General features: G+C 41.0%; 48 protein-coding genes (1 of these 48 running past the window's edge). 25 read left to right on the top strand and 23 right to left on the bottom strand.

Annotated elements, in window-relative coordinates:
• Positions 1-1,258: the 3' portion of an AAA family ATPase gene (locus AACW45_RS21095; RefSeq protein ID WP_190634484.1), read on the top strand. The gene continues 11 nt to the left of window position 1, outside the view; only the last 1,258 of its 1,269 coding nucleotides appear in the window; the start codon falls outside the window, past its left edge; the stop codon is at positions 1,256-1,258.
• 71 nt (positions 1,259-1,329) lie between these two features.
• A complete protein-coding gene (locus AACW45_RS21090; protein WP_190634482.1) occupies positions 1,330-3,357 on the top strand; it encodes a tetratricopeptide repeat protein in 2,028 nt (675 codons plus the stop codon).
• A gap of 364 nt (positions 3,358-3,721) precedes the next feature.
• On the opposite strand, the gene AACW45_RS21085 is transcribed toward AACW45_RS21090, so the two are convergent.
• From AACW45_RS21085 to AACW45_RS21075, 3 genes are all read right to left on the bottom strand, one after another.
• Positions 3,722-4,852 carry a CO2 hydration protein gene (locus tag AACW45_RS21085; RefSeq protein WP_190634480.1) on the bottom strand — a complete coding sequence of 377 codons (1,131 nt, stop codon included), beginning with the start codon at positions 4,850-4,852 and terminating at the stop codon, positions 3,722-3,724.
• Between the two features lie 167 nt (positions 4,853-5,019).
• Positions 5,020-6,519 carry an NADH-quinone oxidoreductase subunit M gene (locus AACW45_RS21080; protein ID WP_190634478.1) on the bottom strand — a complete coding sequence of 500 codons (1,500 nt, stop codon included), beginning with the start codon at positions 6,517-6,519 and terminating at the stop codon, positions 5,020-5,022.
• Positions 6,520-6,610: 91 nt separating this feature from the next.
• Positions 6,611-8,467 carry an NAD(P)H-quinone oxidoreductase subunit F gene (locus AACW45_RS21075; protein WP_190634476.1) on the bottom strand — a complete coding sequence of 619 codons (1,857 nt, stop codon included), beginning with the start codon at positions 8,465-8,467 and terminating at the stop codon, positions 6,611-6,613.
• 592 nt (positions 8,468-9,059) lie between these two features.
• Between AACW45_RS21075 and AACW45_RS21070 the strand changes: the two genes are divergently transcribed.
• From AACW45_RS21070 to AACW45_RS21030, 9 genes are all read left to right on the top strand, one after another.
• On the top strand, positions 9,060-9,368 hold the full coding sequence (locus AACW45_RS21070; protein ID WP_009457333.1) for a carbon dioxide-concentrating mechanism protein CcmK: 309 nt from the start codon (positions 9,060-9,062) through the stop codon (positions 9,366-9,368).
• Between the two features lie 97 nt (positions 9,369-9,465).
• Positions 9,466-9,810 carry a carbon dioxide-concentrating mechanism protein CcmK gene (locus AACW45_RS21065; protein ID WP_010995041.1) on the top strand — a complete coding sequence of 115 codons (345 nt, stop codon included), beginning with the start codon at positions 9,466-9,468 and terminating at the stop codon, positions 9,808-9,810.
• Between the two features lie 6 nt (positions 9,811-9,816).
• Positions 9,817-10,119, top strand: a complete 303-nt coding sequence (locus AACW45_RS21060; RefSeq protein WP_096644007.1) for a EutN/CcmL family microcompartment protein — start codon at positions 9,817-9,819, stop codon at positions 10,117-10,119.
• A 163-nt stretch (positions 10,120-10,282) separates the two neighbouring features.
• Positions 10,283-11,938 (top strand): ribulose bisphosphate carboxylase small subunit, encoded by a 1,656-nt coding sequence (locus AACW45_RS21055; RefSeq protein WP_190634474.1) that lies wholly within the window; start codon positions 10,283-10,285, stop codon positions 11,936-11,938.
• Positions 11,939-12,082: 144 nt separating this feature from the next.
• Positions 12,083-12,871, top strand: a complete 789-nt coding sequence (locus AACW45_RS21050) for a transferase (RefSeq protein ID WP_190634471.1) — start codon at positions 12,083-12,085, stop codon at positions 12,869-12,871.
• A gap of 131 nt (positions 12,872-13,002) precedes the next feature.
• The gene (locus AACW45_RS21045) at positions 13,003-13,776 is read left to right on the top strand and encodes a BMC domain-containing protein (RefSeq protein ID WP_096644010.1); all 774 of its coding nucleotides are present in this window, start codon (positions 13,003-13,005) and stop codon (positions 13,774-13,776) included.
• 285 nt (positions 13,777-14,061) lie between these two features.
• Positions 14,062-15,027: a LysR family transcriptional regulator gene (locus AACW45_RS21040; protein WP_190634468.1), complete on the top strand. Its 966-nt coding sequence runs from the start codon at positions 14,062-14,064 to the stop codon at positions 15,025-15,027.
• Positions 15,028-15,214: 187 nt separating this feature from the next.
• Positions 15,215-16,834, top strand: coding sequence for a mucoidy inhibitor MuiA family protein (locus AACW45_RS21035; protein WP_190634536.1), 1,620 nt, complete (start codon positions 15,215-15,217; stop codon positions 16,832-16,834).
• 404 nt (positions 16,835-17,238) lie between these two features.
• Complete coding sequence (locus AACW45_RS21030) at positions 17,239-17,952, top strand: Uma2 family endonuclease (protein ID WP_190634466.1); 714 nt, start codon at positions 17,239-17,241, stop codon at positions 17,950-17,952.
• 13 nt (positions 17,953-17,965) lie between these two features.
• On the opposite strand, the gene AACW45_RS21025 is transcribed toward AACW45_RS21030, so the two are convergent.
• Positions 17,966-18,946 carry an endonuclease/exonuclease/phosphatase family protein gene (locus AACW45_RS21025; RefSeq protein ID WP_190634464.1) on the bottom strand — a complete coding sequence of 327 codons (981 nt, stop codon included), beginning with the start codon at positions 18,944-18,946 and terminating at the stop codon, positions 17,966-17,968.
• A 187-nt stretch (positions 18,947-19,133) separates the two neighbouring features.
• Positions 19,134-19,334: a hypothetical protein gene (locus AACW45_RS21020; protein WP_190634463.1), complete on the bottom strand. Its 201-nt coding sequence runs from the start codon at positions 19,332-19,334 to the stop codon at positions 19,134-19,136.
• A gap of 361 nt (positions 19,335-19,695) precedes the next feature.
• On the opposite strand from AACW45_RS21020, the gene mnmE reads away from it, so the two are divergent.
• Both mnmE and AACW45_RS21010 read left to right on the top strand, forming a co-directional pair.
• Positions 19,696-21,090 (top strand): tRNA uridine-5-carboxymethylaminomethyl(34) synthesis GTPase MnmE, encoded by a 1,395-nt coding sequence (gene mnmE / locus AACW45_RS21015; RefSeq protein WP_190634461.1) that lies wholly within the window; start codon positions 19,696-19,698, stop codon positions 21,088-21,090.
• A gap of 252 nt (positions 21,091-21,342) precedes the next feature.
• Complete coding sequence (locus tag AACW45_RS21010; protein WP_190634459.1) at positions 21,343-22,113, top strand: SDR family NAD(P)-dependent oxidoreductase; 771 nt, start codon at positions 21,343-21,345, stop codon at positions 22,111-22,113.
• Between the two features lie 56 nt (positions 22,114-22,169).
• On the opposite strand, the gene AACW45_RS21005 is transcribed toward AACW45_RS21010, so the two are convergent.
• Together AACW45_RS21005 and AACW45_RS21000 are read right to left on the bottom strand one after the other, a co-directional pair.
• Positions 22,170-22,652 carry a response regulator gene (locus tag AACW45_RS21005; protein WP_242045733.1) on the bottom strand — a complete coding sequence of 161 codons (483 nt, stop codon included), beginning with the start codon at positions 22,650-22,652 and terminating at the stop codon, positions 22,170-22,172.
• Positions 22,653-23,082: 430 nt separating this feature from the next.
• Complete coding sequence (locus AACW45_RS21000; RefSeq protein ID WP_190634458.1) at positions 23,083-23,931, bottom strand: alpha/beta hydrolase; 849 nt, start codon at positions 23,929-23,931, stop codon at positions 23,083-23,085.
• A 111-nt stretch (positions 23,932-24,042) separates the two neighbouring features.
• Here AACW45_RS21000 and AACW45_RS20995 point away from each other — a divergent pair, with 111 nt between their 5' ends.
• A complete protein-coding gene (locus tag AACW45_RS20995) occupies positions 24,043-25,008 on the top strand; it encodes a lysophospholipid acyltransferase family protein (protein ID WP_373462096.1) in 966 nt (321 codons plus the stop codon).
• A 147-nt stretch (positions 25,009-25,155) separates the two neighbouring features.
• Here the strand turns inward: AACW45_RS20995 and AACW45_RS20990 are convergent, their stop codons facing one another.
• Genes AACW45_RS20990 through ndhC form a run of 3 tightly spaced genes read right to left on the bottom strand, consistent with a single transcriptional unit; the run spans position 25,156 to position 26,766 of the window.
• Complete coding sequence (locus tag AACW45_RS20990; RefSeq protein ID WP_190634455.1) at positions 25,156-25,683, bottom strand: NAD(P)H-quinone oxidoreductase subunit J; 528 nt, start codon at positions 25,681-25,683, stop codon at positions 25,156-25,158.
• Positions 25,676-26,413 (bottom strand): photosynthetic/respiratory NAD(P)H-quinone oxidoreductase subunit K, encoded by a 738-nt coding sequence (gene ndhK / locus AACW45_RS20985; protein ID WP_096644020.1) that lies wholly within the window; start codon positions 26,411-26,413, stop codon positions 25,676-25,678. Before ndhK ends, AACW45_RS20990 begins: the two co-directional genes overlap by 8 nt.
• Entirely contained in the window at positions 26,404-26,766 is a 363-nt protein-coding gene (gene ndhC, locus AACW45_RS20980) for a photosynthetic/respiratory NAD(P)H-quinone oxidoreductase subunit C (RefSeq protein WP_045872960.1), read from the bottom strand. Before ndhC ends, ndhK begins: the two co-directional genes overlap by 10 nt.
• A 196-nt stretch (positions 26,767-26,962) precedes the next feature.
• On the opposite strand from ndhC, the gene AACW45_RS20975 reads away from it, so the two are divergent.
• The 6 genes from AACW45_RS20975 to AACW45_RS20950 all read left to right on the top strand — a co-directional run bounded on the left by AACW45_RS20975 (position 26,963) and on the right by AACW45_RS20950 (position 29,365).
• Positions 26,963-27,307, top strand: a complete 345-nt coding sequence (locus tag AACW45_RS20975; protein ID WP_190634453.1) for a rubredoxin — start codon at positions 26,963-26,965, stop codon at positions 27,305-27,307.
• A gap of 202 nt (positions 27,308-27,509) precedes the next feature.
• Positions 27,510-28,532, top strand: coding sequence for a photosynthesis system II assembly factor Ycf48 (locus AACW45_RS20970; protein ID WP_190634451.1), 1,023 nt, complete (start codon positions 27,510-27,512; stop codon positions 28,530-28,532).
• Between the two features lie 118 nt (positions 28,533-28,650).
• Complete coding sequence (gene psbE / locus AACW45_RS20965) at positions 28,651-28,899, top strand: cytochrome b559 subunit alpha (protein WP_096644023.1); 249 nt, start codon at positions 28,651-28,653, stop codon at positions 28,897-28,899.
• A gap of 9 nt (positions 28,900-28,908) precedes the next feature.
• Positions 28,909-29,046 carry a cytochrome b559 subunit beta gene (psbF, locus tag AACW45_RS20960; protein ID WP_015115279.1) on the top strand — a complete coding sequence of 46 codons (138 nt, stop codon included), beginning with the start codon at positions 28,909-28,911 and terminating at the stop codon, positions 29,044-29,046.
• Positions 29,047-29,055: 9 nt separating this feature from the next.
• Positions 29,056-29,175 (top strand): photosystem II reaction center protein L, encoded by a 120-nt coding sequence (locus AACW45_RS20955; protein WP_010997988.1) that lies wholly within the window; start codon positions 29,056-29,058, stop codon positions 29,173-29,175.
• A gap of 70 nt (positions 29,176-29,245) precedes the next feature.
• On the top strand, positions 29,246-29,365 hold the full coding sequence (locus AACW45_RS20950; protein ID WP_013190555.1) for a photosystem II reaction center protein J: 120 nt from the start codon (positions 29,246-29,248) through the stop codon (positions 29,363-29,365).
• Between the two features lie 149 nt (positions 29,366-29,514).
• On the opposite strand, the gene AACW45_RS20945 is transcribed toward AACW45_RS20950, so the two are convergent.
• Both AACW45_RS20945 and AACW45_RS20940 read right to left on the bottom strand, forming a co-directional pair.
• Positions 29,515-29,655 carry a photosystem I reaction center subunit VIII gene (locus AACW45_RS20945; protein ID WP_096644024.1) on the bottom strand — a complete coding sequence of 47 codons (141 nt, stop codon included), beginning with the start codon at positions 29,653-29,655 and terminating at the stop codon, positions 29,515-29,517.
• Between the two features lie 112 nt (positions 29,656-29,767).
• The gene (locus AACW45_RS20940; RefSeq protein ID WP_190634449.1) at positions 29,768-32,527 is read right to left on the bottom strand and encodes a hypothetical protein; all 2,760 of its coding nucleotides are present in this window, start codon (positions 32,525-32,527) and stop codon (positions 29,768-29,770) included.
• A gap of 260 nt (positions 32,528-32,787) precedes the next feature.
• Here AACW45_RS20940 and AACW45_RS20935 point away from each other — a divergent pair, with 260 nt between their 5' ends.
• Complete coding sequence (locus tag AACW45_RS20935) at positions 32,788-33,408, top strand: Uma2 family endonuclease (RefSeq protein ID WP_190634447.1); 621 nt, start codon at positions 32,788-32,790, stop codon at positions 33,406-33,408.
• 316 nt (positions 33,409-33,724) lie between these two features.
• Here the strand turns inward: AACW45_RS20935 and AACW45_RS20930 are convergent, their stop codons facing one another.
• From AACW45_RS20930 to AACW45_RS20915, 4 genes are all read right to left on the bottom strand, one after another.
• On the bottom strand, positions 33,725-33,970 hold the full coding sequence (locus AACW45_RS20930; protein WP_190634444.1) for a hypothetical protein: 246 nt from the start codon (positions 33,968-33,970) through the stop codon (positions 33,725-33,727).
• The gene (locus AACW45_RS20925) at positions 33,971-34,888 is read right to left on the bottom strand and encodes a hypothetical protein (RefSeq protein ID WP_190634442.1); all 918 of its coding nucleotides are present in this window, start codon (positions 34,886-34,888) and stop codon (positions 33,971-33,973) included. It abuts the gene before it with no gap.
• Positions 34,889-35,052: 164 nt separating this feature from the next.
• Positions 35,053-35,829: an RNA polymerase sigma factor SigF gene (locus AACW45_RS20920; protein ID WP_190634440.1), complete on the bottom strand. Its 777-nt coding sequence runs from the start codon at positions 35,827-35,829 to the stop codon at positions 35,053-35,055.
• A 1,071-nt stretch (positions 35,830-36,900) separates the two neighbouring features.
• Positions 36,901-37,737: a photosystem II manganese-stabilizing polypeptide gene (locus AACW45_RS20915; RefSeq protein ID WP_190634439.1), complete on the bottom strand. Its 837-nt coding sequence runs from the start codon at positions 37,735-37,737 to the stop codon at positions 36,901-36,903.
• 1,021 nt (positions 37,738-38,758) lie between these two features.
• On the opposite strand from AACW45_RS20915, the gene AACW45_RS20910 reads away from it, so the two are divergent.
• Positions 38,759-39,088 (top strand): hypothetical protein, encoded by a 330-nt coding sequence (locus AACW45_RS20910; protein WP_190634437.1) that lies wholly within the window; start codon positions 38,759-38,761, stop codon positions 39,086-39,088.
• 17 nt (positions 39,089-39,105) lie between these two features.
• Here the strand turns inward: AACW45_RS20910 and AACW45_RS20905 are convergent, their stop codons facing one another.
• Both AACW45_RS20905 and AACW45_RS20900 read right to left on the bottom strand, forming a co-directional pair.
• Positions 39,106-44,133, bottom strand: a complete 5,028-nt coding sequence (locus AACW45_RS20905) for an nSTAND1 domain-containing NTPase (protein WP_190634435.1) — start codon at positions 44,131-44,133, stop codon at positions 39,106-39,108.
• Between the two features lie 197 nt (positions 44,134-44,330).
• The gene (locus AACW45_RS20900) at positions 44,331-45,662 is read right to left on the bottom strand and encodes a P-loop NTPase fold protein (RefSeq protein ID WP_190634432.1); all 1,332 of its coding nucleotides are present in this window, start codon (positions 45,660-45,662) and stop codon (positions 44,331-44,333) included.
• 1,268 nt (positions 45,663-46,930) lie between these two features.
• On the opposite strand from AACW45_RS20900, the gene AACW45_RS20895 reads away from it, so the two are divergent.
• From AACW45_RS20895 to ftsZ, 3 genes are all read left to right on the top strand, one after another.
• Positions 46,931-47,776: a cell division protein FtsQ/DivIB gene (locus AACW45_RS20895; protein WP_190634430.1), complete on the top strand. Its 846-nt coding sequence runs from the start codon at positions 46,931-46,933 to the stop codon at positions 47,774-47,776.
• A gap of 854 nt (positions 47,777-48,630) precedes the next feature.
• Positions 48,631-49,014, top strand: a complete 384-nt coding sequence (locus AACW45_RS20890; RefSeq protein WP_242045732.1) for a hypothetical protein — start codon at positions 48,631-48,633, stop codon at positions 49,012-49,014.
• Between the two features lie 46 nt (positions 49,015-49,060).
• Positions 49,061-50,353 (top strand): cell division protein FtsZ, encoded by a 1,293-nt coding sequence (gene ftsZ, locus AACW45_RS20885; protein ID WP_190634428.1) that lies wholly within the window; start codon positions 49,061-49,063, stop codon positions 50,351-50,353.
• Between the two features lie 391 nt (positions 50,354-50,744).
• On the opposite strand, the gene gshB is transcribed toward ftsZ, so the two are convergent.
• The 5 genes from gshB to hflX all read right to left on the bottom strand — a co-directional run bounded on the left by gshB (position 50,745) and on the right by hflX (position 57,350).
• A complete protein-coding gene (gene gshB / locus AACW45_RS20880) occupies positions 50,745-51,731 on the bottom strand; it encodes a glutathione synthase (RefSeq protein ID WP_190634427.1) in 987 nt (328 codons plus the stop codon).
• A gap of 116 nt (positions 51,732-51,847) precedes the next feature.
• Positions 51,848-52,120, bottom strand: a complete 273-nt coding sequence (gene grxC / locus AACW45_RS20875) for a glutaredoxin 3 (protein ID WP_190634426.1) — start codon at positions 52,118-52,120, stop codon at positions 51,848-51,850.
• Positions 52,121-52,870: 750 nt separating this feature from the next.
• Positions 52,871-53,713, bottom strand: a complete 843-nt coding sequence (locus tag AACW45_RS20870; RefSeq protein ID WP_190634424.1) for an exosortase-dependent surface protein XDP2 — start codon at positions 53,711-53,713, stop codon at positions 52,871-52,873.
• A gap of 851 nt (positions 53,714-54,564) precedes the next feature.
• Entirely contained in the window at positions 54,565-55,221 is a 657-nt protein-coding gene (locus tag AACW45_RS20865) for a 2OG-Fe(II) oxygenase (RefSeq protein ID WP_190634421.1), read from the bottom strand.
• Between the two features lie 383 nt (positions 55,222-55,604).
• Positions 55,605-57,350, bottom strand: a complete 1,746-nt coding sequence (hflX, locus tag AACW45_RS20860; protein ID WP_190634532.1) for a GTPase HflX — start codon at positions 57,348-57,350, stop codon at positions 55,605-55,607.
• Positions 57,351-57,671: the final 321 nt, after the last annotated feature.

Below are 57,671 nucleotides of genomic sequence, written 5' to 3'. Positions count from 1 at the left end.
TCCCTTCTATGTTGGTGGCCCGGTACCTCCAGATTACTTTTTCGGGCGTAATTCTGAAGTAAGAACCGCTTTCGATCAAATTTCTCGCCGCGCTCACCTGGCTATATATGGTAGTCCTGGTATGGGTAAGTCTTCGCTGTTGAGATACTTAGCTTCACCTGTAGTTTGGCAAGCGCGGGGACGAGATGCAACTAAAGCATTCATCATTTCTATGAACTGTGGGGGGATAAGTCCTTTTACTCCCTCTGGTTTCTGGCGCGAAATCCTCAGTTTGTTGCAAGATGAAGCTGAAGGTGACGAAGCACTGCAAACTGAGATTAAGCAGCTATTGCAGGAAGATAAGGTAGAAAAAGGCGATTTGCGGCGGATGCTGCGGAAAATTGGGCAGCGTGAAAAGTTCCTGTTACTGTTATTAGATGATTATGATGCAGCCCTTCACCCTAATGACCAATACACGGAAACACAAATGCTCACCTTCTTGAGCGAGTTCCGCGATTTAGCAGTTCACAGCAATGAAGGCAAATATCTCTCAACTATTGTTACCACCTTTCGCCGCTTGAATGAACTAGGGCCGACCATTACCCCTGGTGGTTCACCTTGGTATAACCATTATCTTTTCCGCCTCCTGAGACCATTACCCCCCAATGAAGTCAATGCTAGGCTGAACATACCCATTCCTAGTAACTTGAGAGCAGGGGTTTTAGATATCATAGATGGACATCCAGCGCTACTGCAAAATGCTGGTTATCTACTCTATGACAGTATCCAAGCTGGACAAACTCCTAATCTGCAAACTTTTACCAGAGATTTTGAAAGCGCTACCGAGCAATATTTCCGCGATACCTGGAGATTTTCTACAGAAGAAGAACAGATTTTGTTAATGTTAATTGCACTGGTAAGACTGCAAGGGCGTTTAAATAGAAATACGCGCTATGCTTTAGGGGATATTGATTTAGTTTTTAGCCAAAGAAGCCGAGAATTAATTGATTTGGAGGAAAGAGGTGTAATTCTGCGGACATTTGAAGAAGGTAAAAGCGTTTACGTTTTTAATTCATCGATGATGGAATGGTGGGTGATTCAAGAAATTTACCATACCAATGAAGCGCAACTAGAAGGAAGAGAGAAAGTATTTCTCAATTTGATGAGCCGAGAACAAGCGAATACAGTTAAAAAAGCGATCGCTTGGGTATGGCAACATCAAGATATAGTCCAGTCTTTAGTATGGATTGTGCGTAAACTGGGGGGTGACCCTACTTGAGAAGTAATTGTCACCTGCTTTATGCTTAAGTTACAGACTGATCTACTTCCTCTGGGGAGGGTTTGGCGAGAATGGTGTCTGCAAGCGATTGGGAAGATAATCCTTACATTATTGGTCGCCCAATTTACGAACCAGAGTTATTTTTTGGCCGTGAAGATTTATTTAATTTTATCCAAGATAATCTGAATCAACAGGCACAAGTAATTTTACTGCACGGTCAGCGCCGAATTGGTAAATCATCGATATTGTCACAAATTCCTAACTTTATCACTCTCGAAGAATTTTTATTTGTACCTTTATCTTTAGAGGGTAAAAGTCAAAAATCTCTGAGTGAAGTTTTGCATGAGTTAGGTAGAGATATTATTGATTTTCTGGAATTATCTCCAAGTCAAGTTTTACTACCAAAAAAAAGCGATTTGGCTGAAGATGCACAAATATTTTTCAACGACTTCTTACCGCAAATTTATCAACAAATAGCAGGTAAGAATTTAGTTCTATTACTGGATGAATTTGATGTTTTAGGTGACTCTGAAGAAAATTCAGCAATTTCTCATTTCTTCCCTTGTCTTCAGTCAATTGTTTATTGGCACAAAGAACTTTATATTATTCCCGTAGTGGGGCGACAATTAGATGATATGCCTAATTTACTCAGTTTATTTAGGCAAGCCCCCCATAGAGAAATTGGTCTTTTAGATAGACACAGTGCAGAAAGATTAATTATCAAACCTGCTGAGGGTATTCTGACATATCAAGCTGATGCAATTGACAGAATTTTACAATTATCAGCAGGACATCCTTATTTTACACAAGTTATCTGCTTTGCCCTATTTTCTCAAGCAAGAGATGAGCAACGCTGGCTAGTAAATCGCCAAGATGTAGATAATATTATTGAATCAGCGATTGAAATTGGCGAAGCTGGTTTAGCATGGTTCCGCGATGGTTTACCCATTGCAGAAAGAGTGGTGTTTTCCGCCGCAGCACAAGTGCAACAGCAAACAAATTCTGTAGTTAAAGGCGAACCTTTAACGCATTTAGTACAGTGTGGTGTGGTGTTAACTGAACCATTTCATACAGCAGAGGAACGCTTGCTAGAATGGGGATTTTTTAAGCAATTAAGAACCTCTGGATTACCAGAGTTATATTATTTGAATAATTACAAAGTTACCGTTGAATTAGTGCGGCGTTGGCTGATTAAGCGGTATCCATTGCGCAGAGAAATTTGGGAATTAGCTAAACTCGATTCCCAAAGCGATCGCATTTATCAACAAGCAACAAAATTATATCAAAATAATCATATTGAAAATGCACGGCAGTTGTACGAACAAGTATTGCAAATTAACCCCAATCACTTTGATGCACTATTTCGACTAGCGGAAGTATGCATAGATGTGAAAGATTTTGACGCAGCTGTAGAACTTTATGCGAGAGCTTATAAAGTCGATCCAATCCGTAATAAAGAAGGATTTGTCCAAGCTTTGCTGAGTTATGGACAAGAATTAATGGAGCAAGATAGATTTGAAGCGGCTAAAGAACAATTCCGTCAAGCGTTAATTCTTCAGCCTGATAATATAGTAATTCAAGCAGCGTTAATTGCAGCGCAAGAAGAAACCAAAATTTCTCGCAGTGGTGAGAGATTTGTGATTACTAATGGCAAATATGTAGAAAAGGTAAGTGATGCCATAATTATTAGTCATCCAATTAATATTGGCGAGCAAAGTATTCACATTAATCAAGGTATTGATTTAGGTGAAGTGACAGTTACCGATGCTACTTATTTAGTGAGTAATAGTATTGCCCAATTGCAAACTCTAGATGCACCAGAGGCCATTAGATTAGCAAATTTACTGCAACAATTGCAAACAGAAATTGTCACAAATAGAGAGTTAGAACCGGAAGATAAAGCAGAGGCTTTAGAGCAGGTAATTGCTTTAGCTGAAGCGGGGAAATATCCAGAGGAAGGAAGAATGCGACGGATAGCTAGAACTTCGCTGAAGATTTTGATAGGTACGCTTGCAGGTTTACCAAGTTCGGCGACTTTGGTAAGAACTGCTAATCAATTATTACCTGCGATATCTAAGTTATTAAATTTGAATTTGTAGTATTATTAAGATTTTTTTCACGCAGAGACGCAGAGACGCAGAGGAGAAGGGAGGAGTTTTTGGCGTTTTTTTTGATAAATTTATTAGGGTTTACACACACTCTAGGACTTCTTGGCGTTCTTGGCGTCTTCTCTGCGAGACGCTGCGCGTTCACGTAGTGTCTCGTAGAGAAGGCGGTTCCATAAATTAAGGATTTGGGCAATTTTTCCGTAAGTCCTGTTTATAACTGTACATTACAGTATATATCTGGTGATGATCTCTCACCGGATCTAGCTGCTGAATCACATCGAGATATTTGTAGCGATTAAAAATCAAATTCTCATACCACATTTATCCTGTAGGGGCGGGGGTTTCCCGCCCTTTTTTATTTATTAACATCCAACAAGCGAGAAGTTTGGAACCGTTCCATCCACTTTTCTAAATATACTTGATTGGCTTTTTGTTCCGATGGCTCCTCACTATCTAAAGGATAAGGCATCAATCCTAAAATTGCGGCTGTAGTTACACAAAACATCGACTTTTGGAAAGTTATACATATTTGCACTCGCAAATCATCTTCACCGCGAGGACTGTGGCGATACAATTCATGCAAATATTCTGGTAAATAGTGCCGCATATCTTGCATTAATAAAGTAGGCGGAATCCCAGCGCTACCAATTGGTAACGGATCGGCATATAATGCACCATATTGAAAGCGTGCTTGATCTGGAGGAATTTGATATGCTTGGGCGTTGTATGTGACTGTTCCAGAGAAAGGTGTTCCCCGGAAGAAAACAGCTTCAACATAAGGAATAGCGGTGTCTGCTAAGAAGGTTAAACCTTCTTTTTTCGGCAGCAATTCGTAAACTTTACCATCAATTTTGACGGCATAAGTAATTGGTCTAGTTGCATCTGCCACTAAGCCTGCTTTAATATGTTCTACAACTTGGGGAATTGTCTTAATTTCACCTCGGTCATAACGGTCTGATAGATTTAAGAAGATATCAGCCATGACGCGCCAAAATTGCCCCAAACCACTGTAGTATGCAGAAACTCGCAACTGTTCAATTAAAAAGTCAGGAAACAGTTGATTGATTCCTAAAACGAAGGGATTATTTTTAAATTTAGCCGTAATTACAGCTTGGGCTGTTTGTTGAAATTCCTTGGTATCCAAATATTTATCTAGTCCACCGCCACCATGCCACATCATGGACTTCATACAATATTCAGCATACTCAAAATTAATGCGATCGTGCCACCAATGCCGGAATAATTTCTGCCAAGAAAATTCGCCATTAAAGTATTTAAAGAAGGGAAAAAATACAAGAAATTGATGATCGGCAATATATATTAGATTTTTGGAGTATTCATCTAAAACCACGCCATAACTTTTGAGAATTCCAACTACTTCTAAAACATTCTCTGGACTATCAGCAAGTAGTGCTTCTCCTGTTTGTAGGCGCTTTATATATTCAGCTAGGGGGTTGTTATAGGGTTTGTTTTGAATAGTTACCATGATGATTGCTCCAAAAAAGTAAAACTGTTATTTAGTCATTAGCGATTTTTTATGAAAAATTGGCAATTAAAGATTTTTTATCAAGGTTTCATTATTTATTATTGACCAAATTGACGATTGAGTTTGTAGTGACAATAATGCAATACTACAAACCCAATCACTGTATTTTAATTTTTGTCTGCTCGATCCAAGGCTACTGTGGTTACAGAATTTTGTGGATTCACCATTGCAGTGATTGTTGGTTCACTCCAGCGCGCTAACCAAGCTGGTTGGATACCAAAAACCACAATTACCACAGCTAGAATTATCGATGGTAGGCGATCGCTCCAATACACCCGTGGTAAATTGATAACTTGGGCAGATAAGCGCCCAAAAAAGGCTTGATTGACGAGAATTAAGAAGTAAACTGCTGTTAAACCCGTGCCAGTCATACATAACAAGGTTTGCACCGGGTAAACTGGGAAACTACCGCGAAATATCACAAATTCGGAAATAAATCCAATCATTCCCGGTATTCCCGCACTAGCCATGACACCTAAGACCATTAGGCTACCAATTACCGGCATACCTCTTTCTGGATTTAGCAGTCCCCGGATGACATCTAGGTTGCGACTACCTGCTTTTTTATACACAACTCCTACGAGTAAAAACAGAAGCGCAGAAATCAAACCGTGGCTGACCATCTGCATCACAGTGCCTAAAGTGCTTAATTGAGTAGTAGCCGCCGCTCCTAAGAGGATATAGCCCATGTGTCCAATGGAACTATAAGCCACCATTTTTTTCATATCTTTTTGGGCGATCGCGCAAGATGCACCATACAGTACACTGACTACAGCCCAGCTTGCTAACCAGGGAGCTAAATAACTCCAAGCTTCTGGTAACAAGTTCATGCCAAAGCGCAATAAGCCATAAGTTCCCAATTTCAACAATACCCCAGCTAGTAGCACGGAAATTGGTGTAGAAGCTTCAACGTGAGCGTCTGGTAACCATGTATGAAAGGGAACGAGAGGAATCTTAATCCCAAAACCAACTAAAAGTCCGCCTAATAACAACAGTTGCGTTGTTAATGGTAGCGTCTTGGCATTCAAAGAAGCCAGAGAAAAGTTAGTAGCACCACTCAGCCAAACTAAACCGAGGAAACTTGCTAAAATCAAAATTCCCGAAATTGCTGTATAAATCAGGAATTTGGTAGCCGCATAACCCCGCTTTTCTCCACCCCAAATAGCAATCAACAGATACAGGGGTATGAGTTCAACTTCGTAAAACAGGAAAAATAGCAGTAAATCCTGAGCAAGAAACGCACCAGTTACCCCAGCACTTAACAGCAATATCAACGAGTAATACAATCGCGGACGTTGCAGAGATTCATCGCTGCTGTAGATGGCAATGCAAGTTAACAAGCCGTTTAACACTAGCAACGGCAAGGATAGACCATCTACACCCAGATTATAATTTAAACCTAAAGCATCTACCCAAGGTAGGAATTCTACAAACTGTTGATTAACTAGCCCTGGATTAAATTGAACTGCTAAAATTATCGACCACACAAAAGCGATAATCGCAGATAGCAACGCTAGCCCACGGGATACTTTACCATTCATCCCCGGCGGCCAAAAACCGATTATAGCCGCACCCAATAAGGGCACTAAAATCAACGCACTCAGCATACAAAGAACTACTTAAGGATATGGTGAAGGGAAAAAGGACAAGGGAGACAATTGTACAGACGCGATTCATCGCGTCTCTAATGACCATTGACTAAAAAGGTAACTTATCCAGTAGTCCTAATGACCAGCTAATGAAAAAACCCAGGATGCTGACGACGAAGAGAATGGTCAACATATAACCTTGGGATTGTCCAGAAATGCTATACTTTAAACCTTGTCCGCTCAGGATAGCAGCAAATCCCACCAAATTGACTACGCCATCGATTAAATAGCGATCGCTCCAAGCGGAAATTTTCGATAGTATGGCTACAGCACTGACTATGGTGACTTTATACACTTGGTCAATGTAAAAGTCGTAACCTAACAAGTCCTGGATAAATCTCCATGCCAAAATTCTCGACCTCGACCATGCTTTATCTAAATACATCGTCGCGCCGATAGCTACACCTACCAGGGTTGAAGAGATTAACATTCCCACTACATACCAATTCACACTTTCCCAATCTGGTAGTAAGTACCATTGCTGCAACATGACTGGTAGTAAAAGTGTGAGGATGGTTAAAGTTACCATCGGGAAAGCCATCTGCCAACCGACTTCTGGCGCGCGGCGGGTTTTTTGTTGCGGTTTATCCCAAAAGATATATCTAAATACCCTGGTTAAATTTAATGCGGTCAATCCATTGACGATGACTAAGACCCCAATCACCCAAGGGCTAATACTGACAAAGCCATCAGCCCAAGCTAGCATAGCCCAAAAGCTACCTAATGGTAATAAAGTTACCATCCCCGCCGAACCAACCACAAAGGCAGTGGTTGTAGCTGGCATCCGCGACCACAAACCGCCCATTTCTGTTAAATTTTGAGTGTGGGTGGTAGAAATAATCGAACCCGAACTCATAAATAATAGAGCTTTCGCGATCGCATGAGTTAACAGCAACATCAAGGCAACGCCACCTTGCTGTAACCCCATTGCCAAAAATACCAAGCCCATGTATGCACTGGTGGAATGGGATAGTGCCCGCTTAATATCAATTTGTGCTAAAGACACTAATGTCGCCCCAATTGCTGTCACCGTACCCATAATTACCAAGGCATTTAAAGCCACCGGGGAAAGGAACAGTAAAGGCTGCATTTTATACAGCACATAAGCCCCACCTGCTACCACCAATGAGTTCCGCAGTACAGAAGCTGGGTTTGGCCCTTCCATTGCTTCGTCTAACCACAAATGTAGGGGAAATTGGGCACATTTACCAGCCGGCCCGGCAATTAACGCTAATCCCAACAAAGCCGAAGTCACTGGATCTAAAGTAGCTGTTTGCGCCCATTCATATAAATCAGAAAAGTTTAAACTCCCTGCTAAACAAGAAAGGGTCACTACCCCCATTAGCAGTAACAAGTCTCCTACCCGTTTTGTCCAAAATGCATCTCGCGCGGCTGTCACTACTAACGGCTGGGCGTACCAAAATCCTACCAGCAAATATGTAGACAAAGTCAGGACTTCTAACAGCGCATAACTGAGAAATAATGAATCGCTAATGGCTAAACCACTCAGTGCGGCTTCAAAAAGTCCGAATAGCCCAAAAAACCGCGCCAAGGCCCAGTCTTTTTCCATGTAGCCTAGAGCATATATTTGGGCTAAAAAACTTAACCCGGTAATTAAAACTGTCGCCCCAACACTGACAGGGGAAATGTCTAAGGCAAAGGATAAATCTAAATCTGCGACTTGGAACCAGTGAAAAATTACAGTTTCTGGTTCTTTATCCCAGATATTTTGAAATATCAACAGACTATGGACAAATGCCACAATAGTTGTCAACAAATTGAGGTATGCTGCTGGTCTTGGCCCTGTTTGGCGAATAATTCCTATTGCCCAAGGCAAGGTCAAAATAGCACCTATTAAACCATAAAAAGGCACAAACCAACTCGTAATGTAGAGAAAATGATCCATTTAAATTTCCTTTGACGACTCAGTATGGAATGCCTCGTTTTAAAACAACTTTTCTGAAATATATTTTCTCTAATTAGCTTGACATGAGACAGGTAGTAAAATTGGAATCTAACAGAATAAAATTGTTTAATTCTGTAACTACAGTTTAGTTGTAGCCTGAGAATTCCTACTTATACATTGCCAATTTATAGGTAGTATTATAAAAACTTATATAACTTTTAGCCGATGCTTGGATAAACCAAGATAAATGGGGGAAAGACGGTTCAGATAAACCATCTAGACTCCCGTAGCCACTCTTGATTAGAAATTACAAACTTTATTAATCTAAGTTTGACAAATGTAATTAAAAAATTATAAAGCTGAATTGGCCGCTCTAGCAATCCGTGAAATTTCATTAACAAAATGACAGCATTAATTTTTGTTAAGTTTTCTTAAACGATTTTATTATAAACTATTATAGTGATTTATATTGCCAGGAACGCCAAGCTTTCCTATGCTTAATTTGGAAGTGTTTTCTTAGCTCAAGATGAGCTTCCCCGTCAAAAATTTCAAAGCACAGTACTGATCGGATTAATTTTGTAGGAGTTCTGCGATGCCAATTGCAGTTGGAATGATTGAGACTAAAGGCTTCCCCGCAGTAGTAGAAGCTGCTGATGCGATGGTGAAAGCCGCTCGTGTAACATTAGTAGGATATGAAAAAATTGGTAGCGCACGAGTCACAGTAATTGTGCGAGGGGATGTATCAGAAGTCCAAGCCTCAGTAGCAGCTGGGGTAGAAGCAGCCAGAAGAGTTAACGGTGGTGAGGTAGTATCAACCCACATCATTGCCCGGCCTCATGAAAACCTGGAATACGTCTTACCAATTCGGTATACAGAAGCTGTAGAACAGTTCCGCACGTAAAAAACCCATTACCACGATAGATAATTGATTAACGGGGTTGCCTTCTTGAGTGCTTGTGTTGTCCAGAGATAAAAACTGTCATTAAGGATTAAAACTAATGTCGATTGCAGTAGGAATGGTAGAAACGCTAGGCTTTCCCGCAGTAGTAGAAGCAGCAGACGCAATGGTAAAAGCAGCTCGCGTTACCTTAGTAGGCTATGAAAAAATCGGTAGCGGTCGAGTTACAGTCATCGTTCGGGGAGATGTATCCGAAGTTCAAGCCTCAGTAGCAGCTGGGGTGGAATCAGTAAAGCGCGTTAACGGCGGACAAGTTTTATCTACCCACATCATTGCCCGTCCTCACGAAAACTTAGAATATGTCCTGCCAATTCGTTATACAGAAGATGTAGAACAATTCCGGGAAAATGTAAACGCCATTCGTCCTTTCGGCAGAAGACCATAACTTGTAATGCAAATTGCTAAAGTTCGTGGAACAGTAGTTAGCACGCAAAAAGAGCCAAGTCTTCGCGGTGTGAAACTACTGTTGTTGCAATTGGTAGATGAAGAAGGGAACCTCCTGCCAAAGTACGAAGTAGCAGCAGATATTGTCGGCGCAGGAGTAGATGAGTGGGTACTTTTCAGTCGTGGTAGTGCGGCTCGTCAAGTTCCTGGCAACGAACATCGGCCGTTAGATGCTGCGGTAGTGGCGATAATTGATACTATTCATGTTGAAGATCGTCTCATTTACAGCAAAAAAGACCAATATAGATAGTCATTGGTCATTAGTCATTGGTCATTAGTCATTGGTCATTAGTCACTGGTCATTAGTCAACAAACAAATGACATACAACAAAAGACAAATGGCAACTGACAACTGACAACTGACAATTGACAACTGACAACTGACAATTGACAAATTTAGGAGGAATCTCGCGATGGCAGTCAGCAGCACGGTGGCACCCCCAACCCCGTGGTCGAGGAACTTAGCTGAGCCAACAATCCATGACAGCTCATTTGTACATTCGTTTTCCAAAGTGATTGGAGACGTGCGCATAGGTGCAAATGTCATCGTTGCTCCGGGGACTTCGATTAGAGCGGATGAAGGTACACCTTTTTTCATTGGTGAAAATACTAATATTCAAGATGGTGTCGTAATTCATGGGTTGGAGCAAGGCCGAGTAATTGGTGATGACCAAGAAGAATACTCGGTCTGGATTGGAAAAAATGCTTCCATTACCCATATGGCCTTAATTCACGGGCCAGCTTATGTTGGGGATAATTCCTTTATTGGCTTTCGCTCTACAGTATTTAATGCCAGGGTGGGTGCGGGTTGCATCGTCATGATGCACGCTTTAATTCAAGATGTGGAAATTCCCCCTGGTAAATACGTACCTTCAGGAGCGATTATTACCAATCAGCAACAAGCCGATCGCTTACCTGATGTGCAAGCGCGAGATCAGGAATTTACCCATCACGTAGTGGGCATTAATCAAGCACTACGGGCTGGCTATCTGTGTGTGGCGGATAGTAAATGTATTGCGCCCATTCGGGACGAATTAAAAAAATCTTCTACAAGAAATGGCATTACTGTATTAGAGCTGGAAAGGAGTAGTGAAGTGGCAAGCGGAAGTTTGAGTGCAGAAACAATAGAGCAATTACGCTATTTGTTACAGCAAGGGTATAGGATTGGCACGGAACATGTAGATCAAAGAAGATTCCGCACAGGTTCTTGGACTAGTTGTCAGCCGATTGATGCGAGATCTTTGGGAGAAGCGATCGCGGCTTTAGAAACTTGTCTAGCAGATCACGCAGGCGAGTATGTACGCTTATTCGGTATCGACAACGGTAAACGCCGCATATTAGAAACTATAATTCAGCGTCCCGATGGTACTGTTGCCGCACCAGCTACCTTTAAAGCTCCTGCTGCTCAATCTAACGGTAGCTACAAAGCTAGTACTAATGGTCATGGCGCTAGCAATGGAAGCATCAGTGCCGAAACCGTAGAACAAATTAGCCAACTTTTGGCAGGCGGTTACAAAATCGGTACAGAACACGTAGACGAGCGCCGCTTCCGCACTGGTTCTTGGCAAAGCTGTCAGCCAATTAACTCTATCTCCACCAATGAAGTTATTGCAGCTCTAGAAGATTGTATCAGCAGCCATCAAGGCGAATATGTCCGCTTGATTGGTATCGATCCGAAAGCTAAACGTCGGGTATTAGAAACCATTATCCAACGTCCCAATGGCCCTGCCCAGCCAGCAGCTAGCAGTCCCAAATCCTCCTATAGCGGTGGTTCAACAGCGACAGCTACAGCACCTGCAACTAGCACCCGCTTAAGTGGGGAAGTAGTAGAGCAGTTGCGGCAATTGCTAGCATCTGGGAATAAAATCAGCATTGAACATGTAGACCAAAGACGCTTCCGCACTGGTTCCTGGACAAGTACAGGCACAATTCAAGCTCATTCTGAGAGAGAAGCGATCGCGGCCATAGAAGCGAACCTGGCAGAATACGCCGGTGAATATGTGCGTCTCATTGGTATCGATCCCAAAGCTAAACGTCGGGTACTAGAGACTATTATTCAACGCCCATAGATAGTATGGAAGTAGAAAGTATAAAGGATGAAGTATAAAATGTGATTTTTCATCCAAGCCTGCGGCAAGCCACATTTTCATTGTCTGCATCCTTTATATCTTCCTCAATTTCTCATTTTTCCGGCTTCCGAGGTGACAATTTCCATGTCTGTGCCGCCACTGCGCCTCAGCAATAACTTTGACTCTTATATTAGTGGCGAGGTGACTATTCATCCTAGTGCAGTACTCGCACCAGGGGTGATACTCCAAGCGGCTGCAAACAGCAAAATCATCATTGGCCCAGGAGTCTGTATTGGTATGGGTTCGATTCTGCAAATTCATGAAGGAACCCTAGAAATAGAAGCAGGAGTAAACTTGGGAGCCGGTTTTCTCATGGTTGGTCAAGGTACAATCGGTACAAATGCTTGTATTGGTTCCGCTACCACAGTGTTTCACTGTTCAGTTGCACCGGGACAAGTAATTCCCCCTGGTTCAATTTTGGGAGACTCTAGCCGACAAATTGAAGCGAAAAAACCGGAACCAGCAGCAATTAATGCTTCTACCAATACCCAGACGATAAAAGAACAAAGGACTTTGATTGGCAGGCAAAGAGACAAGAGTAAAAGTAGTAATGGGGAAAAAACTACTTCCTCTACTACGATCTCTGGGGGATTTTTCCTAGAATTACAACATCAATCTAGTTCAGAATCTCAGCCTGCGACTCCAGAGGTAAATGAATCTCCGGCTGTAGAAGAAAACCCGGCTTTGGGTGCTTCTAATTTAGAACCTGCTGCAGTAGAATCTCCAGAATCTAATGAACCTGCTACTAGCGAATCACCCAACAGTTTTGGCACACAAATTTATGGTACAGGTAGCATTCAAAGGTTATTAGTGACATTATTTCCCCATAGACAATCTCTAAATGAACCCATCTCTGACGATCGGTCTGAATAAGTGTTAATTGTAAGATGTCATCTGATGTATGAAGGATGAAGGATGAAATTCTAGCTAATTTAAGAATTTAATATTCATTATGCTTTCATCCTTGAACCTTTATTCTTTCTGTGAGTATCCGGAGACTTCACATGGAAACATCTAATCAAAGAGCTATTAGCACTGTTCAAGCTGCACGTCGGCGAGATAACCTCAAAGACACCGCTTTGGGTATGGTATCTACCCTGAGTTTTCCCGCAATTGTAGGAACTGCGGATATGATGCTAAAATCCGCAGGGGTACATTTAGTTGGCTATGAAAAAATTGGTGGCGGTCATTGTACAGCCATTATTCGCGGTGGTATAGCTGATGTGCGTTTGGCTGTAGAAGCTGGCGTGCAAACTGCGGAACAATTTGGTCAATTGGTATCTAGCTTAGTTATTCCCCGTCCTTACCCTAATTTAGATATAGTGCTGCCAATTACCACTACTCTCAGTAAAATTATGGAGGACGGCAGTTATAGCCGTTTGAGTAACCAAGCCGTTGGTTTGGTGGAAACGCGGGGATTTCCGGCGATGGTAGGAGCCTGCGATGCCATGCTGAAATCAGCTGATGTGCATTTGGCAGCTTATGAAAAAATTGGTGCGGGGTTGTGTACAGCCATTATTCGTGGTTCTGTAGCTAATGTTGCCGTTGCCGTAGAAGCGGGAATGTATGAGGCAGAAAGAATTGGAGAGTTGAACGCTGTAATGGTGATTCCTCGACCATTGGATGAATTAGAACAGACTCTACCACTGGCAAGTTGCTGGATAGAAAAACGTCAACCAATCAACATCCCTGTGAATATTCGAGAGCAAGTTGCGGAACTTGAAACGCTTGAGTTACCAGATTTAGCACAGTTACCCGTCAAGGTTTTGGAAGAATGATGAATGGTGAATGATGAATTAGGAATGATGGATCGTAGGCAATCCGCATTCAGGATTCAATATTCAGCATTCATCTGGAGCTGGAAGGCATCTTACGCTTTGCTTTGTTGTTTTGATAATAACTGTTCCCCCCTATAAGGAAAAGATCTAAGTCGTAATAGGGTTCATAGAGTAATATCTATACTTATGAATCAGAACTTTTGTATGATCAATGCTATCGCGAATGCAAGTGTTCAGTGATACTAGATTTATGTCTAAAGTATCGCTCTTAGAGGAGAATCACCCTTGAACCAAGCGACGCTACACCAGTTGAAGGTGTTCGAGGCGGCAGCACGTCACGGTAGCTTTACTCGTGCTGCTGAGGAATTGTTCCTCACTCAGCCTACCGTTTCCATGCAGATCAAGCAATTAACAAAATCGGTCGGTTTGCCTTTATTTGAGCAGGTTGGTAAGCGCCTATATTTAACAGAAGCAGGACGCGAGTTGTTTGCTACTTGTCGGCAAATTTTTGAAACCATAGCCCAATTTGAAATGAAAGTAGCCGATTTGAAAGGGCTAAAACAGGGTCAATTAAAATTAGCCGTAATTACAACCGCAAAATATTTTGTGCCGCGTTTATTGGGGCCATTTTGTCAACTTTATCCAGGCATAGATATTTCCCTGCAAGTCACAAACCACGAACGGATTTTAGAAAGAATGGTGAATAACCTGGACGACTTGTATATTATGAGCCAAGTCCCAGAAAATATTGATGTGAATTGTCAGCCATTTTTAGATAATCCTCTGGTTGTATTTGCACCAGTGAATCATCCACTGGCGAAGGAGACAAATATTCCTATCCAGCGTCTGGCGCAAGAACCTTTTATTATGCGAGAACCAGGTTCAGGTACTCGTCGGGCCGTTCAAAGTTTGTTTGACGAACATGAAATAGCAGTAAATGTAAAATTGGAATTGGGGAGTAATGAGGCAATTAAACAAGCGATCGCAGGCGGTTTAGGAATTTCTGTATTATCTCGTCATACTTTAATTGCGGAATCTTCTGAATTAAGTATTTTGGATGTACAGCACTTTCCGATTAAGCGTACTTGGTACATGGTTTACCCTTCTGGTAAGCAATTATCAATTGTCGCTCGTACCTATTATGATTACTTGATTAATGCAGCCAAGAACTTTATCGAGCAAAATACGTCTTTTTCTTGGGGTACTTTTGAGCAATTCCAGAATGAAAAGGAGTTAGAGGCTAGGGGTTAGGGGTTAGGGGCTAGGGGAACAAAGAATTTTAGATTTTAGATTTGCGATAGCGCAGCGTAAAGCCTCCGGCATAGCTTCGCTTAGAGCGAGTCCGCGAGCGTCTTTTGGATTCTAATTTAAATCTAAAATCCAAAATCCAAAATTGTTTCAATGCCCCATGCCCAATGCCCAATGCCCAATATTACCCATGACAACTGACAATTCACAAACAAGTTCTTTACGCAAAACTGTAGACAGCCAGATTGTTGCTGTGACAGTATACAGCGATCGCGCCCTAGTCACAAGACAGGCTAGGGTTTCTTTGACAGGAGAAGAAAAAGAATTAGTCCTGACTTCCCTACCAGTAACTCTAGAAACTGATTCTGTGAGGGTTAGCGGTAAAGGTACAGTAGGGGTGAGGTTGTTAGGCGTGAGCAGCGATCGCATTTACACGGCTGAACCAGTTGTAGACAGGGTAAACCAACTCACAAGACAAATTCAGCAGTTAGAAGCCGAAAAACGCCACCTACAAGCGCAAATCGATGCCTTAGCTTTGCAGTCTAGTTTTATTGCTGGCTTGCGAGAAAAAACAGAAGAACCCTTTGCTCAAAGCTTGTCGCGGAAAAATCTCAGCCTCAGCGAAACTCTAGATTTTCTCAATTTTTTGGGTAGCCAGTATGGTGAATATGCGATCGCTTCTGGGGAATGCAAAACCCAACAAGAAGAACTAGACAAGCAATTACAAGTTCTGTGCGCCTCACTGCAAAACATCCAAACACCCCACCCGAAAGAAAGTGTAAGTTTAGTTGTAGCGGTGGAAGTAGCTGGTGCAGGAGAATTTGAACTAGAGGTTTCTTATGTAGTGAATCGCGCTAGTTGGACTCCATTATATGATTTGCGCTTTAACATTAGTAGTAATATTGTTAATCTCACTTACTTAGCTGAAGTCACCCAAAGCACAGGCGAAGATTGGCTAGGTGTAGCTCTCACCCTATCTACAGCTAAACCAGGCTTAGGTACATTACCTCCAAAGCTGGAACCCTGGTATATAAATACTCATTCCCGTCCGCCAGTAGACTTTATAAGTCGTAGAGCTATAATGCCAATGATGGCACAAGCGGCGACTAGCGAAATTGAGGAAGCAGAGGACGATATTCTCCAGGAAAGTGCGATAGAAGCGGAAGTTGTAGTTGCTGAAGTATCTCAAGCCGGAAGTGTAGTCACCTTTAAACTGAATGGTGGGGGTAATATTCCCAGCGATGGCGCACCCCATAAAACGACAATTTTTAATGATGACTATCCTAGTAATTGTGATTATATTGCTATCCCCAGATTAGTCAGCTTTGCTTATCTGCAAGCTAAAGTGAAAAATAGTGCCAATGGTGCAACTTTATTACCAGGTAAAGCGAATATTTTTCGAGACAATATGTTTGTGGGTACAACCAATTTAGAACATATTGCGCCAGGAGAAGAATTCAAAATTAATTTAGGTATTGATGAAGGGTTAAAAATTGAGCGCGATTTAGTTACTCGTCAAGTTGATAAAAAAATGATGAGCAGTCAACGGCGAATTACTTATGGTTATCGGTTGACAATTAGTAACTTGCTCGATCAAAAAGCTCGTTTGATACTCACGGAACAATTACCAGTCAGTCGTAACGAGCAATTAAAGGTACGTCTCACCCGCACTAATCCACAAATTCAACTAGGAGAAATGGGGATTTTGGAATGGGATTTAACTTTGCAAGCTGAAGAACAAAGAGAGATAAATTATCAATTTACTGTTGAGTATCCACCAGATTTAATAGTTACTGGCTTAGATATTTAGAATAGTCATTTGTCATTTGTCATTTGTCATTGGTAAGGATGTAGGTTGGGTTGCAATACTGCTCGGTTAAGCTCAAAAACCTTAACCCGCGTAGGTTGGGGAGCCACTGCGTTGGACGGGTTTCCCGGCTTAAAGCAAGTGGCGTTTGAGGAACGAAACCCAACGTTTAATTCTATTTACGTTTCGTAAAATAGTTATGGTTGATTTGCACCAACTTATTTATACCAATTGGGAAAAAATGTAACAAATGGGTAGGGGCATGGCATTGCCATGCCCTCTAGAATATATGTATGTGTCGCCCACATTATTTTGAATTGGTAGGAGATACAAAAGAATTTACTTGAGTAATAAGCGATCGCTCTTTGCTACTAGGTTAAACTTATAGCAGTGAGACAATTAGCGCCATGTCTATTGCCCAAGATTTAGCCACACCAGATGATGTTATATTTCCTAAAGGGGATTTATATAGTGACGAACCGCCTTTGGAAACTGACTTACATCGTCTACAAATGACATTGCTGATCCAATGTCTGGAGTTGTTGTGGCGAAACCGCAATGACTTTTATGCATCTGGCAATATTACAATATACTACAGCCCGCGCCAGCGCAAGTCAGAAGATTTTCGCGGCCCAGATTTTTTTGTCGTGTTGGGAACTGAACGTAAACCCCGTAAAAGTTGGGTGCTTTGGGAAGAAGATGGTAAATATCCCAACGTAATTATCGAACTTCTATCAGATTCTACAGCTTTAACAGATAAAGGCTTAAAAAAACAAATTTATCAAGATACGTTTCGCACACCTGAATACTTCTGGTTCGATCCGCAGAATTTAGAATTTGCTGGTTTTGTCTTAGTAGGTGGTAAATATCAAGCAATAGAAGCAAATTCTGATGGGTGGTTGTGGAGTCAACAGCTAGAGTTATATTTGGGAATTGAGCAAGAAAAACTACGGTTTTTTACTGCTGAAGGACAATTAGTTGTCACACCACAAGAACTTGCTGAACAAGAAGAGCAACGTGCTGAACAGGAAAAGCAACGTGCTGAACAAGAAAAGCAAAGAAGCGATCGCTTGGCAGCAAAACTGCGAGAATTAGGTATCGATCCAGATACAATTGCATAGTATCTATTGGATTTTAAGTTAAAACTAAGTCAGTAATTAAGGGTGCGTGGTCAGAATTAGCATTGCTTCCTGTATGAATTTTTGTAACGCGAAATTGCTTGCTGACAAAGCAATGATCAATAGGAATATTTAACAGGGGAATCATCCAGTTTGGTATATTTACATGGGTTGCTGGTCGCGGCCAGCTTGGTAAAATACCAAAACCTAAGCGTGTATTATGCAAATTTGTTTTCTTTATCAATCTGCGATAATAAGGCGACCAAGGTGTTAAGTTAAAATCTCCCATCAGAATTACTGGTTGATTAATTTCTTGAATATAATCACTCAAAGCTGCTAACTGAAGATTACGTCTGTGAAAAGTATTTCTTTTTACAGGTACTAGGGGATGAGTACCAATTAACTTAATAGGCTGTTTATTTACTGTTAAAGTTGCTATTAAGTTATGACCGCCTTGACCATTAAAATTATCTGCTTTGATATCTTGAATAGGTAAGCGGCTAAATATTGCCAATCCGCCACCAGGACTTCTAAAGTTATAGGGTAAAGTATTTGTTAACTCTGCTTTTAAAGCGTTGAAAATATTAGGAGTAATTTCTAGAAATAAAGCTACATCAGGACGATTATCCTGCACGACATTAATAATGTTTTTGTCATCTTTATTTTGAGTATTAATATTAAAAGATAAAAGCCGAATTTGTGGAGATGAATTTCCGGCTAATTGTTGTGTATGAGGTAGATACCAAGGAATGACCTCAATTAAATTTAAACCTACTAATAATAAAGCTGCGAGAACTATTATTTTATTTTTGAAATGCCGTGTTTTCCAGAGAATGCCTAAAATAGCAGTGAAGATTAAAGATAAAATTAAATAGTGAACGCGAAAGTGGGAGAATAGTTCTAGGGGATAAAACCAAGCTATGTAGCTACCTAAAGATAAAAATCCTAAAATTAACAGGGTAGCGGTGGCGACAAATAATATGATTCGTTGAGTCATTGGTTAATTAATTACATGAGATATGAACTCATCAATTAACCTCAAGAAATATTTTCTATTTTTCGGAAAGTGTAGTTGATAATGAAAGGACAGCCGATTGAACGAACACAACGAGCTGTCCACACACAACCAGAACATTTACTTCAGGCGATCGCCCAGCAGTTATCAGCGATAATCTAGCAGAAGACTACTGATCGTCTGGTAAAACCCATTTTGGCGGTTCCATCATTTTTCGCCGCAGTCGCTCTTCTGCCATTTCCAGCATTTTATCTAATGAAGTATCTTCAATAAATTGTGCTGCTGCTTCTTTAAATTCAAGGTTGGGACATTTATCCCCTAAAACACAACCGTTTACGCAGTCTACGGCGCAGTTAACTTTTTGCTCCACAGTGAATCCCCTCTCTATCAGAGCGTTTATCTACTCTTCAGGTAAATCTTACCTTGCTAATTGCTCTCCTATTCGTTTAAATACTCACCATTATTTAGTATAGAAGGCATCGATCCCCTAGCTTCTCTCCGTGGTAAGAGACAATAAGCTATTCTACTTTTAAGTTGCACAATCCAGCGTCAAGGCTGTTGACTGTTGACCGTTAACTGTTAACTGTTAATAGTCCTTTTCCTCCTGCTCCTGTGCCTACACAACGATTGATGATTGTTTTAATGGGAGTCCCAACGCCCCTTGAATCCTTTCCCTACATCATGCCAAAGTACCTGTTAGGCTCGTATTATATTTGCTGCAAAGGGCGCTCATGTCGGAAATATTTGCTACTACTGGAACCATTGCCGCGATCGCAACTGCTGTTGTCCCCCAGCAGGGTAGCGTGGGTATTGTGCGGGTGTCTGGTTCCCAAGCGATCGCCATCGCCCGAATTCTTTTTCATGCTCCTGGGCGTCAAGTTTGGGAAAGTCACCGCATTCTCTACGGCTATATTCGCCACCCAAAAACGCAAAACTTGGTGGATGAGGCTTTGTTGTTAATCATGCAAGCACCCCGTTCCTATACCCGTGAGGATGTAGTGGAATTTCACTGTCACGGGGGAATTATGGCGGTACAGCAAGTATTACAACTGTGCTTGGAAAATGGTGCTAGGCTCGCGCAACCGGGAGAATTTACTCTGCGTGCATTTTTAAATGGACGATTGGATTTAACCCAAGCTGAAGGAATTGCTGATTTAGTAGGAGCGCGATCGCCACAAGCTGCTCAAACTGCTTTAGCTGGGTTACAAGGTAAATTAGCTCATCCGATCCGTCAGTTACGCGCTAACTGTTTGGATATTTTGGCGGAAATTGAAGCGCGGATCGATTTTGAGGAAGACTTACCTCCGTTGGATTGTAAAGCTATCATATCAGAAATCGATCGCATCGCCGCAGAAATTACAAAATTACTGGCAACGAAAGATCAAGGCGAACTGCTACGCACGGGGTTAAAAGTGGCAATTGTCGGACGACCGAATGTAGGGAAATCCAGCTTACTCAATGCTTGGAGCCGGAGCGATCGCGCTATTGTCACCGATTTACCGGGAACTACCCGCGATGTTGTGGAATCGCAGTTAGTTGTGGGCGGTATTCCCGTCCAGGTGCTAGATACAGCCGGGATTCGGGAGACGACAGACCAAGTAGAAAAGATTGGTGTAGAGCGATCGCGCCGTGCGGCTAGTGCAGCAGATTTAGTACTGTTGACCATTGATGCATCTGTAGGGTGGACAGAAGGCGATCGCGAAATTTACGAACAGGTACAACATCGTCCTTTAATTTTGGTAATTAATAAAATTGATTTAGTCGCAGCAGATGTTAAAAATAAGCTGAAATCGGAAATTTCTAATTTCTCATTGACAATTTTTACAGCAGCAGCACAAAATCAAGGTATAGAAGATTTAGAAAATGCAATTTTAGAAATAGTTCAAGCCGGAAAAGTTCAAGCTGCTGATATGGATTTAGCAATTAATCAACGACAAGCAGCAGCATTAACAAAAGCACAAATTTCTCTAGAGCAAATGCAGAATACAATTGTGCAAGAATTACCTTTTGATTTTTGGACAATTGATTTACGAGATGCTATTCATGCATTAGGAGAAATCACTGGTGAGGAAGTTACAGAATCAGTGTTAGATAGAATTTTTAGTAAGTTCTGTATTGGTAAGTAAGTAGGTCATTTGTCATTTGTGAAAATTTACACACCCTCTACAAATTCTTAGCGTTCTTGGCGTTCTTCTCTTCTCCCAAGGGGAGACGCTGCGCGAACGAGACGCTTCGCGTTGGCGGAAGCCTCTCGCAGAGAAGGCGTCTTGGCGGTTCAATAAATTAAGGTTTTTAGTAATTTTTGCGTAAGTCCTGTTTTTCATTAGTGATGATTATCACTTTTTAATATTCCTTAAACAATAGTTGTGAATAATATTATGTCTTTTCTTGATGAAATTAATGAAGTAAATACATTAATTGTAGGAGCTAGTCAAGGTATTGGTTTGGGATTTGTCAAAAAACTCTTGCAAGATGACAGAATTAGCCGAATTTATGCTACTTACCGACAAGCAGAATCAGCCGGAGAATTAATTACTTTGGCTGATGCTAATCGTGAAAGATTGATTTGTTTATCTGTCGATATTACAGAAGAATCACAAATAGCAGCAGCGATTGAGAAAATACGTACCCAAGTAAATAAACTGCATTTGGTAGTTAATTGTGTTGGGTTATTACATGCAGAAAATATCCAACCAGAAAAAAGTTTACGCCAAATAAATGCCGATAATTTACTGCAATATTTTCAAGTTAATAGTATTGCTTCTGTTTTATTAGCCAAACATTTATTGCCTTTATTTAAACATAAAGAACGCAGCGTTTTTGCCAGTATTTCTGCTAAAATTGGGAGTATTGGCGATAACAATCTTGGTGGCTGGTATGGTTATCGTGCTTCCAAAGCTGCATTAAATATGTTCATGCGTACAGCCGCAATTGAATATGCTAGAAGCTGTCCAAAAACTTTTGTAGTCACACTACATCCAGGGACAACTGATACTAGGCTTTCTCGTCCCTTTCAGGGTAATGTTCCACCAGAAAAGTTATTTTCTGTAGAACGAACTGTTACCCAATTATTGAATGTAATAGAACAACTTCAAGATGGTGATAGCGGACAATTTTTTTCTTGGGATGGCAGCCGCTTGCCTTGGTAGGATAAATTATCGTATTTTTGGACTGTACAAAATCTGTTGACTGTTGACTGTTTTGTTCAATCACTTTGCAAAACTTGGGCGATCGCTACTAATAACTCGTCTGGATCGACTGGTTTAGAAAGATATAGCTGAAATCCGGCTTGTAAGGCTTGTCTTTGATTGATTTCACCTGCATAGGCGGTTAAAGCGATCGCTTTTACCTCTCCCCCTTGTTGTGGCGGTAAGGCTCTAATTTTCTGTAGTAACATATAACCGTCCATTTCTGGCATTCCAATGTCAGCTAACAATATATCTGGTACTTTTTGATTGAGTACCTCTAAAACTGCTTTGGCGGAAGATACTGAAGTCACAGTAGCACCCGCTTCTTCTAAAATGAAGGTGACTAATTCAAGATTGTCTGCTTCATCGTCTACCGCTAATACTTGAATTCCCTGCAAAGTTCCCATCTCTTTGGTTGATGCTTCCACCTGTATTGTGGAAGTTGATGTTAATAGTAGTGGTAATTTAACTGTCACGCGATCGCTAGTCCAAACTCTCAACCCCCAAAGTTGTTGGTAATCATGCTGTCTCTTTGACGGAAAGAATCAAAGACTTAGAGTAATAATTGTGGTTTAATACCTTTTGCGTTTATCTGTGATTTGAATTTATACCAATTGTCTCTAATTTAATAGGAAATTAGCTACTAACAGGTGTTAATTTTACGCCATTAAAGAGTACAATTCACACCATTGACTGCAACCGCAACCCTTCACCTAAAACAAGTCCTCAAATTTTACTAAAAGTTTTATCCCAATCTACTTTGAGGATGATGACAAAAAGTTTGTCATTATAAGTTAAGTAAGAGGATATAAATAAATCAAATTATATTACAAAACATAAATATACTTGAACCTCTTACCAATGACTCATGACTAATGACTAATGACAGCCCTTGCTAATTATATTTAATTACGCCAACCTACTTACAAATTACAAATTATGATGTTCTTCTAGCCAATTTTCTAAATCAGTGATTACTTCGCGGTAATTTATATCACTTTGTAATTCATGATAAGCACCCGGATACAATAATCGCTGCTTATCTTGGTAATTTACTAATTTGTAAAATATATCACTTCCCTCTGGTAAAGTTACTTTATCGGCTCCACCGTGAAGAATTAATAATGGTAATTGCCATTCATTAGCATGGGCGTAAATCCAATCAACTGTAGCAAAATATTCCGTAGCTAACCGCGCAGTTCCTAGAGTATGTCTAAGAGGATCGGCGGTGTAAGCAGCTAACACCTTTTCATCCCGCGAAGCAGTAGATAAATCAATACCAGTACTTAAACTAAACTGCGGCCAGATCCGGGAGAGTAGCTTACCTAAAAGTAAGCGAAATTTGGATACACCGACTTTACCTATTGCTGGTGCAAGAGCGATCGCGCCTTTTAAGGTTTTAGCTTCTTGGGGATGGCGCAAAATATAATCTAAAACCACCACACCCCCTAAGCTATGACCCATAATAAATATAGGATAACCTGGATGTTTATTTTGAATTAACTCAATAAAAATTCTTAAGTCTTCACGAAATTCTGCCCAACTATTAATATAACCGCGTTGTCCCGGCGATCGCCCATTACCCCGCATATCAAAAGCGTAAATAGCATATTCCTTAGGTAATAGTTGTTCAATAATATTGCCAAATCGACTGCTATGCGCTCCCAACCCATGCACAATGACTAAAATTGCCTTAAATTTACCCTCTGGTAACCAGCTTTGGTAATATAAAGCCAATTCTCCCAAGCCTGTAAAAGTATCTTCACTGTGGTAAATCATATTGTTAATTTTGAGAAATTTTTTTAAATTTTCTCGCTAGAGATTGGTGAATAACCTAGTTGTAATAACTATGATTTGCTTATCAATAGTAAAAATAATTTTAGAAAATTTGTGATTAAAAACTACCCTGAAGAAGCAACTTTTACAGTCCAAGAAAAGCAAACACAATCCCACAGTTTACCACCGATAACAGCCGCAGCCATCCAGCGAGTACGAGAAGGTTTAGCCGCAGCTGTCGATCCATCTGTGCGGGAAATGATGACAAAAACTCTCCAGCAATTAACAGCCATGACTGTTGAAGATTCAGAACCGAGAGTTAGCGGTGAAGTGCGGCGTTTCGTTTTGCGATCGCTCATTCATACTTGCTTTCGCATCCGAGTAGAATATTTAGACAAACTGCCGCAAAAACCAGCAATTTTAGCTGTTAACCATCTTCACCATATCGATCCCTTTCTCTTACTCAGCGAAATTCCTCCCCATCCTTACTACTACATACTAGGTGATGCTCGCACACTCTACAATCAGTGGTGGAAACGCCTCATCCTCCGCTTTGCTGGTGGTGTCATTCCTTTAGCTAGGATCTGGAAAGAAGAATCTGCTGTAATTGCACAAGCGCAAGCTGGACGAAAAGACTTAGTAGAATTAGCCACAGCGATTCAAGAGAACGTACCCACAGGTAAAGATATTCAAACCCTACGACAAATAGACAATATTGTGATGACAATCATAGCTCGGGGTGATGGTATAGTTCTCTTTCCTGAAGGCAGATTAGGAGATACTGAAGGTCAATTACACATTCCCTTAAAGCGGGGTACTGTTATCTACGCCCTTAAATCTGGCGTACCCATCGTACCTACAGCATTAATTGGTACTCATGACCTATTTTTCCGGAAAAAATTAACTATTCGCTTTGGCGAACCTTTATACTTTCCCCCCAGCAGCATACCCAAGCGTCAAGAAGTCGATGCAGCCATAGTATTATTACAGAATGCAATGCTAGCTTTATTACCGCAAAATTACCAAGAACCCACTGGCATCAAGCTATTTCGTAATTTTCTCAATCATCTATTTTGGTGATGAAATCTAGACTGCATTCTCCAACTCAGATATCTCTCCTCCTTTGCGAACCTTTATGTTAAAAACAATACCCCCCTCCGCCGCCGGAGAGGGGTTAGGGATGAGATAACACAATTCTCACTGCTGACACTCAGCAATCAACACTGTCTAATAAGCGTCTTGCAACTCGTAGAAATCAGGCGAGATGTAATCCTTCCGCAAAGGCCAGCCTACCCAATCCTCAGGCATTAAAATTCGCTTCAGATTAGGGTGTCCTTCATAGACAATGCCGAACATATCATAAGACTCGCGCTCTTGCCAGTCTGCGGTCTTCCAAATCCAGTACACTGAAGGCACTGTAGGGTTTTCCCGTGGTAAGAACACCTTCAAGCGGATTTCTTCCGGGCGATCGCTATTATCACCTACTTTAATTAAGTGATATACGCTCACCAAATCTTGTCCAGGGCCCAGGTCAATACCACCCTGAAACTGGAGACAATTAAACCCGTAAGCATATAAAGCTGTAGCAGTGGGAAGTAAGAAATCTCGTTCTACCTTAATTATCTCTACCCCGTTGACATCAGGTGCCAAAACCTCATGGTCAAAGCCATTTTCCGTCAACCACTGGGAAACTTTCCCGGCTTTTACCAGAGACTCTTCTGCTGCTGGTACTGGCTTAGATTCTTCATCAGCCACGGTTAGTTCCCTCCTTTTGTTTTTGGGATGTCAATAAAGCAGGTGGAACTGGTAAACCAATCGCTTCCGCCAATTCTTTCGGTGGTGTAAAGCGGGTATCTGACTGCATATACTTACCAGTTAAAATTTGCTCTACTGGCTTGAGATTATGAGTTGTGCTGTAATAGCGGTGGATTTGCTTAATTTGATCCCGTTCTTGAATGGAATCATTAGCTATCTTCTTCCGCAGCTTGATAATTGCGTCAATAATCGCTTCTGGACGCGGCGGACAACCAGGTAAGTACACATCTACAGGAATGAGTTTATCAACTCCACGCACAGCCGTGGGGGAATCAACGCTAAACATCCCGCCTGTAATTGTACAAGCTCCCATCGCAATCACATATTTTGGCTCTGGCATTTGCTCATAAAGACGTACCAATTGAGGTGCCATCTTCATAGTAATTGTGCCAGCAGTAATGATTAAATCGGCTTGGCGGGGGCTAGAACGAGGAATTAGCCCAAAACGGTCAAAGTCGAACCGAGAGCCGATTAAAGCTGCAAATTCAATAAAGCAGCAAGCCGTACCAAATAGCAACGGCCACAAACTAGAAAGCCGCGCCCAGTTGTAAAGGTCATCAACCGTAGTCAGAATTACGTTTTCTGAAAGGTCTTGAGTGACGCTGGGACGCTCAATCGGGTTGATGATGCGCTCTTTGTCCTGGGTTGTTAAATTAGAATTCAAGACCATTCCAAAGCTCCTTTACGCCATGCGTAAACTAAGGCGATTACAAGAATTGCAATAAAAATTAGCGCTTCAATGAATGCCAATAGCCCTAGACGGTGGAAAGCTACCGCCCAAGGATACAAAAACACAGTTTCCACATCAAAGACGACAAAAACCAGGGCAAACATATAGTAGCGGATGTTGAACTGAATCCAGGCTCCCCCGATGGGTTCCATCCCGGATTCATAAGTGGTGCGCCGTTCCGCACTTTTGCCACTGGGTCGTAGGAGCTTGGACGCTGAGAGCGCCAGGGCAGGCACTAGGCTACAGATAATGAGAAAGCCTAGAAGGTACTCGTAACCGCTGAGAACAAACACAATTGATATCTACCGCTTATGGTGTAAATAACGCTGTAACGTTCTTTTACATTATATCTTTTAGGCATTTCTGAAATCTGGGAAACAGAAGTGCTGAAGGTATTTGATTCGTTTTTACTTGTGATAGAAAAGTCTAACAGTTATGTCATAATTTGTAACGTATATTTAATATTTGCCCCTCTGCGAGGCCTAAGCAATGAGCGAACAAAGCGAACAAGCTGTTGAGACTCAAGCGTTAGACCGCTATGAGTGTCGTGCCTGCGGTTACGTCTACGAACCTGAAAAGGGAGACGACAAACATGATATTCCCTCAGGAATACCCTTCGCAGATCTGCCCATAAATTGGCGCTGTCCCGTATGTAGTGCAAAAAAACAAGCTTTCACTAGCATCGGCCCAGCAGGTCAAGTATCAGGCTTTCGGGAAAATCTGGGTTACGGTTTAGGCGTCAACACCTTGACCCCAACCCAAAAAAACCTCTTGATTTTCGGCGCTTTGGCACTGGCCTTCTTATTTTTTATCAGTCTCTACGGGTTACAATAGATACTTAATTAAACATCCCCACCCATAAGGATGAGGGAGACGTGGAGGACAAGGAGGACAAGGAGGACAACAAGGGGTAGGGAGATATATTCAGAACTTCCCAATGCCCAGTGCCCCATGCCCCATGCCCCAGACCTAATGCCCCATGCCCGACAACTGACAACTGACAACTTTAGAAACAATTACGAAATAAAAAATACTGATGCAAGCAATTTTAAAAGGTTGGCAACGAATATTTGCCTTGTTGATAGTTGTCCTGATGTGTATAGGTTGTAGCAAAGTTCCCTCTACCAGCTATAACCCCTGGGCAATCATTAATGTACCCACAGAAGCAAAACTGTTCGATATTGCTTTTACAGAAAATCCCCAGCATGGTTACTTAGTAGGTAGCAACGCCACAATTTTAGAAACTAATGATGGCGGTGATAGTTGGAAACCCTTAAATCTAGAACTTGATGACTCTAGGTATCGCTTTGATGCTGTCAGTTTTGCTGGTAAAGAAGGGTGGATTGCAGGCGAGCCTGGTTTGCTACTACATACTACTGATGAAGGTCGTTCTTGGTCGCGGATTGCTCTGAGTGAAAAATTACCTGGTAATCCCATTAGTGTCAGCGCTTTGGGGCCAAACGCAGCTGAGATGGCTACTGATGTAGGCGCTATTTATCAAACCCAAGATGGCGGTAAAAACTGGAAAGCCCAAGTAGAAGCAGCAGTTGGTGTGGTACGTAACTTAGAACGTTCTATCGATGGTAAGTATGTTGCTGTTTCTGCCAAAGGTAGCTTTTACTCTACTTGGGAACCAGGACAAAATGCTTGGGTACCCCATAACCGCAATAGTTCTCGTCGTGTAGAGAACATGGGCTTTGCTGACGATGGGCAAATGTGGATGCTAGCACGGGGCGGTCAGGTACAATTTAGTGACCCAACAAAACCCGATGAGTGGCAAGAAGCACAAAATCCAGAGTTATCTACTAGCTGGGGTTTACTGGATTTAGCTTATCGTACGCCTAATGATATTTGGGTTGGTGGCGGTAGCGGTAATTTACTGCACAGTGCTGATGGTGGTAAAACTTGGGAAAAAGACCGGGATGTGGAAACAGTAGCGGCTAATTTGTACAAGATCGTGTTTTTCCAGCCCAACCAAGGATTTATTATTGGCGATCGCGGTATTTTACTAAAATATAATCCCAATGTAGCCGCAAATGCCGCTTCCGAGCCAGCTTAGGGTCACAATCGCCTATGTAATTATCCAGATTTATGAGAAGGAAGTTGCAAGTTGTAACTCTTTCTAAACTTTGTAGGATAATAAACTCAATAACTGTCTTTGCAAAGGTAAAAACTCGATGTCAGGTACCACTGGAGAGCGTCCGTTTTCGGACATTATTACCAGCATTCGTTACTGGGTAATTCACAGCATCACCATCCCAGCATTATTTATCGCTGGTTGGTTATTTGTCAGCACCGGACTGGCTTATGATGTTTTTGGCACACCCCGTCCTAACGAGTATTTCACCGAAGTACGTCAAGAAGTTCCCATTGTGAACAACCGCTTTGAAGCTAAAAAGCAAGTTGAAAACTTTATCGGAAAGTAGTTTGAAATCATGACTAGCGGCAACAACATCAATCAACCAGTTACCTATCCAATTTTTACAGTTAGATGGCTTGCGGTTCACACCTTAGGTGTGCCAACTGTCTTCTTCTTGGGCGCGATCGCCGCAATGCAGTTTATTCAACGCTAGGAGCAACTCATGGAAAGAACGCCCAATCCCAATAATCAGCCGGTAGAACTCAACCGGACTTCTCTGTACCTGGGACTACTACTAGTTTTTGTTCTGGGTATTCTGTTCTCCAGTTACTTCTTTAACTAACTGGAACAAAGTTTGTTAATCATTCGTTTATTCAACTTGCGTTGATTTGTTGTAAAGGGAGGAGAAAACTGTGTCTGGAAGTGGGAGAATTCCTCTGTGGGTCGTCGCTACGATCGCAGGTTTAGGTGTAATAACTGTTGTCGGCATTTTCTTTTACGGAGCCTATGCCGGAATCGGTTCTTCACTTTAATATTAGCTAGAGCCAATACCATAATTAGTGTAGATTCTCTAGCACTTGTTTAGAAATCAACATTATGAAAAAACCGCCCATCTCACTGAGATAGGCGGTATTAATTATTAATGGGTCATTAGTTGTTGGTTAATTGAGCTATTACTCAATTAGGCAATATCTTCGCGTTCAATGTAGAGAAACAAAAACGCAAATACGGCGATGGGTACGCCCCAACCAATGATGGGAACGAACAGAGCAGGTAGGTAGGAAGTACTAGCCAAAATCGAAGGCAAAAGTTGAGAAGTCATAGTCAATGATTCCTGTTAAATTAAACTTCAATTCAAGATGAGCTTACTGCAAATTCTGTCTCATTTTTTAAATTCTAAAGATTTTTAACACAGCCGCAGTTGCTAGGCATGTCTAAATACCTAATAATTCATCTAATTGCAAAGTTGGTAAATTGGGTGGAATCACAGCTCGTGTTAGCGATACTTTATGGCTTTCCTGCTGGGTTTCGGGGTTCAGCGCGATCGCCTCAATGCGGACTTCTACGCAACCAAAAGGAATATCTAACTGCGTCGTTACCTCCAGCCTTCCCCTAGAATTAGTCTGCAAATTCTTCAGCAAGTGGGGGCCATCAATTAACCAACGACTTTGACAATCTTCAATCCATAGTTTCAAAATTACTTCTGAAGACACTTGCTGTAATTCCAAACGTACCTTTACAGATAAGCCAGCAATCAGTTCGCCTTCTGGTACATACAATTTTGGTGTGGGTAAGAGTTCGACTACAGGCCCAGCCATTCGCGGTAAAGGCGATCGCTCTGCTATCAATGGTACCTCTGGCACTTCCTCTTCTACAGGCAGAGTTTCTGGTATTTCAACCTCCGGTTCTTCTTCAACATAAATATCATCTACAACAATTTCTTCCCGCTTGGGTAAGGGTATCTTTTGATAACGCGGTGGCGGTGGTGGTGGGGGAACTGGTAATGATGGTGTGGAATATGCTTTTACCAGGTTATCTGCTGACTCTAAATCCTGTTGGGCGATCGCTAACCAATCTGACGGAATCTCCTCAGTACTGGTATACATAGATGACATTTCCGGTTGAGTAGAAACACGTTCTGGTTGAGTTGAGACTGTCTCAGATACTACAACATCACAATCTTCGTCTTGGTCTTGTAAATGAATCGGTTCCGGTAAAGTGAATCCCTGATTTTCTAGCCATTTTGTAATCAGTGGCGAAGAGTAAGGATTACCTTCAATAACTAGTTTTGGATTAGGTGGAGTTGCTTTTGCGGGTACATCTCGATTGATTAATTCCGAACTAGGCGGAGTGTCTGTTGGGGATATCGACTGATCGATTAATTCCGAACTAGGTGGAGTTGCTGTTGGTGTGACAAAATCGTCAATTAACTCCGGACGAGGGGAGTTAGTCACTTCTGCAACATAAGCATCAATTAACTTGGAACGTCGAGATACAGATACTTCTGTCACAGATGTTACCTGAGATTGTTGATCGTCAATCGACAACTCAGTTGTATTCTCAGTCCCAGCTAAAGCACTATGCTGCATCTGTGAGTTTTTTGGCGAATGCAAACTAGATGTATCAACAACCTCACTTTGAACCGCTTCATCTTCATCTGTCGCCGCCATTAACGGTTTCAAGTATGGAAATGTAGTAGCCAGCATCGACATGCGCCGATTTTTAATTACTAATTGCTCCATATTGATAGCGGCTAAGGTTTCCACCTTCTCCAAGCTTTCTGGCTGTGTAGCAAGTTCTGTGGTTGTCGCCTCTGCTGTCAAAGATTCTGCCAAAATTGCCGTATCCACTGGCTTAATTGGTGGTAGAGGCGGCATATTCGGCAATTCTAGCCCCCGATGACTATCTAATGATTTTTTACGCGATCGCGGTTTAATTTCAGGCGGTAAAAATTTATTTTCTAAAGTTAGAGACTGATCTGAAGGTACAGCTTTGACTAAATTTAACAGTGACAAATCAATTCCAGCCGCTCGTTCAGGGACTTCAGCAACCTCTAATTCCTCAAGCTCAGAAGTATTAGTAAATGCGGCTGTAATAGCCAGTAATTCGCTGACATCTGCTGTAATTGTAAATGGCTGGCTAGCTAAAAGTGTCACTTCACCAACATTAGTCAGCGCACCATACAAACTGACTTCCGCTAAAATTAATTTTGATTCGCAATCAGCAGGAATATTAATTGAAGATTCAATATTAAAAGGTAAGAGTTCATTCGGTAATGATTGCCTAACCTCATTCAAAATATCCGATTTTACAGGCGATCGCAGGGAAATTCTGACTTCTAGAGAATAAAGACTTTCTAAGTAAGGGATCTCTACCGCCCAATCCGTTTTTTCTTGTAGTTCTACCCGCCCATTAATTGTCAGAGATTCACCCCAACGCGCAACATAGGTTTCTTGCTCTAAATTTAACGATAATGGTGGTAATGCTGGCTGTATTTGCGGTTCTGCTAGCAATTCCTCATCTAAAAGCGATTCCCCGCTAGGTAAAGCTAAATCTATTAAATTTTGTAAAAGTTGCTCTGCCGTCACACCTCTAACCCACACAGGGCTGACAGGTTGATCTATGATGACATCTTCTTCTAGATATTCAACTGGCGTCTTTGTCTGAGAGCTAGTTTGCGGTGTAATTGTCGGTCTTGGTTCGCTGAGAGATGAATTTTGTACAGATGTAGATTCTACTGAATTACCAGCCAGCAAATTGACAACAGAAATCGTCGTTAATTCATCATCACCATCCGATGACACATCATTACTATCATCTGATGGCATTACCTGGACATCTGTTTGCTGCGGTAAAACTCGTAAATAGATATTGTACTGCCAAGATTTACCGAGAATATCCGACATCAAATCACCAGAACATTGCAACTCCCAAATTCCCGGTTTGAAGTAGGTATAGGGAATTACCGCCATTAAGCCTTCATTATTAGTACGGCGCGATCGCTTTTGAATTCGCCGCTTAGGTGGTACCTCTTGGGTAGAGGAATGAATTACCCTTACTTCCACATCTATATTAGGACGGTTAGAACGAGCCAAAACTCTATACCGACCCTCTATAATTTCTCCTTTTGGCGATTCCAGGGTATGCCAAGCGCGATCGCCCTGTCTCTGTATCAGAAATTGCCAGTTGTCCATTGTGAGTGATGCCAAGACCGAAGACCAGCTGAGTAATATTTTGCATTACTTGCTTGCCAGTTTACCTCAGCAATTTACAATTGCATAATATTAGATGAACTTTTGCTCCAGACATCCGTACTATACAGTAATTAGTCGGATATAAGCTGTCACAATACCATCATTTCAATTCAACTGCTGAACCATGATGTTAGAGTCAAGCTAACTATAGCCCCAGAGATTAGAGATAATATTTCTAGAGCAGAAATTTTCTATTAGCTATGACTCAAGCCATACCCAAGTTAGTCACCTTTGCAGAATTCGTCAATTGGCTCCCGGAAAACTCAGGGGTACGTTATGAACTACATAATGGAACTATTGTTGAAATGGCACAACCAGTAGGAGAACACGAAGAAGTTAAAGGATTTTTAACCATCAAGCTGAGTGCGGGAATTGATCGATTAGACCTTCCCTACGTTATCCCAAACCAAGCTATAGTTAGACCTCCAGAAAAAGATTCTGGTTATTTACCAGATGTCTTAGTACTCAATCGTGCAAATCTAGTAAATGAACCATTGTGGAAAAAAGAATCCATAGTTAGTTTAGGGGCGTCCATACCTTTAGCCATCGAAGTTGTATCAACCAATTGGCGGGATGATTACTATATCAAATATGCTGACTATGAAGAGATGGGCATCCCAGAATATTGGATAGTAGATTATGCCGCTTGCGGGGGACGGAATTTTCTCGGTAACCCCAAACAACCAACAATTTCTGTCTGTAACTTAGTTGATGGCGAATATCAGGTAAGCAAGTTTCGAGAAAGCGATCGCATCATATCCCAAGCTTTTCCCGAATTAAACCTCACCCCAAGCCAAATTTTTCAAGCTGGTTTGGTCTAGTCTTTAAATTATGTAATTCGTAATGCTTTATATAAACTTATAAAATCAACCTACAAATTACGTAGCCCAGTCAAAATAAAGTAGTATTTTAAATTAAATTGAAAATGGGGCATAGGGCATTGACTTTTATACCCTATTTATGTTAACTATTCTCACAGAATAGTTATACTTACGCACAGCATAGGCATAACTAAAAAAACTACGCCCATGCTGGGTGCTCAGTAAAAAATACTAGCGCCTAGCCCCTAGTTGATTTTTCATGTGTGTTGGTGTACTTAACTTTAATAAGTACAATTGCTACTTATTACCTGAATTTCTACAGACCATAGCGATTTCGGTAATAAGCAAGAATTTGCTGAACCAGTTGGACATTTTGAGTTGTCGGACTTGATGTCCAAGATAACCATAAACCTTCAATTTGACTTTGGTAATAATCAAACTGTAGGGATGATTGGGGAATCAAACCGACTTCCAAGCCTTCTACTTGACGCAAATGCGCTGCTATCTCTCGATAAACAGCTAATGGTAAGCCAGCAAATTCAATTTTTTCTTTAGTCTCCACTTATGAAGCTCCGACAGCAACAATATGTTGGGATGGCGTTATCCAAGAAACAGGATTTGCGCCAGGGTTTGTAGTTGGTGTTGCGGAATTAGCAGGATTATCGCCTACCATTCTGGCAACTTCAATACCATATTGTTCCACAATCACAACAGGATTGGAGCCTTCATTCATTTCAATACGTTTAATTAAAAGACCATTAGCTAATCGCTGTCCCGCTTGTACATAGCGACTAGTAGGTTCATTTGGGACTTGGATAATCGCCTGGAGTTGTTTACCAATTAAAACTACGCCAGTTACAAGCACAGATTTTGCTAATTCTGGTTGTGGTTTTTCTGGTAATACAGATACTAGTTTGGGGCTAGGAATAACCGGCGGTAATACTGGAGTTAATCTAGGCAACAATTTAGGCGCAACTTTGGGAGTTTTCGCTACGAGAGCCAATTTAGGCGCAGGTTTTGGCTTATTGCTCCCTGGTGGATTGAGAGTAGTTGATGGTACTCCACTAGTTACTGGTACCTTTTTTGCTGGTGGTTGAGCAATTGGTAGGGGAGGTAACTTAGGAATAGATTTTGCCGTATTTGTGGTAAGTCCTTGAACTGTTGGTGCTTGGACAATTTCGGCAAAGGGGTCATTTCGGCCTTTTGCTATCATCACTAACCGCTCTGTAGCATTAGTGGGTTGAATTAAAGTAGCCGATGGACTATAAGTTGCGGCGGCAACTTTTGATTGTTTACCAGGGACAATTGGATTATTAAAAGATTGGGTAGCGGTTGGCGATTTAATTGCTGATTTTGTAGTCGGGGGAAGATTAGCCCCAGGACTAGGATTACTAGCCTGTGGTGTTTCTTCAGAACTACATCCAGCGATCGCTAACATTAAAATGGCTACACCCGCGATTGTGGAATTTTTTCTACCCATTAGCCGTTCTCAAAAGCTATAGGAAAATTTGTTTGGAACATAAACATGCCTAAAATTTTTATTCAAGGCTAAGTCTGTTCCTTTTATAACCTAATTTTTTTGATTTCAATGGTTATTTTTAGTACTGTGAGGCCAGCATAACTGCGGGGGCAACTGATTGATAGTTAATCTTCCGCTACACCCATGAGATTTTTTAACAAATCCAACCCTTTTTTGACTCGGCGAGAAACAGTAACTACGCTAATTCCTAAATGCTCTGCTACTTGTTTTTGCGTCAAATCATGTAAAAAGACACATTCTAAAACTTCACGGGTTCGTTGTTCTAGTTGAACCAAAGCTTGTTGTAGACGAATTTGGTCTTCTTGTGCTAATTGAAAACTACGGTAACGCGGATCTGGTACTAATTCGCCTAAGCTAGTTGCGCCTTCTTCTCCATCTTGGATGGGCACATCCAAACTCAAAGGTGCGCGATTGATCCATGCTAATTTAATTTCCTGCCATTCATCGGGAGAAATATCTAATGCGGCTGCTAGTTCGGAGTCTGTTGGCTGACGATTATATTTTACTCGTAAAGAACGAGAGACTCCAATAGCTTGCTGTTGCAGTGCTAAGTAGCGTCGAGGAATCCGCACAGTCACACCTTTATCTCGCAAGTAATGTTGAATTTCACCGCGAATATAGGGAATAGTAAAAGAACTAAAGGCATATCCTTTAGAAATTTCAAATTTCTCGATCGCCCTAATTAGACCTAAACAACCGACTTGCAGTAAATCTTCGTAATTTTCATGGCATTGATTCATCCAGTAGTGAGCTTCTCTTCTCACTAGCCCAAAATTGAGATTAACTAGTTGATTGCGCACAGTTTCTGAGCGAGTTTGCTGATATTCTCGCAATAACTGCCAAGTTTCATGCTTCAGTTCGTTGGTGACTGTGGTAGGCATAGCACCGCATTTGTTAAGCAAAGCAAAAAAAAGGATTCGTTGCTAAAGTTGGTGCGATGGCATGATATTAGCTAAATATCAGCCTAAATAAGCCAAATTAACCTATGGTACATAACAACTTGATGCTGAATAAACCATAGTTTTTTTTGGCGATCGCACCAAATCTAAACAAGCGAATTTAGGATTGTTTTTGTTATTTAGCTTTGGTATTCCTTGCAGCCAAATAACTCTATATAGCCAAAATATAAAATTTCTTATTAAATTTGGAACCGAGATTGTACCGAATTTGAATTATGAAGTATCCGGAGAACTTCTAAATAAAAAAAATCAACCTTTGCAAATTATGCCAAACAGTAAAAAAGATTGAGTCTAGTGAAAATACGTAAATAATTGCCAGAAAATTATAATTATTAGAAAAAGGTTTAATTTTCGCCTTAAATATACTTAGATATCTATTGTCAAGCAGTAGTTGATAGCAAGTAAGTTCTAATTTCAAACCACTATTTTTAAAGCAGATGATTTTCTTATTTATCATCTGTAAATATTCACGATGAATTTAGAGTTTAAATTTATAAATTTTGTGTAATTATGAATTTAATTTAATTGATTTAGGTTCTCTTAATAAAGATATATTTAAAAAATTACAATCTATAAATAAAAAACTCCACCTATAAGAGGATGGAGTTTAGGACTGTGGTAGGGGCGGGTTTATTTGCATCTTTGTTAATAAATGAAGATAGCGGTGAACCCGCCCGTACAAATAAATCTAAAAATCACGCCACTTGCTATGGGCGGGTATTAGACCAGATCCTTTCAATAACTAATACCTAACTGCGATCACAAATGTAACATTGAAACCCACACAAGGGCGGGGAAACCCCGCCCCTACGAAAATCTTAATTACCTATGAGAATGCGGATTGTGTATAACAATTGACAACTGGATTTTGAGATGCAAAGTGTAATAAATTAGCGATCGCGCTTTATTTGAGCCACAAAAAAACACATACACCTAGCAATAAAAGGTGTATGTGAGTTAATTTTTGCATTCAAGCCTAATGCTTACGATAAATTAGCCTTGATTGGGTTCAACGCGAGCGTAGAACAAACCACGAATTTTGACTTCTTTAGGTTCACCAGCACCTAAATCTGTATCAGAGGGCTGTTCGCTCTCGAAAGTACCTGCAATTTCACCACTAGAGCTATCTACTTTTGCTACTTGTAGGGAAATTTTGCCACTAAGAATTTCAGCACGCTTAACGTTAGTGCGGGTAAGGTCTTCATCATCTGCTTGAGCAGGTAGAGCTACGGCATTATCATAGCCACTAACAACACCACGACCTTTGGGATCTAAGAAAGCAGCACCACGATAGGAAGGTACTTTGAAACTGCCTTCAAAATCTGTGGAGGTATTAACACTATTCAAACCAGGCTGTGTTTGTGCAACTAAGTTTTTGATGGTGAATAAGAAAGGAACTCGCTCACCACCAGGGAGTTGGACAGTGATAGCTTGGAAGTCCAAACCATCTTTTTCTACAAATGTCAAGCTCTTATCTTGGTTAAATGTCAGATCGCCTTGTACCTGATCGATAGTGGAGGTATATCTGGTTAACAGCTTACCAGCAACAAATTCTGCTTCTTGGCGTTTGTTAGCGGGTTCTTCTTTAACGAAGAAATTAGTAGGTTCCAAGCAAAGTTCTTTGATGGAGTAGGACTGGCTAGAATCTAAGGGGATGGAACCACGGCTTGTTTCTGCTAGTTGAGGGCATTTGTTAGCCAAACCAGTGCCGCGAATTTGTTCATAGGTGAGTACATCTTTACTACTGCTAGCAGATGAACCATCGCTACAAGCTGTGATTAGCCCCAAGCACAAGGCCAAAAATGCAACAATTAAAGCGCGATACCTCATAGTCAACCTCAATTTCAAAAATTAATATCTAACGTTGTAAAACTGCACTAAAGTTTTGTTCTCTGATGAGAAACAGCCCTAATGGCGGGGTTTATCAGGCTAATCGCCTTTAAATGTTTCCCAAAGGGGTTACTGTTAGCTGGGTGCTACCGCTCAAATTGAATCTTTGCTAAACCTCTGTCAACCTGTTGCTGTTGGTTCTAGGATAGAAATCCTAGTTTGTCCAGTACACAGCATCGGTTTGAGATAGTCAGCATTGAGTAGAGTCTAGGCACATAGGTTAAGTATGGCCAGACACAGAGCGGTATTGGCCCTGAGCTTTCAGGAAAAGAAAAGGGGAAAATTCCCTTGGTACTTTTCTATAGCGTATGGCAAAAGTGGCATCGCTTTAGACATTATGTATGATGTATGTGTCGCCACTACATACAGCCCTTGGTTTAAATAGGGAAATCAGCCAGATCATACGATTTTTTGAAACTCAAAATCAAAGCAATCTGGTAGTGAAGTACTCCGGCTTGCTTCGCTCTTTGCGTATCGCTCATAGAAACAACCATCAACGTTTCGCGTCTCACTCGCCGTTGCCAAAAAACTGGCGACTCCGACGCTCGTTCGCTCTTAGCGTCGCCCCTTGGGCGAAGACTCGCTAACGCTCCGCTATCAACGAACCCACTCCCCGATCAACCTGACGGTTGATGCCAGTCGGGGGTCAGTCGTCGCCGCCCACTGTCCATCCCCACCCTCAGCGCAGCAGGGTGGGGACTTCCGTGATTCTGTTAACTAAGAAGATTGAGATCGCCTTTAGTTGATGTTGAGGCTGGAGGAAAGTTCACAGCTTTGATTAAGAAGCGATCGCAATTCTGTTGCATCCGCAGGTTAATCTAGTCATACTCTGCCCTTGTAGAAACCACTAAGGAGCAACAAGCAACCACCCAAAGGAAAATGGTATAACATCGCCCTTCGCCCGTAAAAGCCAAAAATCTCCGGTAAATTTGAGTAGACTTGATTTTTAGGAAAAGCAGGAATGAACAACGACAGAAGCTTAGATACAGAGAAATTGGCTTCTAAATTAGAAACGATTACAACTACGGTGTATGATGCAGTAGAAAGTTGTCAAAAAAATTCGATAGCTATTTTGGCTCTGCTGCGGCAGTTAGAGCAGTTGCACCGAGAAATCCGCGATGGCGCTTTTCAAGAAACTTTACCTGAAAATCGTCGGCAACTTTACTCGTTACTCAAAGATATTGAAGCTGAGGGTGGCTGGCCTTATATTGAGCGGATGAAGCTACAAGCTTTTTTAGCCAACTTGCAACCAGAGGATAGCACAGAGGAAAAGTTGACTGTTGACCGTTGACTTTCTTGACAGGGTTACTAGGGGTTGGGGATGATACCCTCGCAAAGAGTGCGATCGCGCTGATCGACATTGCGGTTGTGCTTGAGGTAATCATCCACCCAGTTACAACCACGTTGCAGTAAGTCATCAATATTCAAATTCCAGAGAATAATTGTGTTGTCATCGCTAGCTGAAGCTAATGTTTGCCCATCAGGGCTAAAACTGACGCTTAATACTGCACCCTGATGCCCAGTCAAAGTTTTAATTAATTTTCCCTCGCGGCTCCAGAGTTTGACTGTACGATCCCAACTCGCCGCCGCGAGGAATTCACCGTTAGGGCTGAAAGTCACAGCGCTCACGCTATCGCTATAGCCTTTTAACAAGGTTTTTAATAAGGTACCATCCTGTCGCCATAACTTGACTGTGTTATCCCAACTAGCTGAAGCTAATGTTTGCCCATCAGGACTAAAGCTGACACCTAACACCCAACTCTCTTGAGGCGAGAAAGTGGTTAGTAAAGTTCCATCACGCCGCCAGAGTTTGATGGTTTTATCGTCACTAGCAGAGGCTAAAATTTGACTGTCTGGGCTAAAATTCACGCTATTTACCCATCCATTGTGCCCCACTAGAGTTGTCAATAAGCGACCATCACGGCTCCAAAGTTTGATTGTCTTATCCTTACTCGCTGAGGCTAATAGCTCGCCATCCGGGCTAAAATTGACGCTCAGAACGTTATCGCTATGTCCTGAGAGTGTTTTTAATAAAGTACCGTCGCGTCGCCAGAGTTTGACGGTTTTGTCGTTGCTAGCTGAAGCTAAAATCTCGCCTTTAGGGTCAAAGGTGACACTAGCAACTTTATCTAAGTGTCCCTGCAAAGTTTTGTAAAGATGGACTTTGGCTTCATTGCTTTTGGGATTTCGTTCCCAGAGTTTGATTGTCTTATCCTTACTACCAGAGGCTAACATTTGACCGTCAGGACTCCAGGCGACACTTAAAACTCTACCTTGATGACCTTTGAGGATGGGTATTTTTGGGGCGTCTAAACGCCACAATTTCACGCTTTTATCATAACTAGCTGATGCGAGAAATTTGTTATCTGGGCTAAAGGCGATACTGGATACGGCATCACTATGTCCTTTGAGGGTATCTAATAAAGTGCCTGTCACACTCCAAAGATTAATGGTGTTATCTTCACTGCCAGAGGCTAACTTTTTACCATCAGAACTAAAGGTTAGGCTCCAAATTGTCTTGCTATTCTGCTGTAAAGTTTTACTGGGACGAAAATAAAAGCCATCTTTACTGTTATTGCCTTCTTTGCGCCAAAGCTTAATGATTTTATCTCTACCCCCAGAAGCTATTATTTGACCGTTAGGACTAAAGGCGACAGCCATTACACCTTGTTTATGTCCTTGCAAGGTAGTGACTAAGTTACCATCTCTTCGCCAAATTTTCACGGTTTTGTCTTCACTAGCTGAGGCAATAAATTGTCCATCAGGGCTAAAGGTAACCCAGTTAACCCATCCCCCATGTCCTCGAAGGACTTTGACTAAATTTCCATCTTTACTCCAGAGTTTAATCGTTGAGTCCTTGCTAGCAGTCGCTAATAACTCCCCATCAGGGCTAAAACTGACACTATAAATCCAATCGCCATGACCTTCTAAGGTTTTGTATGGCTGTGGGTCAAATTCCCCTGTCGTCGGATTTTTCCGCCAGATGAGTACATTTTTATCTAGACTGGCAGAAGCCAGGAAGCGTCCATCAGGGCTGAAACTGACGCTGGTGACAGCATCATTATGACCTGTGAGAGTTTGTAGTAAAGTTCCATTAGGCAGCCAAAGTTTTACAGTTGTATCCCTACTACCTGAGGCTAACAATTTACCATCAGGGCTAAAAGCAACGCCCCAGACAATATCACTATGTCCTTCTAGGCGATTTTGCTCTTTCACACCATAAACAGCTTGTTGCAAGGCTGTTACTACCCGCATTTTATTTTCTGCTTGCACTCCTTCTGAAAGTTTTAGCCTGTTCCAAGCCCGTAAACTTTCTAACAAGCCATCAAATTCTTTATTGGAGGCAAATAGAGCTTCGCTGGCAGCAGTAATAGCACTGATTTTAAAGTTAGTTTCACTACGTTCTGCTTTTAAGCTTTGCAGAATTGCCGCTCTTCTTTGTAAGTCAGCTTGCCACCATAATAGGGCTATTGACCCTGCCATGATTGCCAATACTCCGCCTGCGATTCGGGCTTCTCGCAATCGCTTTTGTAAAACTAAATTGAGTTGTTCTTGAGATAGTTTTTGTGCTACTTCAGCTCGGTCTTTTTCAATTCTGACTTTTTCTAGTTCAGCAACCATGCCATAGTTATTTTTTTGGCGAATTGGTTCCACTAAATAATCGTGAACGAGTTGATAGCGATCGCCTAATTCTTCTGGCTCGCGTAAAATTAACCCTGAACCTACCAAAATCTCTAAGATAAATTCCCAAGCCGCGTCAAAATCAGACATTGTTACCAAATTATTGCCAAGAGCAACTGACAAATCAGCCTTGGTTTTGAGGGGTCTTGTACCTTTTTCATCGGTTAATTCAAATAATAATTTCCAACTTTTCTCTTCATTTTCCTGACCGCAATCTTTGATAACTTCCTCTAGCCAGCGTTCTACTAGTTTGGTCGAGCCGCCACAGAGTTTGTATTGTGCGAGGGTAGTAATATTTTCTGTTTGTAGTTGGGCACCGACTATTTGTAGCTCAATCGGATGGACTTCATCTACTTCTTCAGCTAAATCATGCACTAATTGATTAATTAATTCATCTGTGATTTCATAATGGGAACGTTGGGTTAAACTTTTGATAATATTAATAGCATCATTGCTGTTAAATTTACCTAGAAAATAGCGAATATCTTTATCTAAAATGTTTTTATTAATGACGCCTAAATCATATAAGCCATCGCTATTTTCTTTACTTAAACGTTCAAATTCTAATAAATAATGTAAATAATCTTCTCGAATAGCTAAGATAATTTTAACAAAGGCAATATTTAAACATTCGCTAAAAAATTTATAAAATTGAATTTTCTTTTCTGGAGATGTACTGACAAAGAAAAATTCTTCAAATTGGTCAAGAATAATAATAATTGTATGATTGCGTTCCGATGCTAACCGGAGTTTTTCAATGAGGATAGTTGGGGTAATTTCTGGTGCAGCCGAGATATCTGTGTCCGCCAGTACTTGATTGACACTGCGCCCCAATGCTGTTACCCAATCTGTGTACACAGATAATACAATCGGTAAAGGAATGCGTTCGCCGATGACTTTTCCTTTTAAAGCTGGGACTAAACCTGCTTTGAGAATTGAGCTTTTACCGACACCGGAAGGCCCGTGAATCACTGTCAGTTTATAGTCAGCACGAGTAATGCGTTCAATTAATCGGCTAATATCTTGTTGGCGTCCAGATGCAGCAATTTCCTGGGCTACTTCCTCAGGAATGAAGGGTATTTTTTGCGGTTCCAGTACTGGATTAATTCGATAGCGTTGTGGCTGTAATTGACTCGCCCCAATAAAGGCGCGAAAACCGTACTGATGCTCTATTTGAATTTTTTCTTGTTTGAGGCTAAAAGCTTCTGTGTAGTCATGACGCTCAAAAAAGTAGAGCGATCGCAATTCTTCTAAAATTTCTAAATACAGGGATGGCTCATACTGGAGTTCACAGACTACCTTAGCCCATTCTAAATTATTAATTGCTTCTTCCCACTCCCCAAGATGCCTCTGTGTCCTGGCTAGCATTAACAGATACCAACTTTCCTGGCGACGGGTAACTTCTGTGGTTTGTTCTGCAATTGAAAGGGCTGTGTTGACTAATTCATGGGCTAGTACCCAATTTGATTGGGAAGCGGCTACATCTGCTAAAAAGCCGTAATCTTGAGCAACTTGGGCTTGATTACCATAATTTTCATGTAGCTTTAAAGATTTTTGGGCTAATTCTTCTAATTCTTCCCACTCTTGTAAGCGTTGCAGCATTTCGCAAGCAGGTAAGATAAATTTAGCTACTAAATCTTGTCTTTGTGCTTCCTCTAATATCTCTAAGCATTTTCTAAACCAAAACAGCGCATCTTGCCAGTATTTACTATCAGCACCTTGATATAAGTCTGCCATGCGGCGATAACACAAGCCAAGATGGAACACTACCACAGCTTGTCGCAGAAGTGGTGGCGAAGCTAATTTTGGTGGATGGGGAGAATATACTTCTAAATTCTCTTGTAAATCTCCAAATCCACTTTCTTCAGAACCTACCTGTTGCCACAGTTCTAAGCTTCTTTGATAATGAAATAAAGCATTATCGACTTGATCGTTGGCGTATTCATCACGCCCCAAAACAAATTCTAAACTTGCTTCTAATTCTGGCTCTAATTTGACTCCATATAGACGCAGTAAATCATTTCTGGCTGACTCAATTTCTCGGCGATTTTGGGATTTAGGAGCTAAATCAAGAGCATCATTTGATAAAAATTTATCAGCACCAGATTCTAAAACTTTCGCAAATAAAGATTCAGTTTCTTGGCGGATTAAAGCAATTAAATATTCTTTAGCTAATTCAAATTTAATTGTCGTAGCTGCCCAACTTTTAAAATCAGGAGCTAATCTTGACAGCATTGATGCGATGTCATCTTGTAGCCAAAATATTAGCGGAAATCGAAAAGTAGCAGCATAAATATCTCTGGCTTGATTAACACCAGCCAGAAAATTATCTAGAGCGAGAATTGACTCTAGACCAAAAACCATCACAGCTGATGGTAACGTGTCTTTTGCCACCACAGGATGATCTAAAAATAGTTCTTTGATGATTTGTGTATGTAAAGCATTCGTTGATGGTGGCAGAAATATTTCTCGAATATAGATATCTTTAGTTAGTAAGCGAAGATTGCCCAACATTTGCTCGCGTAATTGCCCATAATTACATCGGACTAAAATCAAAGCAAATTGGCCTTTAGAGAGCTTGATTGCCCGAACCATCCTTTGTAGAGCATGTTGATTATCATTAACGATAGCTGCTGTAAATTGCCACTTTGTCATAAATAAAACCAGGGCGATAAAAGAAGAAAAAATTACACATTAAGCAGCCGAAATACTTAGCAAAGCTAGGTTTTGGATTTGGGGAACAATTACAACGAGTAGCTAGTTCAGGGTGGCGTCAATCAAGCCACTAGTGATGGCTAAGAAGCATTGGCGCAAATTTTTTACAATATTTTTTAAATATTGATTTGCATTGCTTATTTATTTTGCTGCCAAGTCAGGACTTTTTCTGTTTCTGCTAATGCGGGACTAATACCAAACCAACGTCCTTGAGGATCTCGGTATTCAAAAAGATACATACTGCGTAGTAAGCTTTGGTAGTCAGACTCGCCTTTAACGCTTTGCTGCTGCACTACTTCAAATAGTAATTTCCACTGATATTCATCAATAGCTAACAACAGGTCATCTCGATAGTCTTTGATGACTGCTTCTAAGCATTCTCTAGAAAACGGCGGATCTTGTCTTTGTAAGCAACTGTACAGCAGACCTAATAAGTTACGAATGTGACCGCCACTGACACGACATATCCGACATAGGGTATCTCGATCATCAAATAAATCTGTAATTAATTCAGATCTTTCATCCCAAGGAACTTCTGGAAAAGCTCTGGCTAAAACCAGCTGGCGCAAAAGTGACATTCCTGGCTCTGAGTCTTCACCATTTCTTTGACGCACCAGTACCATTGGTAAAACTTTTGGCGCGATTCCTCCACCTAAGCGATTTTTGAGAGTTTCGTACTCGTTAGAAAAAATCAAGGCTAGGGGAATGGTATAGACTAAATGGCATTTGAGTCGGCGTAACTGCTCTCCTCGGTCAATAAACAGATACTCTGGTTGGGTGCGTCCAGAAGCTACAGGACGCATATCTACCCTATCTAGGTTATCAACGATGACTACTAAGCCTTTTTGACCGCGTTGTTTGAGCTGTTCAACAGATTTTTCTAATATCTCCTCGTTAATTGCTTGCAAAATACTGTTAGTGCGTGGCTCTAGATATTGCCTTAATTGATTGCGCATCTGGGCGCTATCTTTAGTTTTGGCAGTAATTTTGGCAATACCTAGAGATAATTCTGCTTGTCCAGATAATTCTATGGGAGTTTGTAAAAAATCTCCGATTTCTTTGAATAAGTTGGTAAAGTAACCCGGTTTGAGTTTGATACCAATTTTTTCTAAACTGACACTGACTTGACGAGCGACACTCAGCAATATATCGCTGACATCAATATCCGCCATATCTAGGTCTTGACTGGATTCAAAATAAACTACATGAAATCCTGCTAATTCCAGCTCTGCTTTGAGACGCTGTAACTCTGTGGATTTCCCACAACCAATATGACCTGTAAATAACTGACAGGTTGGCTCATCAGGGGAAATCCGGGTGATAGTACGTTGTAGTTCTTCAACTATTTTGCAACCACGTACATCAGAAAAATCTATATAGTACTGCTTATCCAGTACATCACCCATATTGAGTGTGTAGCTAGGGTTACATGCTTTATAAAACCGTGACAAATTTAGGGTCGTTCTCATGTAGATGCAGATGTAGATTTAGATCTGGTTTTATTTTGTATCTTTTGCTATCGAAAAATCTCTATCTAATATAGAGGTACGTAAGTAATGCATAGACAATAATTGTCTATTCTTGTCTAGTGGAAGACATATATCAAAGGGCTTTCTCCGAAAAAGTTGTTGAAGACATCGCTACAAACAAATATCGGTAGATTACTTCAAGCTAGTTCTTCCTTATACGTTATGTGTATCTGTCATTTGTACAGCTGCTATTGAGCTTTTGACAATCTCTGGTCTATAGTTGATTAGGCAAAAAGCGCAATAACTAAGTTTATATGTAAAAAAAGTTACTATTTCCTCGCAGATTGTTATACATATCATTTTGCGTTATTTTTGTCAATACAAGCACCAAAAATATTTATATTTAAATTAATAATTTGTAATTATCTGCAAAAAAAACTCAGATGTCTATATGTTCTAACGGCTACCTAGTAATATTTTCCGATTAATAAGCTTTGACGCGCTTAGACTTATATATTGATATTAAGGCTGTTTGATATCTTGCACCTACACTATATAAGGGTGAGCGATACAAATTAAGCTTGCCTACACAGGTTAATAAACTTAGTTTTTCGTTTTATTGCTAAAATTTAATGTTTATTGAAAATAATTAACTCTGTATAAATACTTTGGTGCAAGATGCAATCTGTTGGGTGCAGTCTCTAGTCCAAGTTAGCCTTTGACTCTGGACTTTTGACAATATGAGGACAAAATCGACTCTGTCAAGTACAGCATATTTTAGGTAAATGAGGTACGCGCTTCGGGGCATGGTAGTGCCAGTGCCCCTACAATCAACGATCGTTTCTACCTCACCAACTGGCAATCTGCTGTATGTAGATGAAAGTTGAAAACTAAGCTCTTGACAAAGAGTTGAGAACTGAAAAAAAGTAGCGATCGCTCTAACAAATCCTAAGCATTAATACTTAATAAGTTGAATGTATATATACAGATACATTAAATATTTTCAGACGGCTACTGTAGATTTTTTAGCAGATAATGGCTGTGACCCTACAGTCAAAAGGTTACATGAGAATTAAAATTAGCAGCGCTAACTTTTCGATTCCCATTTCCTCGTGCCACAATCCTAATGTAGTTGCGGTAAATTGTTACTCAAACGTGAAAAAAGTCTTGAGAATCAAGGCTACAACATGCCAACAGAGTTTACTAAAATTAATTGACCCTCCCTTGGGTATCAATAATTTTGACGCTCACCCACAATTGAGGTTTTAATGGCTGGCTTAGTATCAGTGTCCCCTATGGATTTAGCCCAACGTCGTCAAAAATTACGGCGACAGCAGCAGATGAGAATTATTCAGACTATTTGGCGAACCTTTGCTATTAGTAGTCTGGCAGGATGTTTGCTTTGGATAGCAATTCAACCAATGTGGGTACTCAATTCGCCTAATCAAATTGCTGTCAAATCAGCGAATCAATCACTGTCAGAAGAGACAATGCGATCGCTACTCGCTATTTCCTATCCTCAGTCTTTATGGCGGATTCAACCAGCTGCGATCGCAGAATCATTGAAGCAACAACCCACCATTGCACAAGCAATTGTGACGCGCCGTCTGTTCCCCCCAGGATTAATTATTGAAATCCAGGAACGAGTACCTGTAGCGTTTACTCAAGCTACTCACAGTACAAATACTGAAAATAGTAACAAACAAGAATCTGTAGGTTTAATAGATGCTAGCGGAGTTTGGATACCTTTAGATAAATACAGAGCGTTGAATTCTACTGGTACATTACCTAGTCTCAAAGTCATTGGCAAACCAGAACAATATCTACCTTACTGGAGCCAACTTTATCTGTCTGTGAGTCAAAGTTCCGTCAAAGTTACAGAAATTGATTGTCAAAATCCCACAAATTTAATTTTGAAAACCGAACTAGGAAATGTACATCTAGGCCCGCCTAGCTCCCATTTAGCCGAACAAATTAAAATGCTAGCTCAAATGCGCTATTTACCTAGCAAGTTGAATTCTAGCCAAATAGAATACATTGATATCAAAAACCCCGAAAATCCTTTAGTACAATTGAACCAAAAAAAATTAAAAGTAAATATCCGAACTCCCTAAACAGATGTTGCGGGTTTTAATGTACACAAAGCTGTGATTAACTGAATAATTATATGCCGCTAAATATATTTATTATTTTTTTAGATTTCAGTGCCCAATCAGGCAATCAGCTTTAACTACCCAATAACATGAGAGGGGAATTTACAAAACCTGCCCTAGTCAGTAAAAGCATCTCTATTTTTACTTTAACATTTAGCCATAGGGTAGAAAGTTTTCGCCAGACTAGCTTGAAAATGGGCATGGGGCATGGGAAAGAGAGATTTTCTTGTGAATGGCTAACTTGAAAATAGCGTTGACGGTTGACTATTGACACTTCGACAAGCTCAGTGCGGCGTGGTTGACTGTTGACTCTTAAGAGCGATTTTCGTATTTTGTTGTGAGATTTTCTCGTGACAATTTACCCGATGTGTCGTCAGCTTTGGTTGGTGAAAACTGGGGACATTTTATCCTCACCCTAAACTATCTAAGTTAGATAGCTATTTGGCGATATCTGTGCCAGCGACACCAGTAACGATTTCTATAAGGTAGAATATTTCTCCAACCAACGTGAGTTAACAAACTCAACAGCTAATCAATCAAGGTTTGCTATCAATTGACCAGCAACCTAAACATTAACAAGTAGAGGGCAAATTTTGTGTAATCAGGTGCAATCATCTCCAATGGTGAAACCTATTAAAAATATTTCTCAATCAGACACAAAGCCTGACAACCTGTCTTTACAAGTTGTACGGTCTGAGTGTAATTTTGGGTGTAGATTCACTTGTACTGTAGTTATATGTATATTTAAACACTGTTGTATTTGTGAGTTAGTCAAATTTAATATTGGTAATAATTTCTTTAACCAGTATTTTTCTTTGAAAGGAGATTATAAAATATACAAAATTAATTTTTTGAGAGTGGCGATCGCCAGAAAAAAAATCAATACTGTAAGTTGTAAAATTAGTAACCGTTCTAATTTATTAGTAATCGCGGGAGAAAACCATTGGCAACAGCAAATTCAAATCAAGCTAAATTACCAACCTAAGACTGAAAATATTAATCATAGACTGAAGTTATACAGATCATTTTTAAGTAAATATAGGTATACTTCTCTAGAACTAGTTGTGCGATCGGCTGCGTTCCTGGCTGATGCCGTAGCGAAATTTCGCACTCTTCATCCTGTTAGGGTTGGAAGTAGTGAGAACAATAAAGAACACTGTCATGATTTATGGCAGTGTCAAACTATAGTTGACTCTTAGGTGAGTAACACCTGAAAAAGTCGTTTATCTACCTTTCACAAATCCAATGACACTTGATAATAACCAAGGGCTTACCTATAAAAACTCCCAATCAGTGGGACAGTCAGGGTTTTCACTGGCTGTTAACTCGACCAATCCTTTTAATCACTCAGGGCTGAACTTTGGACAAAATCATGACGGTAAAAAGATGACCTCTGAAAGTAACCGCATTGGAGAGATTGTTCCTGGTAGAGTTGCCAACATCAAAGTGATTGGTGTAGGTGGCGGTGGTGGTAATGCTGTTAACCGCATGATTGAGTCTGATGTCAGTGGCGTGGAGTTTTGGTCTATTAATACAGATGCCCAAGCTCTTACTTTAGCTGGTGCTCCTAGTCGGTTACAAATCGGGCAGAAACTGACTCGCGGTTTAGGTGCAGGCGGTAATCCGGCTATTGGACAGAAAGCAGCAGAGGAGTCGAGAGATGAAATAGCTACAGCTTTAGAAGGAGCTGACTTAGTATTCATCACTGCTGGTATGGGCGGTGGTACGGGAACTGGTGCAGCACCGATAGTTGCAGAAGTAGCCAAAGAAATGGGTGCGCTGACAGTCGGTGTAGTGACACGCCCGTTTGTGTTTGAAGGACGACGCCGTACCAGTCAAGCAGAGCAAGGAATTGAAGGTCTTAAAAGTAGGGTAGATACGCTAATTATCATCCCTAACAATAAGCTGTTGGAAGTGATCCCCGAACAAACACCAGTACAAGAAGCTTTTCGCTATGCAGATGATGTCCTGCGTCAAGGGGTACAAGGTATTTCCGATATCATTACGATCCCTGGCTTAGTTAACGTTGACTTTGCGGATGTGCGAGCTGTGATGGCTGATGCCGGATCGGCACTGATGGGAATCGGCGTGAGTTCTGGAAAATCAAGAGCTAGAGAAGCGGCGATCGCGGCTATTTCTTCGCCATTACTCGAATGTTCGATTGAAGGAGCTAGAGGAGTTGTATTTAACATTACTGGTGGTAGCGATCTCACCTTGCATGAAGTCAACGCTGCGGCGGAAACAATTTATGAAGTAGTCGATCCTAACGCCAATATTATTTTTGGTGCAGTGATTGATGACAGACTCCAAGGAGAAGTCAGGATTACTGTAATTGCAACTGGGTTTACAGGTGAGCCACAAGCAGCACCACAGCAAACAGCTGCTAACACCAGAGTCACCACACCGCCACCCAGAAGACCGGTATCACAACAGCCGCCAACTGTTAGCCCACCTTCTCCTATTCCCGAACCCAAAGAAAAACCTGTCTTAGATATTCCTGATTTTCTGCAACGGCGACGCAACCAACCGAAAAATTAAGCGATCGCCAAATTAATTCTCAGGTCGAACTAAAGACAGTATAGAAAGTGTTAGGTATGGAGTTGATGCCAATCAAGAGTAAATTATTTCGGTTCCATCACTAAGATTGCTAATTAGTGACGAAACTCCTCAACCCTAACCCCAAACCTGATGAAATTGGGCATGAGTCTGCTAGCTCAGATGTCCTCAATTTTGTATGGGATAAAATAGCGAAAATAGAAATTATTTGCCGAAACTTTGGGAAGACTAGCCCCAGGAGAACTGCTCTCACTTGTATGTATTTGCGCTGTGCGATCGGGAAATTACATAGGCATAGGCTTCCCCTAAAGTAGAAGAAACTAAAAAACTCCAGAAACTAAATTATTTTTATTGATAGTTCAGTTGTCATTAGTTATTTCTTTGCGTTATCTAGTAGCGTTTGCTCTGCCCATTGAATAACTTGACTAGCAAGGTTAGTACCATCTAGTCTGTCGATTTCCCGAACTCCAGTAGGACTAGTAACGTTAACTTCAGTCAGGTAACCGCCAATCACATCAATACCCACAAAAATTAAGCCGTCTTGGCGTAATTTGTCGGCTAATTGTCTACAAATTTCCTGCTCTCTGGCGGTAATTTCCGTTTTTGCCACTGTACCACCAGCCGCCATATTATTGCGAAAGTCACTACCGCTAGACAGGCGATTGAGAGCGCCAATGGGTTCGCCATTGAGAAGAATGATTCTCTTGTCTCCCTCTTTTGCTTGTGGTAGGTAGGTTTGTACCATTACTGGTACTCGACCTTGAGAAGTGCTGAGTTCAACAATAGAGTTAAAATTGCGATCGCTTGGTTGTAAAAATAAAATCCCTTCCCCAGCTTTATTCCCTAGTGGCTTTAGCACTGCTGCGCCTTTTGCTTCTAAGAAATTGCGGATAACCAGCTTATCAGCACTCACTATTGTTTCGGGAATTACATCGGTAAACTGGAGGGCGTACATTTTTTCATTCGCCCCTCGGATACCTTTGGGACTGTTAATGACTAAGGTTTTGTTTTGGTCGATATAATCCAAAATGTAAGTTGCATAGAGATAAGCATCATTCACTGGTGGATCTGTCCGCATAAAAACAGCATCCATTGTTTCTAAGCAAGTCAACAAGCTTTCTGCATTGCTCAACTTGTACCAAGGATTTGCTGCAAAATAGCGTCCTTCCACCAGTTGAACTGGAGTAATTTCTACGCGCTGTAAAATAGCCCAGGCTTTTCCTTCTACTACAGTCAACAGATTAGCCTGCGTTATCCACACTTCATGTCCGAGTATTTGCGCTGCTTCCATTAAGGCAACACTAGTATCGTGACATGGATCGAGCTGATGGATGGGATCGATGATAAAAGCTAGTTTCACGCTTTTTGCCTCAAGCACCAGGAAATTTAAAGTTATTCAATTTACATTATCCCTTGATGTTCAGACTGATTTGCACTTCCTTGTGTAGTAAATAAAGCGTAATTTTCATCATTCATCTATAAACTATTGCTAGCTACAAGTAACTCATCTAGCTTACCTTGACGATCTAAAGCATGAATATCATCACAACCACCAACATGATCGTCGTTGATGAAAATTTGAGGCAAAGAGCGTCTTCCATTAGCTCTTTGAGCCATTTTATCCCTTGCTGTCTCATCACCATCGATGCTGTATTCAATAAATTCAACGCCCTTGGTAATTAGCAAATTTTTAGCGCGGATACAAAATGGGCAAGTCCTCCAGGTATAAATTTCTACTTTTGCCGCCATAACTTCCTCGATTAGTTTGAATATTCTTAATTTTAGACCTTTGCCAGTATTACCGTCTTTGAGTTCAGTTAAAAGTCACAATAATTTTATTTTTATACAAATAAAGTTTAGTCAATAGTCGATAGATTTTTAGCTATAGACTCTTGACTAATTGTATGTTTGCACCAGGTTTTCTTAATAAATCGATATTATTCCACTTTAAATAGTTATAGCCTCAGCAACTATACGGTGATTACTCAGCGATATTAATTTTATTTCAGTATTAACCGATATCATCAATCTAGTTAAAACTCGTTCATTTTGAAACCTGGAGTAGTGTGGGCAGCGTTCGACTGAGCAATCACGCCGAAGTCTTGCCCGCTACGAAGAGTAGGGAGCAAGATGCTCCCACTACTTTTAAAACGATGGTTCTCAAAATAGATGTGGTTTATCTAGTCGTAAAAGTTACGAGAAAGTTATGTTCCCCTAAATTGTTACTGGTAGAGTTGAAAATTTAAATTAGGGACTTCCAAATAAAAAAATATACAACTATTTATTGTGGGGTGGGCGTCTCGCCCGCCCATAGTCAAAGGCGGGCAAGACTTCGGCGTGAGCGCTCAGTCGAACGCTGCCCACCCCACAAGATTGGATAATTTATTTCTTGGAAGTCCCTTACCATTTGATTGTTAAAGCCCAGCAAAAAATAGATAGGCTGGGCTTTGTCCAGCCTGTAATTTTGAAAGCGTCTTTTTCTTACTCACAGAGTATAGTTTAAACTTTTGCTAGGCGCTTCTTGTTCAAGACTTTGAGGGCACTCATTGCTACTAACGCCAGGGCAGCAGTTGTACTAGGTTCGGGTACACTTCTAGCGATAACTTTGAAATCAGGGCCGTTGTAATCTGCGTTAGCACTTACTTGAATGCCTTTAATACCCTTGCTAGCTTGTTCATCGTTTAATCCTAGTTCCTTGAGGCTTACCCCCCAAGAACCAACTTTTTGAGCAGCACCAATTTCAGTCGTGTCAATCTGGTAACCTGCGTCTTTCTGACCGTCACCTCTTGTCAGTTTCAGAAAGTTCCCAAGTAAATTGCCATTTTCATCAATTGCTTGAATACCCAAATCACTATTCTTATTCCGTTCCCAAAAGAAGAGGTTGTCTAAACCAGAAGCATCTTGCCTAATAGTAGTGTCAAACCAAAGGTTCATTTTAAAAGACCCGCTATCTTCAGTATCAATAATGTTGTTGAGGTTATTGTTACCCAAGTAAGCAGCAATTCCCTTAGCATCGGGATTTTCCTCGACTTCTATACCTTTGGGTTTAGAAGCTTTATCACCTCTATCTGTACTGGCTGCACCAAGAGTATTCTGGGTTTTTTGATCATTTTCCAGAATATTAACCCTATTAACAAAGGAAAAATTAGAAAATGTCTGGTCTTTTCCTTGCTTATCTTTTTGAGTAATAGATTGTAACCAAATATCTCCCTGAGAGATATTTTGAGGATAGTTAGAGTAGCTAACATTTGTTTTAAAATCTGCTGCTTGAGCAGATGGGGCAAGCAGTAAACTGCCACCAAAAGATATCAAAATTAAGGTGGATATGCGTTGAATGCTCATAAAATTTTTTGTGGTTGTCATACATCAAGCTGTTACGTTTTGCCTGTAATCTCAAAAGATATGATTTTCTCACTGGAATCCAGCCAAAACTTGGCAAATTTTTATCACAGAGTTTTGTAATTGTTGGGTACTGTCAACACTGATAGTTTCAGTGAAGGCTACGGCTAAGTTAGTGATGAATATAAGTTGCCACAGATCGTGACAGATAGTCTAGAGTTTTAGACATATTCATGAAATTTTTAATTTAGGCATTTAAAACCATCGGATTTTATGGAATAGTTCCTGTTGGTGTAAGAGTGCCAAGTGACTTTTTTGAGAAAACCAACAGTAAAATAACAGGTATAATTAACTGAATTATTGCTCGGATAAGAATATCTGGCTTTTCAACTAGTCATATTCTCTAGCCCTGAATGTTAGGGTAAGCTACATCCTTATTAAACTTAATTCAGTATATATAGCAATCCTATTTGATATACGAACAAAAAGGACAAGGGAGACAAGGGGGAGAAGGAGGACAAGGGAGATAGGTGTTTGTAACTCTTAAACGCATTACTATATATAGCAATCCTATTTCATGGTTACAAAATATCGGTTTTGGCTGTTGATTGTTGACTATTGACTGTCAACGCTTAACAGTCAACAACTCTAGATGTAATACCAATTGGAAAAAAGAATGCGACAGATTGTAGGGGCACTGGCAATGCCATGCCCTCTAGAATATTTTGATGTGTAGCAAAGATTATTGAAATTGGTATAATATTTCATAAATCATTGACGATTTCTATAGCAATACTGATAGAAAGATGCAATATACACGGCAGTTTAAACTGTTATCTTTCTCCTGTAATTAGTCAAACAATAGAGCGATTAACCCAGCCGTTAATAGTGAAGCGGCTATCTGCAAAAACTCTAGAGGGGCAAACTACAGGCAGTACTTCATGCATATAGTGACTGAGAAAAAATACAATACTATTATTTCGAGGCTCGACTTTTTGAAAAGAATCGGCATTTACATAAAAGCTATTGGCAATTTTGCTATCGTAAATCAGCAATTCTCCCCCTGAGAATTTTTTAGGTTCTTGATAAAAATAATAAACATAAGTAATTTCTCTCAGGCTAGTTTCTGGGCTACCATTATCATTATGAATTTTGTAATAATTACCATCATTATGGGCAGTGAGTTGGCTTTCAATATAATTGCTCGTAAATGCAGGTATTTCTAATTTATCTATGACTTCAGGTAAAACAGCTGCTATTTTCTGCAAAATTAATTGAGAAAAATCTGGGAAATAATAAAGCACCTTTGATTGACGATAATTTACTTCATTGGTAGAAGTACTGGTATTTACAAAGTTTGCTTCTTGTTGGCAAACATATTCGAGTAGTTGCTGATGTTCTTCTGAAGTGAGAAAGTTATCTATTTGTAGATATTTAGATGGCAAAATATTGATATTTTCACTTGCTACTATATTTGTTGTTGGTGGGCAATTTTGGGCTTCTATAGTCATAATTATTAATATGTGTAGACAAAATATTTACATTTACAGCAGATTGCTAGTTGGTGAAGTACAGACTATATCGTTGATTGTAGGGGCACTGGCACTGCCATGCCCCAAAGCGCGTACTTCATTTACCTGAAATCTGCTGTATATAACGGGAGCATCCCAAATGTGCAAAAACGCCCTCACCCTATAAGGGTGGGGCTAGAAATACGAAGCCTGCCTTCGCAGGCTAAAAGTTTGATAGCCTGCGAAGGCAGGCTTTGTTGGTATAGCAATACGCTAGAAGGATATTGCGTCAAAATTGGGATGCTCCCTATATAACAAATGCCGTAGTTAAATATAACTACAGCATTTTAACTAAAAGACAAAATTTACTAAATTTTTAGTATTTACCGCGAGTCAACAGCATATTGAATCAGCTGGGTTAAGCGATGGCGTAGGGTTTCCAATCCTAAACGCTGGCTAGCAGATATAAATACTGCTAAAGGAAACTCTTCTCGTGCTAAGGCTAGGGTTTCGCTGTTGACTTGGTCGATTTTGTTAAAAACCACTAGTGCTGGGCCTGGAGTCACGGGCATTTGGGCGAGAATGTCTCTAACTGAGCGAATATGGCTCAACCAAGCTGGATGAGACAAATCGACTAAATGCAGTAAAGCATCTGCTTCTGTGACTTCTTCTAAGGTAGCGCGAAAAGCATCCATTAGTGAGGCTGGTAATTCATGTATAAATCCTACTGTGTCTGTCAGTAGAATCTCTTGGGTTTCACCTGTCTCGGCTTGGGAAATTACTAGACGGCGCGTGGTAGGATCAAGAGTCGCAAATAGCTGGTCGGCTGTATATACCTCCGCATTGGTGAGGGCATTGAGCAAAGTTGATTTACCAGCGTTGGTATAACCAACCAAAGCTACTGAGGGGACTTCTCGATGCTGTCGGCGTTGGCGTAACCGGGAACGATGGGCTTGCAACTGGTTGACTTCTTGTTGCAATCGCGAAATCCGTCGCTGAATGGCGCGGCGTTCAGTTTCTAGTTTGGTTTCACCAGGGCCTCGAGTACCGATACCACCCCCTAATCGGGACATGGCTTGCCCTCTACCAGTCAGGCGAGGCAGCATATATTCTAGCTGTGCTAGTTCGACTTGTAATTTACCAGCACGGGACTGAGCGCGTTGGGCGAATATATCTAATATGACTTCGGTACGATCGACTACCCGAACGCCTATTTGGGCTTCTAAGTTGCGGACTTGGGCGGGTGAGAGATCGCGATCGAAGACGACGAGAGTTGCGCCTAAAGTTTGGGCTGTTAGGGCGACTTCTTGGACTTTACCTTCGCCAACGACTGTTTGAGGATGAATCCGCGATCGCTTTTGTTGTACTGTCTGTAAAACATCGCCCCCGGCTGTATCTACTAACCGTGCCAATTCCGCCAAGGTATCGTGGAATTCTAAATGACTCTTTTCGTCTGTCATCACTCCCACAATTAACACGCGATCGTGGTCGATATCTACTTGCTGGGCAACAAATTCTCGCTGAAATTCAGCTTCCAGATTTTCCACTAAATCGAGAAAATCCTGCTGTGTTAATTCATCCAAACTCATTGGTGGCGATACATTCCAGCTTGGCGACTGCACACCACTCGACCCAACTTTAGATAAATTCCCACTGGCCAGCACAGCCTGAGATTCCTGGGGTGTCAGGTGAGCTAAATAAGCTTCTTTGACGTAGCCAGTAGCGCCGCCACCTCGACGGGTAAATCCCGTGCCGGTAATATTTAGTACTACCAATGCATCTAAACGTTGCAAAGCCATCGCTGTCAGCGCCCCTTCATTGGGTGGTTCTGACTTGAGATGAGTGGCAATGCAACGAATACCGCTAAGTCGTTCTGCACCATAACGGGGCAATTCTAGCGGTGGGATTTGCGTCTGACGCGGTGTGCCTACCCCTACACGAATCACTTGTCCGCGACGGTTGAGGTAGGCACACACAGGCTGATTTATCTCTGTACTGATTGCTGCCAGTCGCTGAGAAAACTCGGACGTACTGATGCGATCGCCCGGTATGCGCTGGTGGTACAGCCGCTGTAGTTGCTTCAGCTGGCTGGACTTTAAACCTTGGAGATTTCCATAGATAGTCTCTATAGGCGTTTATGACCAGTTAATGGCCCTCCGAATCCTTCTATTGTTTATTTTACAACATGCCAAAAACAGCAAACTCTATCTTCTGGGGTTTGCACTGTGCTTTAATTACATCTAGTTTGAGGCTGGGAATGAAGGCAGTCTAGATGAAACAAAATTTCATCGCCATGTATGAAAGATAAGGGAGACAAGGAGGACAAGGAAGAAATAAATCTTTCAAGTCAGTCAATCACGGGAAAATCCCACAACCAAGCATGAAAGTATGATATTTTCCCAAATGGTACTCCAAAACGAGGTTGTGGTTCACTAGTGCAACATTAGCCT

Origin of the sequence: Calothrix sp. FACHB-168, assembly GCF_963889195.1 — a bacterium.
GTDB classification, from domain to species: domain Bacteria; phylum Cyanobacteriota; class Cyanobacteriia; order Cyanobacteriales; family Nostocaceae; genus Aulosira; species Aulosira anomala_A.
This window is presented reverse-complemented; position numbering and strand designations above follow the sequence as displayed.

Bases quoted from the DNA above. Each gene is read 5' to 3' on its own strand.
- AACW45_RS21000 (WP_190634458.1), bottom strand. From the start codon at position 23,931: ATGATTTACCACAGTGAAGATACTTTTACAGGCTTGGGAGAATTGGCT.
- AACW45_RS20975 (WP_190634453.1), top strand. From the start codon at position 26,963: ATGAGCGAACAAAGCGAACAAGCTGTTGAGACTCAAGCGTTAGACCGC.
- AACW45_RS20910 (WP_190634437.1), top strand. From the start codon at position 38,759: ATGAACAACGACAGAAGCTTAGATACAGAGAAATTGGCTTCTAAATTA.
- grxC (WP_190634426.1), bottom strand. From the start codon at position 52,120: ATGGCGGCAAAAGTAGAAATTTATACCTGGAGGACTTGCCCATTTTGT.
- psbF (WP_015115279.1), top strand. From the start codon at position 28,909: ATGACTAGCGGCAACAACATCAATCAACCAGTTACCTATCCAATTTTT.
- AACW45_RS20900 (WP_190634432.1), bottom strand. From the start codon at position 45,662: ATGAGAACGACCCTAAATTTGTCACGGTTTTATAAAGCATGTAACCCT.
- AACW45_RS21090 (WP_190634482.1), top strand. From the start codon at position 1,330: ATGGTGTCTGCAAGCGATTGGGAAGATAATCCTTACATTATTGGTCGC.
- AACW45_RS21030 (WP_190634466.1), top strand. From the start codon at position 17,239: ATGTCTATTGCCCAAGATTTAGCCACACCAGATGATGTTATATTTCCT.
- AACW45_RS20915 (WP_190634439.1), bottom strand. From the start codon at position 37,737: ATGAGGTATCGCGCTTTAATTGTTGCATTTTTGGCCTTGTGCTTGGGG.
- AACW45_RS20935 (WP_190634447.1), top strand. From the start codon at position 32,788: ATGACTCAAGCCATACCCAAGTTAGTCACCTTTGCAGAATTCGTCAAT.
- AACW45_RS20940 (WP_190634449.1), bottom strand. From the start codon at position 32,527: ATGGACAACTGGCAATTTCTGATACAGAGACAGGGCGATCGCGCTTGG.
- AACW45_RS21045 (WP_096644010.1), top strand. From the start codon at position 13,003: ATGGAAACATCTAATCAAAGAGCTATTAGCACTGTTCAAGCTGCACGT.
- AACW45_RS21060 (WP_096644007.1), top strand. From the start codon at position 9,817: ATGCAAATTGCTAAAGTTCGTGGAACAGTAGTTAGCACGCAAAAAGAG.
- AACW45_RS20895 (WP_190634430.1), top strand. From the start codon at position 46,931: ATGGCTGGCTTAGTATCAGTGTCCCCTATGGATTTAGCCCAACGTCGT.
- AACW45_RS20870 (WP_190634424.1), bottom strand. From the start codon at position 53,713: ATGAGCATTCAACGCATATCCACCTTAATTTTGATATCTTTTGGTGGC.
- psbE (WP_096644023.1), top strand. From the start codon at position 28,651: ATGTCAGGTACCACTGGAGAGCGTCCGTTTTCGGACATTATTACCAGC.
- AACW45_RS21085 (WP_190634480.1), bottom strand. From the start codon at position 4,852: ATGGTAACTATTCAAAACAAACCCTATAACAACCCCCTAGCTGAATAT.
- AACW45_RS21075 (WP_190634476.1), bottom strand. From the start codon at position 8,467: ATGGATCATTTTCTCTACATTACGAGTTGGTTTGTGCCTTTTTATGGT.
- AACW45_RS20865 (WP_190634421.1), bottom strand. From the start codon at position 55,221: ATGACTATAGAAGCCCAAAATTGCCCACCAACAACAAATATAGTAGCA.
- AACW45_RS21055 (WP_190634474.1), top strand. From the start codon at position 10,283: ATGGCAGTCAGCAGCACGGTGGCACCCCCAACCCCGTGGTCGAGGAAC.
- AACW45_RS20945 (WP_096644024.1), bottom strand. From the start codon at position 29,655: ATGACTTCTCAACTTTTGCCTTCGATTTTGGCTAGTACTTCCTACCTA.
- AACW45_RS20920 (WP_190634440.1), bottom strand. From the start codon at position 35,829: ATGCCTACCACAGTCACCAACGAACTGAAGCATGAAACTTGGCAGTTA.
- AACW45_RS21010 (WP_190634459.1), top strand. From the start codon at position 21,343: ATGTCTTTTCTTGATGAAATTAATGAAGTAAATACATTAATTGTAGGA.
- AACW45_RS21065 (WP_010995041.1), top strand. From the start codon at position 9,466: ATGTCGATTGCAGTAGGAATGGTAGAAACGCTAGGCTTTCCCGCAGTA.
- AACW45_RS21050 (WP_190634471.1), top strand. From the start codon at position 12,083: ATGTCTGTGCCGCCACTGCGCCTCAGCAATAACTTTGACTCTTATATT.
- AACW45_RS21025 (WP_190634464.1), bottom strand. From the start codon at position 18,946: ATGACTCAACGAATCATATTATTTGTCGCCACCGCTACCCTGTTAATT.
- AACW45_RS21070 (WP_009457333.1), top strand. From the start codon at position 9,060: ATGCCAATTGCAGTTGGAATGATTGAGACTAAAGGCTTCCCCGCAGTA.
- AACW45_RS20970 (WP_190634451.1), top strand. From the start codon at position 27,510: ATGCAAGCAATTTTAAAAGGTTGGCAACGAATATTTGCCTTGTTGATA.
- AACW45_RS20905 (WP_190634435.1), bottom strand. From the start codon at position 44,133: ATGACAAAGTGGCAATTTACAGCAGCTATCGTTAATGATAATCAACAT.
- AACW45_RS20955 (WP_010997988.1), top strand. From the start codon at position 29,056: ATGGAAAGAACGCCCAATCCCAATAATCAGCCGGTAGAACTCAACCGG.
- AACW45_RS21080 (WP_190634478.1), bottom strand. From the start codon at position 6,519: ATGCTGAGTGCGTTGATTTTAGTGCCCTTATTGGGTGCGGCTATAATC.
- ftsZ (WP_190634428.1), top strand. From the start codon at position 49,061: ATGACACTTGATAATAACCAAGGGCTTACCTATAAAAACTCCCAATCA.
- mnmE (WP_190634461.1), top strand. From the start codon at position 19,696: ATGTCGGAAATATTTGCTACTACTGGAACCATTGCCGCGATCGCAACT.
- AACW45_RS21035 (WP_190634536.1), top strand. From the start codon at position 15,215: ATGACAACTGACAATTCACAAACAAGTTCTTTACGCAAAACTGTAGAC.
- ndhK (WP_096644020.1), bottom strand. From the start codon at position 26,413: ATGGTCTTGAATTCTAATTTAACAACCCAGGACAAAGAGCGCATCATC.
- AACW45_RS20925 (WP_190634442.1), bottom strand. From the start codon at position 34,888: ATGGGTAGAAAAAATTCCACAATCGCGGGTGTAGCCATTTTAATGTTA.